The organism is Halogeometricum sp. CBA1124 (assembly GCF_009741955.1).
In the GTDB taxonomy this organism is placed as follows: Archaea; Halobacteriota; Halobacteria; order Halobacteriales; family Haloferacaceae; genus Halogeometricum; species Halogeometricum rufum.
The window spans coordinates 1-44,070 of the sequence record NZ_WPCD01000015.1 but is presented as its reverse complement, the minus strand read 5'-3'; the positions used below and the strand labels follow the sequence as shown (position 1 = coordinate 44,070).

The following is a 44,070-nucleotide window of genomic DNA, read 5'->3' as shown; positions in this document are numbered from 1 at the left end:
CGAAGCGTAGCCGCCGTGGTCGACTTCCGCCGCGCGGCGAGTTCGTCGGCGTCGGCCGCTTCGAGGACGACGTTCGCGGCGTCCGCACCGCCGAGGGCGACGGTGGGGACGGTGGCCTCGGGGAACCCCGAGAGCAACGCGTAGTCGTGTCGGGCGGACAGGTCGTCGAGCAGTCGGTCCAGCGAACGGCCGGTCCCCGACCCGCGCCACGACCCGTCTCCGCCGAGCGCGTGGGTGGCTTCGACTCCGTCGGGACGCGATTCGCTCTTCCTCCCGTCTCCCGATTCCACGGTGGCGACGCGCCCGTCGAGACGCGGGGCGACGCGTTCCAGAACGGCCGTCGCCCCCGGCCCGACGGCTCCGAGTACGTGCATGTAGAAAAACCGGGCGTGCGACCGGCTTTATACTGTCGGCTGCATTCCCTCGCCGGCGACGTTTCGGACGGGCGACACCGCCGTGGTTGATAACCCTTAAGCCCGGTTCGCGGCAACCACGGTCCAATGAGAGTCGTCGTTTCTATCGGAGGGAGTGTGCTCGCGCCGGACTTAGACGCTCGGCGCGTAGAGGGCCACGCGGCCGTCATCGAACGCCTCGCCCGCGAGGGGGTCGAACTCGGTGCCGTCGTCGGCGGCGGCGGCGTCGCCCGCGACTACATCAACGCGGCGCGTGACCTCGGCGCGAACGAGGTCCAACTCGACCAGATCGGCATCGACGTGACGCGCATCAACGCGCGCCTCCTCATCGCCGCCCTCGGTCCGAAGGTCGACCCGAAGGTGGCGCACGACTACGAGGAGGCGGGCGACTCCATCCGCCGCGGCGACATCTCCGTGATGGGCGGCGTGATGCCCGGCCAGACGACGGACGCCGTCGCCGCCGCCCTCGCCGAGTACGTCGACGCCGACCTGCTCGTGTACGCCACGAGCGCGGACGGCGTCTTCGACGCGGACCCGAACGTGGACGACAGCGCGCAACGCTACGAAGAACTCTCCGCGTCGGACCTCGTGGACGTCATCGCGCCGATGAGCCGCGACGCCGGTGCCTCCGCGCCCGTGGACCTGCTCGCCGCCAAACTCATCGAGCGGTCGGGCATGCGCACCATCGTCCTCGACGGGACGGACCCCGAACGAATCGAACGCGCCGTCATGCGCGGCGAGCACTCGGGCACCGACATCATCCCCGACGGCACCGCCGACGAACCGAGCTACTGGGCCCAGCGATAGATGACCGACGAGACGACTGACGACTCCGAATCCGCCGACGAGACCGTCGAGAACGCCGGACACCGCGCGTTCTGGGCCGACAGCGTGGCCGACGAGATAGCGGCGCGCGACCCCGAGGAACCCATCGTCATCAAGGGCGGCGTCTCCCCGTCCGGCGTCGCCCACCTCGGCAACTTCAACGAGATAATGCGCGGCTACTTCGTCGCCGAAGTGCTCCGCGAACGCGGCCACGAGGTCCGGCAGGTGTTCACCAGCGACGACAAAGACCCGCTCCGAAAACTCCCCCGGAAACTCGCCGACGCCGACGGTAACATCGTCGGTCTGGGCGACGTCGACGCCGGCGCACTCGGGCGCAACCTCGGCAAGCCGTACACGTCGATACCCGACCCGTTCGGCGAGGCGGAGTCGTACGCGGCCCACTTCGCGAACCTCCTGAAGGCCGACGCCGACCGACTCGGCGTCCCCGTCGAGATGCTGTCGAACACCGAACTGTACGAGGAGGGCGCGTTCGACCCCGTCGTCGAACGGGTGCTGTCGGACGCGACGACGCCCGCGCGGTGCTCTCGAAGTACCAGCGGAAGGTCGACGAGGAGTACGTCCCGTTCAACCCCGTCTGCGAGGCCTGCGGGAAGATAACCGAGACGGTCACCGACATCGACCTCGACGCGGAGACGGTCGACTACGTCTGCACCGACATGACCGTCGGCGACGAGACCATCGACGGGTGCGGTCACGAGGGAACCGCGACGTTCAGAGAGGGCAAACTCCCGTGGCGGTTCGAGTGGCCCGGCCAGTGGCAGGTGCTGGGCGTCGACTTCGAACCGTTCGGCAAGGACCACGCCGAGGGGTCGTGGCCCTCCGGCGAGGACATCGCTCGGAACGTCCTCGGCATCGAACCGCCGGTGCCGATGACGTACGAGTGGTTCACGCTGAACGGCGAGGCGCTCTCCTCTTCGGCCGGGAACGTCGTCACCGTCCCCGAGATTCTCGAACTGCTGGAGCCCGAAGTCCTCCGGTACTTCTTCGTTCTCGACCCGAAGAAGGCGCGCAACCTCGACCTCTCGCGACTCGACCAACTCGTCGACGACTTCGACCGGTTCGAACGCGCCTACTTCGGCGAGGTGGACGACGAGAACCTGACGGCGTTCGCCGAACGTGCCTACCCGTTCGTCGTCGACGAGGTGCGCGAGGACCGGGTCCGACTGCCCTACACGTTCGCGGCCGTCCTCGGCATGACCGACGACCGGGAGGTGCGCGTGCAGATGGCCCGCAACGAGGGGCACTTCACCGACGAGACGCCCGAGTGGGCCGTCGAGGAGGCACTCGAACGCGTCGAGAAGGCGCGGGCGTGGGCCGAGCGGATGGACAACGCGTACAACTACCGCCTGCAGGTCGAGTTGCCCGACGCCGACGTCGACGCGACGTGGCGGCGGCGCTGGACGACCTGGCTGACTTCGTCGCCGCCGGCCACGACGGCGAGGAGATTCAGGGCGAGATATACGAGACCGCCCGACGGCACGACGTGGAGGTGAGCGACCTGTTCGGCGCGGGCTATCGCCTGTTCTTCGACCAACCGCAGGGGCCGCGCCTCGGCGAGTTCCTCGGCGACTTGGACCGGACGTTCGTCGTGAAGCGACTGCGGCGCGAGGAGTAGCCGCTCTCTCCTCGGTCCCGCCGCGGACCGACGCCGCTCAGTTCTCCTCGATGGCGTCGATGACGACCATCCCGACGACGGCGAGTCGCGGGTCGACGCCGCCGTACAGGTCGATTTCGTACTTGTCGCGGACCGCGAACGCCTCCGAGGCTTCGCCCAGCGTCTCGCCCGTCGGCGAGACGATGTCGTAACTGAACGGGATGAGCGTCGAGAGGAAGCGTCTGGCGAGGGCCATCGGCACGTTGTCCTCGACGACGGTGGCAACCGTCTCCCCGTCCGGGCCGAGCAGTTCGTACTCGTGCTTGAAGAACGAGAACGCGCTCCGCTTCACGGAGCCGACGCGTTCGCCCGTCTCGACGTCCTCGATGTCGTACGCCGAGGCGATGTCGAGGACGCTGTCGGCCTTCACGCGGAACCGTTCGTCGCCCGTGTCCGGGTCGGTGAAGCGGAAGTCCTCCTTCAGTCGGAACTTCTTCTGTGCGGACTCCAGAATCGGCGTGTCACCCTCGTAGACGCGGTACTTGTTCCCGAGGCGAATCTTCTGTCTGACTTCGTAGTGGTCGCCGTCGAACATTCGTTCGTCGAGAGATTCCTCGCTCTCCGGGATAGGGTTTCGGGCGACGCGGGCAGATTTATGCCGTTCTCTCGCGTACCCCTCTCCCTGCGTCGGACTCACCCGGACGACGAGCGTTTCGACTCCGCTCCGGCGTCTGCGCGCCGACGCGGAGGTCACAATGGCACTCATCGAACTCAACTTCGGGCGCGAAGGAACCGACGACACCGACTCCGACCGGGTCGAGATACCCATCGACGACGACGCGACGGCGTCGACGGCGTCCTCGACCGGTCGCCGACTGCTCCGGACGATGGTCGTCCTCGCACTCGTCGCGGCCGCGGGCTACCTCCTGTACCGTCGCGTCACGGCGAGCGACGACGCGGAGTTCGCGGAGATTGCGTTCGAAGACGAGGTGGCCGAAGCGGGCACCGAATCGCCCGACGAGTGACGGGCCGCGGCTGACTGTGCGGCGGTAGCAATCCGAACGTCTTTCAGCGCTCATCCCCTTGTCCCGACGATGAACACCCTACTGTGGGTACTCGTCGGTCTGCTGGCGTACTCTCTCGTCGCCCTCCTCTTGCGCCGCCGCGGTCTGCTGCCCTCGTCGGTCCGCATCCAGGGGCCGTTCACGACCGTCCACACGAAGCGCGGGCGCGACTTCATCGACTGGGTCGCCACGCCGAAGCGGTTCTGGCGGGCGTGGACCAACTTCGGTCTCGGGACGGCCATCGTCATCATGGTCGGGATGTTCCTGTTCCTCCTCGTGCAGGGCATCCTCATCCTCCAGAACCCGCCCGCGCCCTCCGCGGTGAACCAACCGCAGAACTTCCTCGTCATCCCGGGCGTCAACGACTTCCTCCCCCTGTCGGTCGCCCCCGAGATAATCTTCGGTCTCCTCGTCGGCCTCGTCGTCCACGAGGGCGGCCACGGCATCCTCTGCCGCGTCGAGGACATCGAAATCGAGTCGATGGGCCTCTTCCTGTTCACGATTCTGCCCCTCGGCGCGTTCGTCGAACCCGACGAGGAGAGCCAGCGGAAGGCCGACCGCGGCGGCAAGTCCCGGATGTTCGCCGCCGGCGTGACGAACAACTTCGCCGTCACCATCGTCGCGTTCGCCCTCCTGTTCGGCCCCGTCATCGGCTCTATCGCCGTCGCACCCGGCATGGCCGTCGCCGGGTCGTACGACGGGTCGCCCGCCGCCGCGGCCGGAATCGGACAGGGCGACCGCATCACCGCCGTCGGCGGCGCGCCCGTCGACAACGAGACGACGCTCCAGTCGGCGCTCCGTTCGACGGACGCCGCGCAGGTCGAGGTCGAACTCGACGGCGGCGAGAGCGCCGCGGACCGCGAGACGCGGACGGTGACGGTCCAGCGGTCGCTCATCGTCGCCGGCTCCGTCGCGGGCAACCCTGCGAACCTCTCGGTGTCCGACCAGCCGATAACCGTCACGCAGGTGAACGGCACCCCCGTCTACACCCAGCGCGGGTTCTCCGAAGCGGTCGGCGACGACAGGTTCGCCAGCGTCACCACCTCGCGCGGGACGGTCACCATCCCCGTCGGCGCGTACGTCACGGGGGCGACGGCCGACGGCCCTCTCGGAAGCGCGGGTGCGCCGACCGGTGAGAGCGTCATCGTCACCGCCATCGACGGCGAACGCGTCACCTCCTCCTCCGACCTCGACCGGGTGCTGGACGGCATCGACCCCGGCACGACGGTGCCCGTCGAACTCCACGTCGACGGCGGGTTCGAGACGTATCAGGTGACGCTGGGCGAGAACCCGCGCGACGGCGGCGCGTTCCTCGGCGTCAACCTGTTCCCCGGGTCGAGCGGACTCCTGCTCACCGACTTCGGCGTGCAGTCGTACCCCGCGGGCACGTACGTCGCCCTCCTCGGCGGCGACGGCGGCCCCGACGCCCTCGGCATCTCGGGGGCCATCGCGGACTCGCCGCTCAGCGCGGTGTACGTCGCGCTCATCCTCCCGCTTGCCTCCCTCGTCCTCGGCATCCCCAACTTCCCGGGGTTCACGAGCAACGTCGCCAACTTCTACGCGGTGACCGGACCGCTCGCGTTCCTCGGGTCGGGGGTGTTCCTCCTCGCCAACGTCTGCTTCTGGATGGCGTGGATAAACCTCCAGCTCGGCATGTTCAACTGCATCCCGGGCTACCCGCTCGACGGCGGGCGCATCCTGCGGACCAGCGCGGAGGCCGTCGTCTCGCGGCTCCCCGTCTCGCAGCCGTACACCGTCGTCCGCACCATCACGACGGGCGTCGGCGTGACGATGCTGCTGTCGCTGCTCCTCCTCGTGTTCGGGCCGACGGTGCTGAGCGGCTGACGCCGCGACCGTTTCGGAGTCGCCTCCGCCGGCGACGCCGGCGGCGGGTCAGTCCTCGTCGTACTCGACGCCCTCTCGCTCGTAGAACTCCTCGGGCGTCGCGTCGATTCGCTCGAACGTGCCGAAGTCGCGTTCGTGGTGGCGAATCAACTGTTCGATGATCCACGAACTGAACGTCTCGTCGAACCGCCAGAGACCGTCGGCCGTCTCCACCTCGAACCGGTCGTCGGTGGCGAAGGCGACGTAGACGTGGTAGAAGCCGAGGATGATGTCGCCGAAGTCGGCCGCCTTCCCGCCGGACTCCCGACGCTTCTCGGTGAGTTCCTCCCGGCCGGCGTCGGTGAGTTCGAAGTACTTCCGGTCGGACTCCTCCTCGCGTTCGATTCGGGTGGCCCAGCCCTTGTCCTCGAACTTGTACAGGATGGGGTAGACGGACCCGTACGAGGGCTCCCAGTGGCCGCCGCTGATGTCGTTTATTTCCTTCAGTATCTCGTAGCCGTACCGCGGCTTCTCGTCCAAGAGTTCGAGCACGAGGTACGAGATGAGTCCCTTCGGGGGGCCACTCTTCCGCATCGGGCGAAGGTTCCGACCCTCTCTGTGAAAGGGTTTCGGTCGTCGCGGGAATTTCCGGTCCGCGATACGTCGGCCAGCGCGCGCCGTCGCGGCCGGTTCAGCGTCCGAGTCGGGTGACGCTCGGAGGGGTACGCGCGTCGTATCCGCGGGGACGACTCGCAACTCCCATACGGGAGAAACGCTAACGTGCGGACATGCCAGAAGCCCCACCGACCGACGAGGGTTGGTTCGTCCTGCACGACTTCCGAACCGTGGACTGGGACGCGTGGCGCGACGCGCCCGAACACGAACGCGACCGCGCCGTCGGCGAGGGCGTCGAGTACCTCCGCGCGCACGAGGCCGTCGAGGACGCCGACGAGGGAACGTCGGCCGTCTTCTCCGTCCTCGGCCACAAGGCGGACCTGCTCGTCGTCCACTTCCGCCCCACGCTCGACGACCTCTCGCGGGCCGAACGGCAGTTCGAGCGCACGTCGCTCGCGAACTTCACCGAACAGGCCACCTCGTACGTCTCCGTCACCGAGGTGTCGGGGTACGTCTCGCAGGAGTACTTCGAGGACGAGGACGCCGACATCGACGAGGGTCTGCGCCGCTACATCGAGGGGAAACTCGAACCCGACGTCCCCGACGACCAGTACGTCGCCTTCTATCCGATGTCGAAGCGCCGCGGCGAGAAACACAACTGGTACGACCTGCCGTTCGACGAACGCGCCGAGATGATGTCCGTCCACGGCGACACCGGCCGCGAGTACGCCGGGAAGATAAAGCAGGTCATCGCCTCCTCCGTCGGCTTCGACGACTTCGAGTGGGGCGTGACGCTGTTCGCCGAGGACCCCACGGACATCAAGGACATCGTCTACGACATGCGCTTCGACGACGTCTCCTCGAAGTACGGCGAGTTCGGCCAGTTCTACGTCGGCCGCCGGTTCCCGCCCGCCGACCTGGGCGCGTACCTCGACGGGGAGTCGGTCCCCACGGCCGAACACGACGAGGCGGCCGCCCACGCCGAACACGGCGCGCACGGGTCGGCGCACGGCCACGCCCACGGTGACTCCCCCCACGGGGGCGGCGACCACGGCGGCGCACACGGCGGCGGCGGACACACGCACGGCGACTCCCCGCACGGCGAGTCCGCCGAGAGCGACGAGACGGAGGCGGACGACATCCGCGGCGAACTCGAGGACCTGAACATCTACGCGGGCAAACCCCACGGCGAGGACGTGTACGCCACGGTGCTCTACTCGGAGGCCGACACCGACGAACTGTTCGAGGAGGTGGAGGGTCTCCGCGGCAACTTCGACCACTACGGGACGCACGTCAAGACGGCCGTCTACGAGGCTCTCGAACGCGAACGGACCGCCGTCGTCTCCATCTGGGAGACGCAGTCGGCGGCGGAGACGGCCGCCGGGTTCCTCTCGGAACTGCCCGGCATCGTCTCGCGCGCCGGCGAGGAGTCCGGATTCGGCACGATGGGGATGTTCTACACCGTCAAGCCCGACTACCGCGAGGACTTCGTCCAGAAGTTCGACACCGTCGGCGACGCACTCGCCGACATCGACGGCCACCAGGACACCGACCTGATGGTCAACCGCGAGGACGAGAACGACATGTTCATCGCCAGCCAGTGGGACTCCCGCGAGGACGCGATGGGCTTCTTCCGGTCGGACGACTTCCGCGACACCGTCCAGTGGGGCCGCGACGTCCTCGCGGACCGCCCGCGACACGTCTTCCTCGCGTAACCGAGTCGCGCCGAGACGGGCGACTGTCTCTCTTTCTGTCCGTCGCCGAGACGGTTGCGACTGCGCGCCGACGGCGGCGCTGTCGCTCGGTTTCGAACGGAAACGAGGGGGTGCGCTACCGGTTCACTTCCCGTCGTTCGAGCGTCCGCGTTCGCGTCTGTGACCCCGCATCGTCGCGCGCGACGCTCTCCGTCTCGACGAGTGCGTCCAGTCGTCGCTCGAACTCCGCGTGGTCCACGTCGCCGGCGGCGTAGCGTTCGCGGAGGCGGGCGATGGCCGACTCCTCGTCGGCCGGTTCGTACGGCGCGGCGGACTCGCTCGACTGCCGCGTCTCGGTGCCGTCGCCGCGGAGGTAGCCGAGCACCCAGTCGACGGCGTACATCCCGAGCATCACGAGGGGTGCCACCGTGAGAAACGCCATCAGCGGGTTGCCGCCGCTGGCGAGGACGACGAGAAACAGCCACAGTCCGGCGACGACGCCCGCGAGCGGCGGGCTGTCCCGGACGGCGCGGGCGTGGCGGCGAGCCAGTCGCCGATTCGTTCGAGGAGGGTCATACGCGGCGATTCGACAACCAGATGAAAGTTACTTTCGGTGCCTACAGCACGTGAGCGCCCTCGTTCGTGACGCGCGTCTCCGAGTCGAGGACGCCGTCGACGCCCGTCGCCAGCACCGTCTCACCCACCATCGCCATCGTCGCCGCGCCGCCGGCGTCGACGACGCGTTCGACCGTCCGTTCGACGGACGCCGTCGGCAGTTCGGTTCGCTGCGCGACGCCCACGACGCCTCGAACCACGCCTGCAGGGAGTCGCCGGGGTGGAACGCCGAGAGCGTCTCGGTGCCCGCGTCGGCGACGTTCGCCACCGCGGACTCGTCGTCGAGAACGTCCCGCGTGGCGATGTCGCCCATCGAACTGTACTCGATGCGGTCGGTGCGTTCGGTCCGGTCGCGGCCGTCGCCGGTGTTCCACACGAACCCGCCCACGTCCTGCACGAACACGTCTCCGAGACCCGTCCCGGCGGTGACTTCGGCGCGGTGGGCCGCCTCGAGGGCGTCCTCGCGGTCCGCGTCGAGGTCGAACTCCGCGACGACGGCGAGAGCGGTGGCGAGCGTCGCCGCACCACTCGCGCCGAAGCCGCGTCCGACCGGCGCGTCGGCCGAGAGCGAGACGGCGGCCGTGACGCCGAGACGGTCGAGGACGCCCGCGACGGGTTCGAACGCTGTGGTCGACCCGTCCAGTCGAACGGTGGTCTCATCGGCCGGTTCGACGGTGGCTCGCACGCCGTCCTCGACGGCGAAACTGACGCCCAGCGAGCCCTCCGCCGGGTCCGAGCGCGGCACGAAGACGGTGGTGACGCTACCGGGTGCGTACGCTGTCGTCATGTCTCGGCGGTCGGTCGCCACGCTCCTAAGCGTTGTCGCAGGCGGTGAACGGGGTCGGGAGGAGGGTCACGCATCGCCGACGGCGTCGGCGCGGCGGCGGGGGCCGCGAGGCTACTCGGCGTCGACGGCGGCCGACTCGGCCCCGTCGGCCCGCGATCGGAGGTAGCCGAGGACGCCGAACAGGCCGCCGAGGAGCGTCAGCGTGTCCCACGGCGCGGCGTCGACGCCGCGGGAGCGGGCGTCCCGTCGAATCCACGCGGCGAGCGTCAGGTGGGCGGCGGCGGTCAGTCCGAGGACGCTTGGTGCGTCGGCGCACGGCGCTCAGTCGGCGGAGTTGCGCGGGCCGGTGGCGGGGCGCTTGTCGATGCCCGCGGCGTCGATGTCGTCGCCGCCCACCGAGGAGCGGAGTTCGTCCATCCCGTCGTCGCGGTCGATGCCGAAGTTGTCGGCGTACAGGTCGCTCACGCGGGCCATCTCCTCGTCAGAGAGCTTGGGCACGTCGCTGGCGGCGGCCCACTCGGTGATGTCCTCCTTCGTGTGGAACGTCGGCGTCACCGACGCGACGGGATCGTGGCTCAGGAGGTAGGCGATGGCGGCCTGCCCCATCGTCCGGGAGCCAGACGAGGTCCCCTCGTCGCTGCGTTCGAGGAAGCGGAGCGTCTCCAGTTTCTCCCAGCCCGTCTCGTACCACGCGTCGGGGCGGAACCCGCGGTGGTCGTCCAGGTCGTGGCCCGTCTCGGGCGTCACCTGCTCGTTCAGGAGGCCCGAGGAGTGGGGGACGCGCGGGACGAGACTGGTCGACGACCCCGTGCGCTCGATGGTGTCGAGGAAGTGGTTGCCCACCTCCTGTTCGAAGAGGTTCCAGACGAGTTGCAGGGAGTCGAACTCCTCCTCGATGGCCATGTCGCCCTCGGCCAGCCAGCCGATGGACGGGCCGAGCGCCCAGCCGACGGCGTCGACGAGCCCCTCCTCTCTCAGTTCGTCGAGGGCTTCGAGGACGTCCGCGTCCACCTCGTCGACGTTCGCGTTGTGGAGTTGCAGCACCTCGACGTGGTCGACGCCGAGCCGGTCGAGGCTCTTCTCGGTCGCGGTGCGGACCCACTCGCCCGTCATCTCCTTCGGGAGTTCGCCGTGGCCCGCCTGCGGGTTGTTGTAGAAGTCGTAGCCCACCTTCGTCGCGAGGGTGACCTCGTCGCGGTAGTCGGCGATGGCCTCGCCGACGACTTTCTCGCTCTCGCCGTGGCCGTACACGTCGCCGGTGTCGAAGTAGGTGATTCCCTCCTCGATGGCGTGGTGGATCATCTCGATGGAGTCGGCCTTCGTCCGGTCGCCCCACCAGTCGGTGCCGACGACCCACGCGCCGAACCCGACTTCGCTGACCTCGCGTCCGAGTCGCCCAGCGTCCGGTATTGCATATCCCGGCCTTGGCGGTGCGGACACTTAGCCCCACCTTTTTCGGCCTCGGGTTCGCTTCGCTCACCTCTCCGCGAGGAACGCGAACGCGCCCTCGACCGACGGTCGACGAACGTACTAAACAACGAGTTAATGACGCATCCTCTCGAACCTCGTCGGCAATGGACGACCTCTCGGCCAGCGTCGCGTTCCTCTCTGCGACCGACTACACCGACGAACAGCGTGCGGCCCGCGAGTGGTGCGCCGGCGTCGCCGACGTGGACGACGTTCCGCTGTCGGCCGTCGCCGACGGCACCGTCTCGCTCGCCGACTACGACGCCGCGTGGTGGCACCGCGACGACCCGGTGGACGAGACGACCCGCGCCCTCGCCGCCGACTGCGCGGACGCCGTCTCCGACTTCCTCGCCGCCGACGGCGGACTCCTCCTCTCGCTCCACGCGCTCTCGGCCGTCGTGCCGTTCGGCGTCGACGAGGTGGCTCCCGACGCCGTCGGCGCAGAGACGCCCGCCGAACCGAGCGGGTTCGTCAAGAAGCGGATGTACGACGACCACCCCCTGTTCGAGGGGTTCCCGCTCCGCGAACTCCACACCCAACCGGCCGACGTGACGCGTCCGTACGCCCGCTACGAGGGCGTCCTCCCCGCGTCGGGCGACGTCGTCGCCTCGACCATCCGCGGCGACGAGTTCCACGTCGCCCAGAAGGCGGCGTTCGCGTGGCGCGTCGGTCGGGGCGCGGTGTACGGCCTGGGCTCCGAAGTCGCGTTCCTCCCGACGTGGGACTTCGAGACGGCGGAGGCGCAGCGACGAATCGTCCGCAACGCCCTCGCCCTCCTCGCGGGCGCGCCGCAGCGACGTCCGGACTTCACCGACAGACCCGACGACGCCGAGGGGTTCGCGGCGATGCGCGCGGAACTCGCCGACGACCACCGCCGCCCGCGGTACCACCTCGCCCCGCCCGCCGGGTGGCTGAACGACCCGAACGGCGTCGTCCAGTACGACGGGACGTACCACGTGTTCTACCAGTACAACCCCGGCGGACCGTTCCACGGCACCATCCACTGGGGCCACGCGACGAGCGAGGACCTGCTTCACTGGGAGGACCGTCCGGTCGCCCTCGCGCCCGACGCCGACGGCCCGGACCGCGACGGCGTCTGGTCGGGGTGCGCCGTCGTGGACGACGACGGCACGCCGACGCTGGTCTACACCGGCGGCCGCGGCCGCGACCAACTGCCGTGTCTGGCGACGACGGACGACCCGTCGCTCGACACGTGGGAGAAACACGGCGACAACCCCATCTTCCCCGCACCGTCGACCGGCATCGACCTGCTGGAGACGGACGACTGGCGCGCGGAGTTCCGCGACCACTGCGTCTGGCGACAGGACGGGACGTGGTATCACCTCATCGGCGCGGGCGCGCGGACACCGGCGGCGCGGCCCTCCTCTACCGCGGCGACGGCCTGCGGGAGTGGGAGTACGTCGGCCCCCTCCTCGTCGGCGACTGGGAGGGCCACGGCGTCGTCTGGGAGTGCCCCGAACTGCTCGACTTCGGGGACACTCAGGTGCTGCACGTCTCGAACTACAGCCACGTCGAGTACTTCCTCGGCACCGCGTCGCTCTCGGAGCCCTCGTTCGACGTCGACCACCGCGAGCGGATGGACTACGGCGACTACTACGCCCCGCAGTCGACCCGGACGGACGACGGCCGCGTCCTCACGTGGGGGTGGGTGCCGGAGGCGCGCGGCGCGGAGGCGCAGTGGCACGCCGGGTGGTCGGGAGTGCTCACCGTCCCCCGCGAACTGTCCGTCGAGGACGGCGAACTCCGCCAGCGACCCGCCCGGGAACTGCGGGACCTGCGCGGGAAGCGCCGCCGCGAAGAGCGTCTCACGCTCGAACCCGGCGCGTCGCGGACGCTGGACCTGTCGGGCAACGCCTACGAACTCGCGTTCGAGGTTAGCGTCGGCGACGGCGACGAAGACAGCGTCGGCGACGGCGACGAAGACAGCGTCGGCGACGGCGACGAAGACAGCGTCGGCGACGGCGACGGAAACAGCGACGGAGACAAACACCGAGACGACGCCGACGCGACGTTCGAACTCGGTTTGTTCGAGTCGCCGGCGCGGAACGAACGGACCGTCGTCCGGTACGACGGCGACGAGGTGGTCGTCGACCGGTCGCGGAGCGCCCTCGACGGCGTGCCCGACACCGAACCCCAGCGGATGCCCGTGGCGGACGGGACGCTGTCGCTCCGGGTGCTCGTCGACGGGTCGGTGCTGGAACTGTACGCGAACGAACGTCGGTGTCTGACGAGTCGGGTCTACCCCACCCGCGCGGACGCGGACGGCGTGTCGCTCCGGGCCGTCGGCGGGACCGTCGAACTCGCGTCGATGGACGCGTGGGAACTCGACGCGACGTTCCCGGCGCGTTCGCGCGACTGAGTGAGTGGGGCGCGGTCGGTGCGGTCAGTAGCGGTACGGGTCGCGTTCCGCGCCGACGTCGCCCTCGAACGGGTCCGTCGGCAACGACTCGCGCGCGAGGGGGAGGTGGCCGTGCCCGAGCGTTCCGCGGACGCGCGTCTCGGACCCCTCAAGCGCCACTCTGACCGTCGGCGCGAGGGTGCCGCCGAAGCGGCGCATCTGCTCGTCCTCGGGGAGGAGGGCGACGTCGTCCATCGACGGCCGGTCGTAGTCGAAGTAGTTGAAGAAGGAGGTGACGAGCAGTTCGTCGCCGTGGTCGTACGCCAGCCACGAGTACGCCTGAAACGGCGCGTTCGCGGGGTTCGTCAGGACCATCCCGTGCCCGTTCAGCGGTTCGTAGTCGCCGCACAGGCCGTCGGCGACGAAGCCGTACAGGGCGTCGTAGCCCTCGATATCCGGCGCGAACGTGTGGTGGTGGCTGGAGACGAACAGGTAGTACGTCCCGTCGCGGACGACGAGGTGCGGGCGTTCGAGTTCCTGGTTCACGCAGACGGCGTCCAGAAGCGGCGGCCGCAACTCGAACTCGGTGGGGTCGCCCGTCGGCGAGTGGGCGATGCCGACGCTCCCGTTGAACGCCTGTCGCGCGGCGTCCCCGTCGCAGGCGTCGGACCCCTCGGGGACGGGCGTGTTCGCCTCGAACAGCAGGTACGTCTCGCCGGAGGCGGGGTCCTCGAAGAACCACGGGTCGCGGAACGTGTACGTCATCCCGCGGCTCTGCGCCTCGCGTTCGTACCACTCGCCGTCGGGTTCGAGGAGGACCGAGTGGTCCCACGGCCCCTCGATACTGACCCCGCCGTCGTCGGCGTCGATGGTGCCGCCCGTCGCGAGGGCGATGCGCTGCGAGTAGGTGAGTTCGGGTTCGTCGCTCAGACCCGCGGCGGTGTAGTAGAGGTACACGTCGCCGTCGTCGTGCAGGGCCGACCCGGCCCACTGCCGGGACCCGAGCGTTCCCTCGGGGTCGAAGACGCGGCCGCCCGTCTCCCAGGACTCGCCGTCCGCCGAGTGGAAGTACCGAATCGTCGCCACGTCGTGTCGCTTCCCCGGCAGCAGTTCCGACGACGCCGTGAGGGCGAAGACGACGCGGCGGCCGTTCACCTCCGCGGGCGACCCGTCTCGGTCGCGGAGCCACCACGTGTCCCAGACGTGCAGGTCCTCGTCCAGGTTCGCCTCGGGCGGGTAGATTATCGGTGTGACGTTCGTCTCGTCGCGGCGCAACCGCGCCGCGTGGTCGCGGGTCCACGCCGGTCGGTCCGTCGGGACCGCCGGACGCTCCTCGTCGGTCATACCCGTCCGTTCCCCGAACTGCGTAAAGTGCCCGTCGGTATTCGTTTGTTTACTACCGCGGTAGTCAATCGTGTGCCCCGGCTCGCGCGGCGACGGTCGCGGTTCGCCGACGGCGCTACACAACCGAACGGATTAGTTCGGCGGGAGCGAACCCGGAGTCGATGACGAAAGTCCACGCCTCTCTCCCCGCGGAGGCGGAACGGAACGTGCAGGCGTTCATCGACGAGGTGGACGAACGGCTCTCCTCGGCGGAGGACACGTGCGAGGTCGTCACAGAGACGCTCGTTGACCTCCACGGCGACCGGGCGGCGTACGAACGGTGGCAGGCGGGCGAGGACCTCTCGGCGGCCGAACGGGTCCGCCTGCAGGGGTACGACCCGTGCAACGCCACGCTGGAGTCGGAGTACTACGCCGAGAAGGACGAGTCCCGGTACACGGAGTCGAAGTACCTGCAGTGGCTGTGGCGACAGTTCGACGCGACGCCGATGGCCGACAACGTCGACTTCGCCCTCCGGTTCCGACAGATGCTGGCCGACCACCTGTTCGAGGAGTGCGGGGACGACTGCCGGTTCTTCAAGGGTATCACCTTCACCTACGGCCACAACATCTCCGTCGGCGACAACACCGTCGTCCACGACGACGTCCACCTCGACGACCGCGGGCGACTCACCATCGGCGACCGGGTCTCCATCTCCGACGGCGTTCACCTCTACAGCCACGACCACGACGTGGTAGACCAGACCGCAGTCGAGAACTACCACACCGTCGTCGAGGACGACGCCCGCGTCACCTACGACGCGATGGTCCGCGCCGGCATCCGAATCGGCACCAACAGCGTCGTCGGCGCGCGGTCGGTCGTGCAGGGCGACGTCCCCGCCCACCACGTCGTCGCCGGCACGCCCGCCGAGAGCATCCGCGTCAAACCCGGCTGGGAGTCGGTCGCCGACCCCGTCGCGGACCGCCTCGTCAACCGACAGGAGGAGCGACGGATTCCGTGCGACCTCCCCGACGGACTCGACACGTTCGACGAGTTCGGACGCACGCTCACGCCGCCGGACGCGCCCGACGCCCCAGACGCCGCCGAGTCCGACTCCGGGTCCGACCCCGGGTCCGACGATTGAGCCGTTCTCCACCCTCCTCGCCGCGCCGCGTCCGAGAGCGACGGCGCTCCCCCGAACGATAAAGTACCTTGCTAACCGATACCACAGTATGGACCCGTGGGGTTGGATCGTCGTCTACGCCATCGGGCTCACGGTACTCCAGCTACTGGTGTATCGGTACCTCCTGAACAACGGCGACGAGACGGGGTACGACGGCGTGTTCGGGGACTCCGAGGACCGTCCCGACGGGACGGTTGCACAGGGGACCGAACGCGGCGGTCTCGCGCGGACGCCGCGTCTCGCCGCGTCGCCGAACTCGCCCGCCGACAGGCCGGACAGTCGGTCCGACGGCCGCTACTGCCCGCACTGCGGGACGGAGAACGAACCGGACCGCACGTTCGACCGGTGCTGGAACTGCGCGAACCGACTCGCCTGAGTCGCCGCGCCGGTGCGCCGGCGCACCCCGAGAGGCGCACCTCCACGACTCACGAGTGGGAGCTAAGTCCCCGCCCCGCCTCGTCCGGCGTGCCCCGCGCCATCGCCATCAACGTCGCCGCCAACACCACGCTCCCGGGCGTCCGCGGCCCCGTCTACCCCGACGGCACGTTCGCCTACGTCCCCATCCCCGAGCGAGAACCCACGCGCTCGGACGCGACGGTACCGACGTACGCCGACATCGACCCGCCCGTCGAACTGCCCGCCGACGTCCGCGACGCGCGGGTCCACCTGGACCCCGAGTTCGCCGGCTACCCGTTCTGCGAGCGCTACACCTACGGCGACGAACACGGCGTGAAGGCCGGGCCGCTCTCGGGTCTGGACCCGGGCGACTGGCTACTGTTCTACGCGACGCTGGACCGGCACGAGACGGTGGGCGGCGACGCCGACGGGAATCCCGGAGTCGACGCCGCAGACGGCCCAGAGACGGACGCCTCGGACGGCCCGGAGACGGACGCCGCGGACTACCTCGCGCCCGAGTGGGGCGCGTACCTCGTCGGCGCGTTCGAAGTCGCCGTCGCCGTCACGGGCGAGGCGTACGAGTCGCTCCCGGCGACCGACCGCGCCCGATTCGCCAACAACGCGCACGTCAAGCGCGAGACGTTCGACGCCGAGGTCCTCGTCGCCGGCACCGACCGCTCGCGCCTGTTCGACCGCGTGGTTCCGCTCTCCTCGCCCGACGCGGGCGCCGACGCGAACCGCATCGTCACCGACCTCTCGAACGACTCGGGGCGGGGGCCGTGGTGGCGGCGCGTCCTCCGGTTCGACGCCGACGCGACGGCCGACCTGTTGGCCCTCTTCGACTCGCGCGCGTTCGGGCCGTACCTCGACTGAACGCGTCCGGAAAACAGACTCTCTCCGACGCGAATGCTTTTCACCTCCGACGAATAGTCGCAGGCATGAACGGATGGGAGTCCACGCTCTCGCGACGCCGACTCCTCGCCGCGACTGCGGCGGGCGTTTCCGCGCTCGCGGGGTGTGGTGGGGTGAACGCGCAGAACGACCGGCCCGAGGGGACCGCCAGTCTCGGTTACGTCCGGGTGGTGAACCGCCACGACGCCGACCACACGGTCCACGTGCTGGTCGAACGCGGCGACGAAGTCGCCTTCTGGTCGTCGTACGACCTCTCGGCCGCCGGTGAGGACGCCGCCGCCGTCGCCGTCGAGGGCCCGTGGGCCGACGCCGCCGCCGAGGCGGCGTACGAGGTGCACTTCCGCGTCGACGACCGGAGCGAGTGGAAGACGTTCAGCACGGCCGAGAGCGACCTCGACTGCTACGGACTCGAAGCCCGCGTGAACGACGACGCCGGACTCGGCCTGTGGGTCGAACACGAACCCGACGTGTGCGGGACGGGGACGCCGGCGGAGTAGACGCCTGTCGCTCGACGTCCCGGTCGGCGTCGTAATCGGCGACCGATCGGACCCGGTCAGCGCTCGTCGCTCACCAGTTCACGTCGTCTCCGACGGCGATGCGCCCCGACTCGACGATGCGAGCGTCGAGGCCGCCGCGGTGTTCGAGCGCCGCCGCCGCGTCCGGTTCGTTCGCGAGCGACTCCATGTAGCCGCAGGGTTCACAGAGGCCCACTCCTTCGAGGACGGCCTCACCGACGCGGAAGCGCTCGCCGACGAGGTGGTTGAGTGCCACCCCTCGGGTCGTGACGTTCCGACGGTGCGCGCCCGGTTCGAACTCCACGTCGTAGTCCGCGGCGGCGGCCGCCAGCGCTTCGGCCTCGACGAGCGTGACGTCACTCGGCTCCAAGTCGTCTCGGTCGTTGTAGATGCCGTCGCCGTCGAAGTACCGGTCCCCTTCGAGGCCGCGGCCCGCGACGGCCCTGACGGACTCTCGCGACTCCGGGTCGCCGCCCGTCCCCGACGCGACGTGGATGCGTTCGACCGAACCGACCCGCGTCTCACCCCTCGAATCGCCCTCGTTTCGGCTCATACCCGTATCATCCCGTCGAGAGTGAAAAATCAGTGTGCCGACCGGGAGTTCCACCGAGGGAAACGAGGCGAACGTCGGTCGGCGAACGGCGGCAGGGAGTGCGCCGACCGGGAATTGAACCTCACTCGCAACAAGTTGCTCGCTGCTTCAATTTCCGCTGCGGCGATTTCACTCCTCACTTCGTTCGGAGTAGAAATGCGCCGACCGGGAATTGAACCCGGACTATTAGCTTGGGAAGCTAATGTCCTACCATTGGACCATCGGCGCTCACTTCGTTCGCACCGGGCGTCACCTCACTTCCTTCAGTGACCCGTCGGCGCGCATCTTCACCTAATCGCCCCGCCGCACTTGAACGTAGCGTTTCGCCGACCCGGCAGTTCGGCCCCTCGAAACTGGACGGGCGTCCACGGAACCGCGCCGACGGGTGTCTATTAGTTCTCTGAGGTGCTATCGTAGACTGATGAGCACGGACCAGACGGTTCTGAGCGACACCGCTCCCCTCGACCTTCGCCTGTCGGACGACGAACTCGAAGCGACGCACGAGCACATCCTGCAGTTCATCCGCGACGTGGTCGACGACGCCGGCGCCGAAGGGGCCGTTCTCGGCCTCTCGGGCGGCATCGACAGCACGACCACGGCCTATCTCGCCGTCGAAGCGCTCGGGACGGAGAACCTGCACGGACTGGTGATGCCGAGCGTCGTCAACACCGACGAGAACATGAGCGACGCCGAACGCGTCGCCCAGGAGTTGGGAATCGAGTACGACGTCGTCGAGATTCAGCCCATCGCCGAGACGTTCTTCGACACGTTCCCCGAGGCGGCCGACGACCGGATGGCCGCCGGGAACGTCTACGTCCGCGTCCGCGGCGTCCTGAACTACTTCGTCGCCAACCACGAGAACAAGGTGGTCCTCGGGACGGGCAACCGCTCGGAGGCGCTGGCGGGCTACTTCACGAAGTACGGCGACCAGGCGGTGGACTGCAACCCCATCGGCAACCTCTACAAGCAGCAGGTCCGGCAACTGGCCGCCCACGTCGGCGTCGCAGAGGACCTCGTGATGAAGACGCCCTCCGCGGAGATGTGGTCCGGCCAGACCGACGAGGAGGAGATGGGGATGGACTACGACACGCTGGACGCCATCCTCGCCCTGCACGTGGACGGTCCGCTCTCGAAGTCCGCGACGACGACGCACCTCGACGTGACCGAGGCGCAGGTGGACCGCGTCGTCGAACTGTACGAACGGAGCGAACACAAGCGCCACACCCCGCCCGCGCCGGACCCGCTCGACCTCTGAGCGACTTCATCTGAGCGACTTCAGCCGTCGGACGCCTCGTCCTCTGCTTCCTCTCCCGTTCGCGCCCGCCGGATGTCGTCGACGTATCGCTCGTGGAGGCGCGCGAAGGCCGCCGCTTCGGCCCGTTCGCGCGCCTCGTCGTCCGCGTCGTCCCGGAGTCGTTCCTTCACGACGCGGAGCGCGTCCGGTCGGTTGGCGGCTATCTCGTCGGCGACGGCCCGCGGGTTCTCGACGACGCGCGAGACGAGCCCCATCCGGCGGCCTCCGCGGCGTCCACCACCCGCCCGGAGAGCGCGAAGTCCATCGCCTCCGCCCTCGCCGACGACGCGGGGCAAGCGGACGGTGCCGCCCCACGCGCCGAACAGGCCGAACTCGCGCCCGGTTCGGCGAACGTCGCCTCCGGCGTCGCCACGCGCACGTCGCAGGCGAGGGCCATCTCGACGCCGCCGCCGCGGGCCGCGCCGTCGACGCCGGCGACGACGACGGCGGGCGCGTCGCTGATTTCGTTCGCCACGCGCTGCCCTCGTCGCGCGAACGCCTCGGGGTCCGAGAGGTCCGCGACGCTGTCGAGGTCCGCGCCCGCGCAGAACTGCCCGTCGGCACCGCGGAGGTAGACGACGGGTGTCTCCGCGGGGTCGACGCCGCTCACGGCGGCGGCTAGGTCGTCCAGGTCGGTGGGTCGGAGCGCGTTTCGTCGCTCCGGGCGGTCGATGGTCACGACGCGCACCGGTCCGTCCGCCGTCGTTCGAATCATGCGCGTCTGTCCTGCGCGTTTTCCAAAGGTCTTTGCCCTTGCCGCCGTAACTCTCGGCTAATGGACGACGCCGTGCGGGCCCGCGATGCCGCGCGTGAGGCGCTCGACGATATCGAGCCTGACCGCCTCCGTGAGGTGTTGTTCGACCGTCTCGACGAAACTTCGATGACCCCCGGGGTGCTCACCGTCCTGAGCGCCCGTGCGCTCGACCCGAGCGTGGACGCCGACGCCGACGGACTGGCCGAACGAGCCGCGGGCGTCCAACTCATCTACGAGGGTCTCCGACTCACGCGAACGCTGACACACGAGGAGCCGTGGCTCACCGCCGAGGAGGGAGACATCGACGGCGACATCGACATCCTCGCCGCCGACGTCCTCGTCTCTCGGGGATTCTACGTCCTCGCACGGACGGACGCCGCCAAGCGGGCGGTCGAAGTCGTCCGCGCGTTCGGTCGCGACCAGACGCTCCGGCAGGGACAGGACGACGCCGACACGCTCGACAGGAACCTCGAAGCGGACATCTTCACGCTCTCCGTCGTCGCCGGCACGACGGCCGTCGGCGGCGACGCCCCGCCCGCACTCTTGGAGTACGCCGCCGAGTTGGCCCGCGAGTGCGACGCCGAGGGAAGTCTGCCGCCCGCTACCGCCGCCTTCTCGGACGCGACGACCGAACGTATCGCGTCGCTGTCCGTCGCGAGTCGCGGCGACGACCGGGTGCCGTCCTCGGCGACGGACCGATAAGGCGTGTCGTGAAACTCCGTGACGCGGCGTCCCCGAATCGAAACGCCTAAAGACGAATCAGGCCAACGAGCGTATGCGTGCCTGGGTAGCTTAGCGGTAAAGCGCGTCCTTGGTAAGGACGAGAGCCCGGGTTCAAATCCCGGCCTAGGCTTGCGACGTTTCCTTCACATCCTACTTTCACTACCCCCAGCCTCGCGAATACGGCTGATTCGGCTGGACGCGCTTCGACTGCGCGGGGGTGGTCGTCGTGAGTATCGAGTCGGCTCCGATCGGCGAGGTTAGTCCGGCAGAACTCTCTGCTGGAGATCATTCGACTCGAAAAGCACTCCCAGCGCCGGTATCCCACGGGGCTGGAGTCTCGATCACACTCGACGACGACGTCGCGGTATACAACGCGCTCCGAGACCTCTGGCGGCAGCGCGACCTTTCGCCAGGTGACGAGGTCGTCCTAGCCGACGATTTCGACGTCGACTACCTGGATGATGATCTTGCTCTCCTTTGGACGTCGAGCAAATGGAAGGCAGGGATGGATCGCGGTCACGGCTGGAAGCAGTGGTACAAGCACCATCTCAAGCTTCGCCACGTCGTTCGAGACCCGGAGACCGGCGAGATCAAAACGTATCGCAAAAACCCCGTCTCCCTCAGGCTCACGATTGAACCCCAGATAACGGGGCTGACATACAAAGACGGCAACGAGGTCCATCTGCCCTTCGGGGAAGGGACGCGAGTGAATATCCAGACGACGTACTGCGAGCGCGGCACCCAGGTCGTTACGCGAGCATTGGAGGCACTGGATGCAGCTCTCGGTGGCAGGGTGAATATCGACGCATCCGACATCAAGCAGGAATCTGCTCGCATCTGGAAGGCCGAAGCCCACTTCCGATTCGACATCAATCGGAAGCAGGCGGTCGTTCGGTCGCTCCAGCACACTGGCAAGCTCATCGACGTCGGCGGGCGGTCGGAGCTCGACGAGTATCGGCGTCGCCAGCAGGAAGGGTGGCTCGAAGCTCGTGTCGAGTCCGACCGATTTGACCATCTCGGGTTCGACGAAGTCGGTTACTCCGAGCTCCTGAAGGTGTACCAGACTGGCAACTGGAGCAACCGGTCGCCGAGCGACCCACTCCATCACCCGAAGCTTGAAGCAGCGATTAACGGCACGAAGGGAAGCAACGCGCCCCATCTTTCGGAGTGGGACGACGTGATGTTTCGGCTGCGATCTCTGGTCTGCGCTCACGCCGAGTGGGCCGGTATCGAGGAGACTGATCTCGTCGCGGACGACTACTTCGACCCGTCCCGACAGCCCACGTTCGAGTGGGACCACCCCGAGGGTCGACGCGAGGACCTTGCGAACTACTACAACCGCTTCGAGGCCGTTATCCAGCAAGAGGCGCTCCAGAAGCAGACGCTCGCAGTGTACGACCTGCTGATGGTGATCGCAGAGCACCACGGAGCGACCTACGACCAGCTGGAGGAATTGGTCGGCCTCTCCCGTTCGACGCTCCAGTACCACGTCTCACGCCTGAAGAGCGTCGGCCTGCTCACTACGATCGGGAATCCGTGTATCGTCGCATTCGACGCAGAGTACCTCTACGAGACAGCTGACGAGGTGCTCAACGAGCTCGCCACGGCGCACTTCTCCGAAGAGACCCTGTCACGGCGGCGTCTGGCCCGCGAAGAGCGGGCGAGCGAGCGGGAAGCCAAGCGGGAAGGGCGTGACACTCCTGACGAAGAAGGCGATGAGAAGGCGGAATACGGCCCCGAAGAACGAGGTGGAGACGATGACGGGCCAGCGCCCTTCGTCTACCTGCGAGATTGGTACGGGACGCCTCAGATGTTGATGGACGAGATCGTCGGTGGGGACCGAACTGAGCGCGATGTGCGGGTACGGCTCTTAGAGGGGCGATCGAACACACCGAGATAACCTGGGGCCGCGGTGGCCTCACGGTTCGCCCTATCGTTAGCTACAGCAATCGCAGTTTGAACCCCTTTTTTGACCCTATCTCCCGCCGATTTTGACACACTTACGACAAGTTGGTGAAGAGCAACTCAAAGGCCCTCGTTTCCGGTGCAGATACGGCGTATCCGGGTGCCTTGGTGCCCGAACGCCGCCCCGGCAGTGGGAGGGTATTGCAGTTGTTTCGACCACGATTTTGGCGATCCAGCACCTGAGGCCGTCTCGGCTACAGATTCGGGTTGCGGGAGGGCCTTAGGGTAGTGCCACTAAGGTGGTGGGAGAATTGCGCGGCGCGCAGAGCGCGCGCCGCGCTGGCTATCGCGTTACACCGTCGTTGACCGCCGAAGAGGCGGAATCTCCCCCGGTACCCTCGGTAATCATGTCGCAAAATGGTCTTAGGCCTATATCGGGAGGGAGAGGCAGATGTTCTCGACTTCGGGAGCCAACGAAATCACCTGCGCCTTCCGCTGCAGCTCACGCCGCCGTTTCTCGATCCGCTCCTCCAACTTCGACAGTCGGTCGCGCTGTCTCCGAATCGCGATGTCCATGTCCGACCCCGCTTCGGCTTTCCGCTCGTAGTCCGCGATGAACGTCTCGATCCGCTCCCGCTCGGCTTCCGCGTAGGCCTCGAGATCATCGAGTTCTTGCTGGGTCTCCTCTCGACGACGCTCGTGGAGTTTGTCGCGTCGTGATTCGACACGCTGGCTCACGTATCGGTCGGCGGACGACCGCATCTCGCTCTGGTGTTCGAGGAGCGTTCGTACACGGTCCCCATCCGGGGAGCCTTTGATCGTGTCTCCCTCGATGATTCGTTGGCCGAGGCGCTGCTGGGGATCACGGTGTGCCGCATCGACGAACACGGGGAGAATCTCCTCGCGGATTACCTCGCCCGTCCCGTCCTCGAACCTGACGCGGTAGTTGTAGGTGATTCCCGGCTCGTCGACGAACGGGAGCAGCTTGAGCCCCACAGCACCCTGTTCACTGTCGAGCACCCGCTGCATCAGTTCTTGGACGAGATCTGCATCGGGAGAGATGTACTCGATTCCGTCGTGGTCCATCGCGAACTCACGGTTGAACGTGAACGGTCCATACGGCTCACCGTCACGCGAGCGCCGAAGCGAATCGGGCAGCTCTGCACGGAAGAGGTTGTTTCCAGCCTTCTCGACATCCCCGCCGAGCGCGGAGATTCCCAGCTCGAAGAACTGTCGGATGTCGGCTTCACTCCCATAGACGTCCTCGGACTGGTCCATCACCTCCTGGATCTTGCGGCGACTCTCTTCGTCGAACGTGCTGGTGTCAATGAGGCTTCGTTCGTACCACTCCGCGAGCGTCCGCTGTCGCTCGTCGATGAGCTCTTCGAGTTCCTCCTTGGTCGCACTCGCTGGCTCGTCGTTCCGAATAGACTCCATAATGAGCGAGTCGACGTTGATGTCGTCGAGCATCCCCAGCACGTCGGCAGTGTTCCCCAGCTGGCCGCGGATGTTCTCGACCTTCTCCTGGAGCATCTCGAACACCTCGCTCTCGCGGGTGTCCTCGAACGAGAAGTTCCATACCTTGACCTCCTTCTCCTGCCCGTAGCGGTGGAGACGACCGATTCGCTGTTCCAGGCGATTCGGATTCCACGGCAGTTCGTAGTTGACCATGATGTGGCAGCTGTGCTGGAGGTCGATCCCTTCGCTCGCTGCGTCGGTCGCGAAGAGCAGCCGTGATTGGCCGTGGTTGAATTCGTCCTCGATGCGAGCGCGGTCTTCCTTGTCGACGCCGCCGTGAATGACGAGTATCTCGTCGGCCCACGGCTCGTCCTTCACCAAGTCGAGGATGTAATCGAGAGTGTCACGGTACTCCGTGAACAGCAGCACCTTCTCGTTAGGCTGCTCCTCGAGCAGTTGCTGGATGTACCGTCGAACTTTCTGGGCCTTCGAGTCGACAGGGATGCCCTCTGCGAGCGAGACGAGGTCTCTGAGCGTTTCGATCTCCTCTTCGAGTTGGGCGTCGCTCTCGGTGATCGTGAGGCCTGCAAGCTCTTCTTCGGCCTTCTGTTGGTCCTGCTCGTCGAGGTCCTCCCCCTCAAGATAGGCAGAGGCCTCCTCAGATAGATTGGTGGCGGTGGATTGCTGGTCGACGAGGTTCGCGAGGCGGCGGCTGAGCGTCGCCTTGATCGCGCCGATACTGCTGACGAGGCGCTTCTGCATCAGTGCCATCGCGAAGCCCACAGCAGGCTCGTTGAGCTGTTCAGAGCGATTGTAGACGTGTTTGACGTAGTCCGTCACCGCTCTGTAGAACTGGCGTTCCTCGTGGGTCATCTGGACGGGGATGGTCCCGACCTCGCGGTTCGGGAAGATCCGCTCGCCGTCGTCGTCGTAGATGGTCTGCTTGCCGCGGCGCATCATCACGCGGTCGACCGCCTCCTTCGAGAGGTCCTGGTCTTCGGCGACGAGGAACGGGTCGATGTACTCGATGAGCGACCGGAACGCGTCGCCCTTGCCGTCGTGTGGGGTTGCGCTCAGCAGGAGGAGCGAGTCGGAGTTGTCGGCCACTCGTTCGACCATCTTGGACGTCTTGCTCGGTGACTCACCCCGTTTGGCCGCCTTGTGTGCCTCGTCGACGACCACGACGTCCCAGAACGCGTCGTCGAGTTCGTCGCGGAACTCCTCCTGGCGGAGGAACGCCATGCTCGTGACCATCTGCTGATGGTCCTGGTCCCAGATGTTCGCTTCTTCGCCGAGGCGGCGTCGTTCACCCTCGACCCACTGCCGGTCTGCCGGTGTGAGGCTGATGTCGAAGAAGCGGTCCATGTCGCGGATCCACTTCTTCTGGAGATGGGCAGGGACGACGAACAAGACTCGGTCGGCGCGGTTGCGTGCAGTGAGTTCCTTGAGGATGAGCCCCGCCTCAATGGTCTTGCCCAGCCCGACGTCGTCCGCGATGAGCGCTCGCTGTCGGAGCTTCTGCATCACCCAGTTCACGCAGGCGAGCTGGTACGGTTCGAGACGAACGAGTGAGTTCGAGATGGAGAGCAGCTGTCCCTGTTCGTGGGCGATCTGGAGCTGGAGTGCCTGTGAACGGAGGTCGAACCAGTCTGCGGAGACGGATTCGTGCTCTGGATGCAACTGAGACGCAGTCGCGGGTTCGAGAGCGCCCAGCTGGTCACGCTTGCGCTCGATCTCCACGTCTTCGATACAGACGGTCTTGACGCCGACGTCCTCGACGTACGCCCGCAGATACTCGAGGTCGCCGACGGAGTACGTCTTGATGACCTCGGCGGGGTTGTCGTTGAGGAGGATCGCGTCTCCGGGGGCGAGCTCCACGTTATCGTTCATACGTAGTGTTTGGAGAGGCTTTGAATGATGGGGAGCGGTATGTCAGTAGGATTCGTCCGGATGTAGTTCGCTAACTCCGATTTGGTGATGTTTATCGCGTCTTCGTGCTCAAAATCATCGTCACTGAATACATAGAGGAGATCTGCATTGTTCAAGAAGCCACGGAGATCCTCGTCGGCTAAGGAGCCACTTTTCGATTGAACACCAATCACTTTCGGACGAACATCCCCGGGATTCCTACCCTGAAGGATCACTTCGATATCTGCTTGGAACTTTGGTGCAGACTTCGACATCACAACGGCGTCTTCCGCTCTTTGAACGTAACTGACGACTAACTCTTCCAGACCATCACCACCGCCAATTGCATGGATTAAATCTTCATCGTCCAGCGCCCATAGTCTCTGAATAAGACTTTGATAATCCACTTGGTGAGAGACGCGATCGGCATTGACGACCGCGATTTCATCATCAAACGTGAATTCATCGAATTTCGTAATCAGATCTCGAGCACGAGCATCGGTGATATTTTGGAGCCGATCGACGGTTTTCATCTCCGGTCGGTTCGTAAACTCTCGAGGCACGTCGCTCCGCGGGATACCCAGGTAGTCGACGTGGCGGAAAAACCAAAATCCAAGATCGAGAAATCGTTGTTTCCGTTCTTCCGTCAGATCTGACGTGGGGGTGTACTGTACGTCAGACCGCACACGTGCGAACACACGATGGCCGTCGTGACGAGTAGTCATTACGACATCGCCGATATCCATCCACAGAAGGAAGTTGATAATCGATTCGTTTGAGATTGTATCTGCTTTCCCGACACCCTTCGTGTTCGGGTCGTCCGCCTCATAGAAGTCCTGTAGAATCTCTTCGAGTGAAGATGGATTGTCCCGCACGTGACCGCCCCATCCTATCCCAATAAACTTATTCTCGAAAGCGAAAGTCCGCTTCGTCTCTTGATCGCTCGACTTCCCTCCGGGGTTATTGTCCATCCGGTACAGGAAAATTCGCTCCTCCGAGTCCTTATCTGGATCAACGAATTCGTAGCCGCGCTGGTCTGCCATTCCCCGACTTCGATAGTACTGACTCTCCAGTTTCGCTAACTGCTCGTCGCGTTCGTCCAGTGAATACTTGCTGGAGCCGAGGAACTGCCAGTCTGATAATCGAGGAAGATCCCGAATCGAAGACATATCTGGGATTGGTTTTCCTGTTGTCAAATATCTACTCCTGCGTGATGGTGACGAAGTTCAACACGAACTCCTGGGGGAGAATGCCGCCGTGGTAGAACCGCGCGTCGGGGAGTCCCTGATTGCGGAAGCGTTGGATCGGATCGGCGAGGATGCTGACCCTGGCGTCGTCGTCGAGATAGCCCAGGTGGGTATCCTCGTCGAGCAGGACGCCTGGTGCGTCGTCATCGAGATCTGTTCCAGCGACCCACCGGCGGGTCACCTGTTCGGCGTAATCCGGCGGGTGGAGGTCGTCGATATCGACGTGCTTCGGCAGCGAGACGAAGCCGTGATCCGAGAGGATGTAAGCTCGGTCCCACTCACCCTTCCGCAACTTCTCACAGATGATGCGAGAGATCGCTTCGATACGGTCGCTGAACAGCTCCTCGAAGTTGGTCAGCTCCTTCTCACCCGTCTCGTCGATGTCGTTCCAGTAGTAGGCGACGCGGGTGTTGCTCCAGCCCACCTCGTCCTCGGCGTCCTGCATGATGTAGCTCCAGCCGTCGTTCTCGAGGAGCGTCTGGCGATAGTGGTTCGTAATTTTGCGATCGTTGCGCTCCGGGACGAGTTCCCCATCCTGGAGTTCGATGTTGAAGCTGAATTTGCTGCCGGGGGTGAGCGCCGCCTTTCCGAACTCGGTGTCGGAGGGGAGAGTCCCGACCCACGTGCTCTCGTCGACTTCGAGCTGGGGAAGCTCGCGACGGATCGAGTCGGCGAGTTCGTGGGCGAGGTCGAAGCGCAACGCGTCGACGATGAACAGCGCGACGCTCTGGCCGCTCTGGAGGTGTTCCTGCTCCTCAGCGAAGAACTGGTGAGCGTGGTTCTCGCCGACGAACGGCGAGCCTGCTTCGATCTGATCTACGACGAGGTCACCGAGGTCGGTGAGGTACTCGAGGTACCGCGATTCGGTCAACGAGGAACGGAGATCGTCGAGCGTCGCCGTCGCTGGGTGCTCTTCGGGAAGTCCGGTCTCCGGTTCGCCGGAGACGATGAGGTTGAAGACGGCGTTGTCGATCTGCCAGGTCCCCCCGTCGACGTCGCCGTAGAGATCGACCACGTCACTGGTGTCGCCGCGCTCTTCCCACGTTGCGAGTTCGTCCGCGAGCGTGGCCACGTCGATGGCCTGCTCCCAGACGTTCGTCCACGGAACGTCGCCGTAGGTCGAGTCGAGTCGATTGTGGCGCTGTTTCGCCTGGGTGACACACGTCTCGTACTCTCCGCTGTTGAACGACTGGATCCACTCGTCCCAGAGCCGGTGTTCGAGCGAGGCGTCGACCGGACAGTCGACGAGCTCCCACGGTTCGTCGTAGGTGCGGAGGATGTCGTGCCAGAACCGCTGGTCGGGATCGAGGTAGACGTTTGCCAGTTCTTGCTTCTGTGCGGTCTTGCTCAGAACCGACCGGAGTTCGGGTCTGGAGACACCGAATCCCGTGCTCGGTTCGGGCTGGTACTCCTGCGGGAGCAGTGACTTGTCGAGCCCTTCGTCGACGAGCCACTCAGCGACCGCCCAGCGGCGCGTTCGCTCGACGATGGTTCGAGGGTCGGACTCACCTTCGACCGCTGTGACACCGTCGTCGACCAGCAGGTCGCGTATCTTCAGCAGATCGTCACCCTCGGGGAGGTTCCACGTGCCGTGTTCGAGGACGAACTGCACAGGGTCGTCGTGACCGTCGAGGACGATCTTCGTCTGGAGGCCCTGGAGCGACGGCAGGCCCCCCTCGCCGTTGAGTTCCTCGTAGAGCGTTTGAGCGACTTTCTCGCGATTCTCGGCGTCCTCGTAGGCAGTGCGAATCGTCGCCGCCTGGAGGCGATCGTTCTCGAAGCAGCGAGCGGCGAGTTTGCCGATGTTTTGCTCGACGACATCACCCGTGTGTTCGACGTCCTTGAACCAGTCTACCTTGTTCCCATCGTCGTCTTCCTTCGCGTGTGGAACGTACCAGACGGTTCGATCGCGTGGTGCCTCTGCACGGAGTTCTAATGGCGTCTGCTCGGCAGCGCGGAACTCACAGCGGAGTTGCGTGCTGGCGTGTTCGACGATATCGCGGAGAAAGCCGCCGTCGTCCCACCAGAGAATGACGGGGTCCTCGTCGGCTGCCTCGTCGATGGCGGTCTCAATGGCGTCATGGGCGCACTGTGGGAGGGTCTTTGTCGCAGGCATAGTCAGAGAACGTCGTCTTCCACCGTCTTCGGAACCACCTTTGCGTCTGCTAGCGGTCGAATGTTGATCTCAACTCCGTGTTTTCGGTTCGGACGGTAGCCAGCCATTGATATTTCATCAAGCGCACGGTCTTCCCAGTCAGTAGGGAGTTCGCTCTTGACCTCATCACAAGCATCTGCTATCTCGTTCGCTAAGCTTTCGTACTCATCAAGGCCTTGTGCCAACCTCGAAAGGAGTCGCTCTCGTTTAGAAAGGTCTTCGTCGCTTATTTTCCGGTTTTCACTGGTTTCGAATTTGCTGAAGTAGTAGGTCATAAACAGAATACCATTACTTGCGTAATGCGTCGATCCAACAAGGTCGTCATAGTACTCGAAGAGGTCGTAAACGCCAGCCTCCACCGGTTTGTTCATTTCAGTAGAGTATGCCTCGAACGCAGTTTCCAAATCGTCCAGCGCGTCAAGCCACTCCTCCTGATTGCCCTGGACTGTCTCGTAGAATGTCGGGCTGAACATATCTTCCATATCAACGTCCTCGAGCCCAGCCAGTTCTTCGAGTGCATCTAAACGCGCAGCAGTTTCCTTTCTAAACTTGGCCACCAGCTGTGCCGCATTTCTTGCGGTTTGCTGTGTCTCTTCGGGCCACTCAAGATCGGAGGGCTGTGCCAGTTTGGCCAGTCTGTCCTCAAGCACACCAATCTGTTCGAGGCCACTTTCACATCGGGTATACTCCTCTGCTGCGGCTGCTTTTTCAGAGGCAGAGAGGGAAGCGTCACCACGACGACGATTTGCAGCGCTTCGTCGCTCTCGGAGGAGAGCCTTCCGGGGCTCAAGATATCGGTTCTGTAGCCGGTCGAAGACTCCTTCATCAAGTTGATGATAGTCAATTAGGCATGCGAAGCCTTCTCCCTCTGGATCGGACACCAGACGCTCGGTTGTGAGACGCCACATAGTGGGAGTCCTATCGAACGTCGATACGTGGTAGTCGAATAGGTCCTCTTCGAGCCATTCTCGAAGGTTTGGGTACGCTTCCTCGTCAGCTGCTCGACTTCCTAGGATTTGGTCAATCTCTGCGAGGCGTGCTGACGCATGCTCGCCGAATATTTGCTCGAATCTGGATTCGATCCGTGTGAGGAGGCTCTCTTCGTCGTCCACGTTCGAGATAGGGACGACACCGTCGTTGTCTGCCGAGAGGATGTCCATACTCAACTGTAACAGAAAGTCCTTGGCTAGTCCATCGAGGGTGACGGGCGACTCATCTGTGGACTCCGATTCGGCGTCCTTGTCTCGGCGGTCCCCAAGCGGGTCATCTATTGTCCGCAAGCCGACCTCTTGGAGAATCATCTCCTGTTGAGTATCCGGGACACCCACGTAGTCGAACAACATTTCATCGGTTTCCCGAGCCACCCGTTCGAGATTATCGTCGATGTCAGATAGGTAGTCATTCGCCAGTTCGGCCATTTCCTCGAAGGTGACGTCGGCCCCCACCTCCGGTGGCGCAGTCCAGGGGACGTCGTTAAGGATACTCCGATGGGCGTGGGACGAGGGATTTGGTACTCCGTAGCCGACCATCTGCGCGGCGAGACAGCCCGAGAAATGGGGAGAGGTGAACTCGAGACTCCGTTTTGAAACCACGTTCGCGACCTGTTCTTTGGCTGCGCTCTCCAGTTCCGCTTCATGCTCGAACACCGCGTCGATGACAGGAAGTCGTGCGACTGTACTTACCTCCCACTTGCGCTCGAAAGTCTGGGCGAGTTTGAGGTAGGTGACGAGCCGGCTATTGAGGTACGCAATTAATGCCCACGCGTCATATCATCTGGGAATATCGCCGTTCCGACGTGAGAGAAAACGGACGTCGGGTGCATGTACCCGAAGTTCCGACCACTCCGCTTACGACTATTGAACGCGATCCCCTCGTTGAAATATAATTCCGTGTTGCGGGGATACGAGCCAGGGTAGCGGCGGACTTCTTTGCCGTCTTCTTCCCACAGGACAGTCCGGTTGATTCTGGGGAGCAGCCAGGCGTCTCGTCCTCCCTTCGAGATTGGGGCAAATCGGTCTTCAGCCCCTTCAACTTCCCAAAAGTATCGGAAGAAGCGACTATCGTTCCCGGTTGCCAATCCCTGTTTGACGACTCCGATACTGGACCGTTTGTCCAAATCCGCGTTGTCCGCGTCGAGCACGGTGTTGGCTTGGTACAGTTCTCTGAGGTCTTTCGGTACCCAGTAGGAGATCGACGCACCGGGGATTAACGAGAATTCGGATGTGTCGCGAGTAAACCGCCTCTGTATCGCCCCATCGTACGCGTCAACGAACGCGGCGTCGATGAAGCGACTCTCCTTTTCGGCCTTGGGTACATCGTGAAGTCTGATGAACGTCCCCTCACCGTCTCCGGGCGTACCGACTCTGACAACCGTCCCGACGGTCCCGACAGTGGCGTTGTCGAGGATGTCGTAGCCAAACTCCGCCAAGAAGTCGAAGCGACGGTCTTCGCCGACGAAATCTACCCGGAAGCTCTCGAATACCTTCCGGAACATGAACGACCAGGGGATGAGCATCCCAACTCGACCGTGTTCCTTCGAGAGGTTTTCACAGACCTCGAAGAAGTTGATGTAGTACTCCGGGTAGTACTGGTAGTGTTGTTCAACGTATTTTTTCACGTCATTTGGCATTCGACCACGCATCCCGTATGGAGGATTCATCAGAGCCACGTCGTAGTCCTGGGTAAGAACGACCAGCAGATTCAGGAAACTCCTGAGGTTCTGCTCGCCAAATGAGTCTGCTGTTCGGTCTTCGACAGCCTCTCGAAGGGAACGCAAGAAGGCGTTCAGCGTCTTCGGACCGTCTCCGCCCCAGTCGAGTATGTCTGTCTGCTCCTGTAAGAACTCCTCTGAAAGTGTTCCTTTGACGTCCAACAAGCTCCCCAACGCCTCGATTGAATGGAACTCGTCGATGATATCGAAGAGAGTCTCACGGACATCGGTTCCCTCTCCCGTTATTTCGTTCAGTACATCGATCGCTTCTTCAACCTCGGCCACCCGCGAATCGGCACAAACGATTCCCAGACTTGGCATCTGGAACGAAGCACTCCCTTCTGCCTCTGCACGCGTACGGGCTTTGAGGTAGAGATTAAATGCCGAAAGCTGACAAGACCGGAGGTCAATATCGACACCGTAGAGATTGTGCTCCAGTATTTTCGCTGGAATTTCTTTTCGGTCAAGGTCAGGGCGCTCAGCCCACCAGATGCGTTCGAGTACGTCGAACGCATAGAGCAGAAAGTGCCCACTTCCACAGGCAGGATCGATAATACGCAATTCTGAGGGGTCATCGAACGAGGGGGCTTCGTGACTACCCTCGTCGGGGATAAGGTATGTGCAAAGCTCAGTAACGCTGGACGCGTCTTCAGGAGTTACTTGGCGCCCTTTTCGAGCTTCTGGTGTGAGTTCGTGTGGGCTCGGGGAGGGTGCCTCCTGGCCAGTCGCTTCAAGATACAGCTTCCCGAGCGAGTTATCAGTCAACATTCGGACGACCCAGTGAGGTGTGTAGAATTGGTTGGCAGGACCGACGTCACCCGATTGTAGGTTCTCCTTGGCGTCGAGCGCCTCGACGATAGGGCGGTTGTAGTACTCGTAGACCCACCCGAGCACGTCGTCTGCTCGCCAGACCTCGTCCGGAACATCGTCGAGCATCCTACAGAGTTCCTCGAACGTGTCCTCGTCAGGGTCTACGAGGCTGTACGCCGACTCGCGGTCGAACAGAATCTCGATCTCTTCAGCCAGCTCGTCGCAGGCGTTGTGGTACGCATCGAGGATGGCCTCGTCCTCAAGCAGGAACTCCTCGTGAACGAGCGTTTCTGCGGCCGGAGTCAGGCCGTTCTCTTTGAAAACGGTGACTTCCTCGTCGATGAAGTCACGTACCTCCATACAACGGAGTGCTGCGAGCCGGTTGACGATAGTATAGCCGACACCCGTGACGTACTTCTCGAACGCCTCGTCCCACGTGTGTCCGTCGACACCCTCGAGGTCGATCGCTTCGACGAGCTGCTGTATATTGTCGTCCAACTTGTCTGGATTCTCTGGCTGGTCATCCAGATCCTTCTGCGTTAGTTGGAACCGGACGTTGTCCTCAACGCGCTCGCGAAGATCTTCGACGACGTCTTCGAGATGTTCACGTTCGGCCTTGTCCAGTTGCGCCTTCCGTTGAGAGAGTGAATCGCCTTCCATAGAACGTAACCCAGTATGCTAACACCGACTGACAGGAGCGCCTTTAATGTTGCCGAACCTCCGAACGTGTTTCCCAGTCGAAATTACTCCTCAAGCTCAGTCGTGTAGGTCGGGTTCTCGCGTAACGTCGACAGTGAGACGTACCGATGACCTTGGACGAACGCGACAGTCCGATTCGAGTCGCTGGCGGTCTTGTCGTTCCGAATCGCCCGATCGAGTTCGAGGTCTGGCTCGAGGAACAGCACCTTCTCCGTTTCGTTGTACCGATCGGAGCCGTTCTCTCGCATCAATTCCGCAGCTTCCAGAAGTTCGTTTTCCTGGTGCTGGGAGAGCTCCAGATGACCACGAATCGTCTCCTCGTCCAGCGAGATGCTCTCCAGCGACCCAGTGACCTTCGGAACGGTAGTCTTGATCTCGCCGTCCTTGTAGAACGCGAGGTGTGACACTGGCTTGAACGAGCGGTTTGGCTGGCAGAAGTACAGCCCGTACTTGTGGTACTCGGGCCACGCCTTTCGAGCGGCGACGACGAGCACACGGTCTTCTTGCCCACTCACGAGCGACTCGTCATAGATGAAGCGCACGAACTCGCGGAGAAGGAATGCCTCGCGCTCGGTCGGGACGTACATACTCGCTTCCGCGCTCCCGACGTCACGCTCCAGGAGCGACTCGACGCTCCCGACGAGAGTATCAAAGCTCGCCCACACGATCCGCTCGTCGTCGATCGCCTGTACCTCCGCAGGCACACGTTCGTCAGGAGTGAGCACAATCAGCCGCTGGAGGTCCGAAGGATCCTGGTCGAGTGCCTGGAGGTGATTCTCCAATTGCTCGCGACGGACGGCATCGCGACTCGTCTTCGTCTCGAACCACAGCGCCGTGGATGCTCGGATAGCTGCGTCCGGCACCGAATCAACACCCGTGACCTGATTGTCGAACGTCGCCAGCGAGAGATCCGACTCGTCAGTGAGTGCTTCGAGGATGTCCTCGGCCAGTCGACTGTTTACGTGCTCGAGGACTGCGAGAAGCGTCGATGTGACTCGATTCTCGCCCTGTGTGTACGTCGAAAACAGCGGGTTGGGCATATCCGTATGTCGAGGCGGAGGCTCCGAAAAGGTTCGTTTGGTTGAGAAGCTACTCTTCGATCAAGACGATACTGCCCTCATCGACGTCGTCCAGTGTCTCTCTGACCTCACGGATTCGGGCCAACAGCTTCTCCGACTCGTCGAGGAACTCCGTCGCTCGTTCTTCACTCGGCCGGTCGTCGGTGTCGACTATCCCCGTCACCTCATCAGTAACAGCAGCGTTCGGAAGCTCTTGGCGGAGCTCTTCCGCGACGCGCTGCAGTTCCGCCCAGGCATCATCGTCAGGGCCCGGCGGCTTGGGGTTCTTCGCTTCCTCGATGAGTTGTCGAACTCGTTGGATCGAGGGGGGCCGCGAGGCACTGAGCGCCGTCGAAACTGACTCGGTAGTCGGTGAGTCTGGATGCGCCGCCTGTAGTTCCTTGTAGTCTGACTGCAGCTGCGACCACGGGCTCGGCTCCCCCTCGAGAAGCTCTCGAACCTTTTCGTACTCTTCTGCCTGCGGTCTCACGGCCGAATCGACGAGCGAACCTTCGTCGAGCTGGCCATCGTTCCACGCGACTTCGAGCACCGAACGGAGCTCATCGAACGACACACCATCGAACGTCGCCGTGGCATCGTCGAGCAGGCTGGCGACCGTCGACTCGTTCTCACGAAGCCATTCGGTCAGCTCCGTACAGATCTCGTCTGTGTCTGACAAGTCGGGGGACTCGCCCGTCACGCGACGATACTGTTTGGAGAGTTCGTCGACTCGATGGCCCGTCGCATCCGAAAGACGCGAAGTCACGGTCGTCTTCGTCGGGACGGACCCGCTTTTTGCGGTCGTCTGCATCCGCGATGTGATCGTCGCACTGGGATACCACTCCGCCAGCAGTTCGAGCGTCTCGGTGAACTGCGCCCAGAGCGTTTTCTGCCCGTCTGCTGTAGCGAATAGATCGCGGGCGTGTGCGAATGTTTCGGCCTCGGACTGAATGCCGTCGTCGACCAACTCGGACGTGGTGATATCACCGCCACTGTAGGCCGGTTCCAGAATGGTCTCTAGGGCGTCCAGGTCCACATCGAACTCTCTGGAGACGCCCTTGAACGTCCGCTTGACGAGGACGCTGTTGGTCTCGACCCACGAAGCGAGCTCGGCAACCCACGCGTCTGGGTCGCTGCCTTCGGGATCGTGGCCGAGAATTGTCGATACGACCTTCCGAATTTCCTTCGGATTGACGGTATCGACGCCGAAGCGCACCTGCAACGATGTGAGGCCGCCCTTCGTTCGGACCTGCCGACCGATCGCCGTCGGATCGGTCACGTAGTCCGTATCCTGCTTCAGTGCGACCTTCTCGTTCGACGTCGCGAGCGTGATGAGCAGCGCTGCAATCGACTCCTGTGGCGTTCCTCGGTAGTCACCGTTCGCCGTACGCGTTTGCTGGAGTAGCGTTTCGACGTCCACTGCAGTCTGTGATTCGTACTCGTCGATGAACTCCCGACACCACCCAGTGTCCGCAATCTCTCTGCTCGACGTATCGACACCGAGCATCACGGCGTCGCTATCAGCGAGCGGCCAGTCGCCACTCCCACGGAAGAATTTCGCCAGCTCCTTGGCGTCGTCCACCTCAACGAGCGGCCGCGAGAGAATCCGCCGCGTCGAGCCGAAGACTGCCTGCACCTGGTCCTCAACGACCTCGTCGAGGACACTTGGCCGCTCACCTCGATAGTCGTGGACTGTGTGGACAGACGCGTTTTCGAGGAGGTCGCTCACGGACAACTCCAGCCGACGTTTGTCTGTCCGGTGTTCCCGTTCGAGTTCCTCGTGACTCTCGGTCTCTTCTTCCAGCACCTGCCCCATCCCGATGACGTTGCGAATCCTGTCGAGCGTCGTCTCGGGGACGTCGATCGCGATGAGGATGTGCTCCCCACCGTCCCGTCCGTCGTTCACGTCCTGCCACGTCTCCACCTGGTCAGCAACCGTGTCAGGGTCGTCAGCGAGGACGCGAATACGGACGGCATCGTACTCCGTGGTCGGCGCTCTGCCCACTGGGTCGAGAATGGAGTATTCGTAGCGGAGGGGAACGAGTCGCTCGTCGCCCACGTCGGCCTCGTGGAGGCTGTTGTCGCTCCGGAAGAAATCGTCGTTCTCCCGGAGTCGCGTCTCCAGCCAGGCAGAGAGCTGGTGTGGCGAGATCTGTTCGGCTTTCGTCTGTGCTCGACTCAGGATACTCTCCTGTTCCTCCGAGACGAGCGTGTACACCTCGTCGCCCTGGTCGTTGGTCTCTGTGAGCACCTTCCGCTTGTCGACGAGCGTGTTGAGTGCCGACTGCGTCTCCTCGATGCGTTGGTCCACCGAGGCGTTCACGTCGTCGAGCATCAGTCGCCCGAGGTTCTCTGGCGTCGCCGGGACAGCGGGTGTCTGATTCAGCAGGTACAGCGCCTTCGAGACGCGGACTTCCCACGCATCCTCGTTCCCATCGAACGTCGGAATCAGCGTGTTCTCGAGCATCTCCTGAACCCACAGCGGCACGTAGGTCGTCTCCTCGACGAGCAGGTCGAACAGTTCGTCCCACGTGACGAGGGCACCCTCCTCCGCATCGGCCCAGCCGAACTTCGTGAACAGCGACCGAACCAGAACGAGCAACGCACGACCTTGGATGTAGTCACGCTCGGTCGCTCGGCCCTGCGTGATCAGTTCCTGCATCACCTTCCGCAACAGGGTCAAGTCGTACTCGCGGAACGGATAGGACTCGACCGGGTCAGGGTCTGCACTCCCAACTGGTGAATACGCCTCCAGCGAGAGGTCAGGCATCGACGAGATGAGTGAGGATACTCGAGAGCTGCCAGCACTGTCCTTCTGCAGCCAGCGCTTTCGGACGATTATCTCAGTGTCCGCGCCTTCGAGCGGCACTTGCTGATGCGTCCAGTGGTCTTCGGAGGGTTTCCCGATGAGGCTCTCCCGTGTCGCAGGAAGTGAGTACTGACCAGTGGTCACGACGACCGGATTCGGCCCGTACTGAAGCGCTTCCATCGTCTCCTCGAACTCGCGATAGCGATGCCGACTGTCACCGACGAACAGCGCGACTTCGTCGAGGCCGAGGAGGAGTTCCGTGTGCGGTCCCGCTTCGTTCAGTGCTGCAGTCACGGTCTCGACGCGTTCGACCAACTCTGCAGGGTCGAACGACTCGGGGTCGACCTCCGCTTCGGCCCGCTCGATGGACGCTTTCACGCCGTCCCGACTGTCGAGTTCGGTTCCCGCCGTCTCCGATAACGCTGGGAGCGCCTCGTAGAGCCATCGCCGTAGCGAGGCACGCTCTTCGAGTACGTCCTCGAACGTCTGCCCGTCGTGCTCGGTGGTCTGGAGCGCATCCCAAACGCCGCCGTATTCCATATCGACGGTCCAGGCCCACTCGAGCAGCCAGTTGGGATCAGTCGGATAGCCGAGCTCGCGTCCAATCGCCTCGAAGATGAGGAACGGAAGCGGGGGTTCCTTCGAGGCGTCCCGATCGAGGAGATTCAGGAACACCGGTTTGAGCCGCTCGACGTGTGACGCGTCGATCGACTGGGCGAGGTTGTCGAACCCAGGCCACTGCTCTGCGAGTTCGGTTCCCAGATGGGCGAACTCGGACTCGGTATCGGCGACGAGACCGATGAGCTTCAGGAGGTGCGTCTTCCCCGACCCGAACGTCGCATGGAGATAGAGGAAGCGAGCGGCCTCTCCTGGATGCGTCTCGATTACGTCACCGAGTTGGGTAAGGACTCGCTTTGCACTCTCCGTCTCGTGGAACTCGACGACGTCGGTCTCAGCCCGTTCACGGGCGTTGACTTTCTGGACTTCTTCGAGCTGTCGGGTTGGATCGCTGCGGAATAGATTGCTGATACTCATTGTTGGAGGTGTCTCTCTGTAATCGGACCCGGAATCTGGTGCGCCGGGTAGTAATGTCGCGAATCTCCGTCGAAGAAGCTCAACTTCCCACCGACGTCATCGCCAGGGTACGGAATTCCGATGGTCGATCTGACGTTCCGACGGTCGAGTTCGTCGAAGAGTTCAGAGGCACGTGTAAACGGGTAGAGACTCCCGATATTGAGGAGCAGGACGACGTGGCTCTGCTGTTTCAGATGCTCTTCGTCGATCTCGTTCTCAATCATCTTTTGGACGAGCTCTTCGGCGAGCCGGTCTTGCATCGTTCCCTCGATGCGTTCTGGACTCGTCTCGCTCCCGAGTGCGACACACAGATTATACACCTTGGTCTGCGGAAGCAGTTCGTCGAGCCAAATCGGTTGAATAGAGATGTCTTCATCGATGATTGGTGGCTCGTTGGACCCTGTTGCCCAGCCACTGAGTCGGTTAACAGCTCGATGTTCGATTTCGGGTTCGACGGCCACAATAACGAACGGGTTGCGGATCCCCGCCTGACCATCGGCGAACGTACAGAGCTTCTCCTTGAACGCGCGGTACGGCGTGCCGCTCATCGGATGATCACCCCCGAGTCCGTCACACCGATGTCCAGCTCTCGATTCTCGACGAGACGTTCGAGGTGCCGGTCGATGCTCTGGCGGTCGTCCGGAAGCACGCCGATCTGATCGACTTCATCGGGCGTCCGGTCGCCGACGATTGCAGTAAGCCGGTCGACCCTGGATGCTAACTCGTCCACATCGTACGCAGTAGCTGTGGATAGCGGATCTACTCCGGAGATATCATCAGCAGCCGAGACCAGCGCGTCCTCGTCGTCCGAAGCGAGCGCCGCGACAACCTGCTCGATCGTCTCGTACCATCGCTGCACCTCTCGAAGCGGCGTGATGTACTCGCGTTCCATCGCGACCTGCACACCTGTCGGAAGCTCCGTTGCTGGGATGACCCACGGATGGCTGTCGATACGCTCGACAAGATCAGTGAGCCCTTGCTGGTCGATGTATGCGTTCCAAGAACGCTGGAACTCCTTGCTCAGTCCGGTCGTGGTCTCTGCGACGAGGGCCTTCCATCCGTCTGTCGTCCACCAGCTCCCATCGAAGTTCTCGAGCGCATCGCTTTGTGCAGTGACTGCCGAGAGCGCATCGTCGTCGACCCACTCGAATCGATCGTCACCGACCGTGAGTTGCGCGTCGAACCGGTAGAGGGACCCGAGCCGTCGGTTCCAGACGTCTTTCACTTCGTCGAACCACTCCTGTACCTCGTTCGTCTGTTCGATCGCGTCTCCGAGCCCATCCCCTTGTGATCTCACGACGGACAGCCGGTCAGTCGTGGCAGTGATTCGATCGGCCAACTCCTCGGCGAGCGCGTCGAGGAGTCCAGCGACAGCCTCCGAGTGAACGTCGGTATCGACGACCAACTGGACGTCCTCCTGGAGTCCGGTGAGCGACGACCGTAACTGCTGGTTGGCTTCCTGCAGATTGATGAGCCCTTCTGCGACGGTCTCGGTCGTTTCCTTGAAACCACCCTCTTCGAGGAGCTTTCCGATATTCGGGACGGAGAGGAGTTTCAGCCTCGTCGTCGAAAGGCGGTCCTGGTCGAGGACAGCCGAGTTCTCCAGCGTATTCCCGTCTTCGTCGACGGGAACCAATCGACCCTCCCGACAGAAGCCCCAGATAATCGCACAGAGTGCTGGACGAGCGTCGTCGTAGAACGGCTTCTCGGAAGTGATGCCGTCGAGAACCGTATTCATATTGAGGCCGTCTTCCAGGTCTTTCAGCTGCCGACCTGTGAGGGATAACACGTTGCGCTGTATCGTCTTCTTCCCCTGGCTTGCAGACGGATCGGACGACGGCACCTGAATCGTGTGCGCCCACGCAGGAAGCGGATCTCCTGTCGAGAGCTCCGCCAACTCCTGCAGGCGATCGTCGGTCACCTGCAGCATCATCGGGTGGAAGTCGTCGGGATATCCGACGTCGACGGCGGTCTGAACGGCCGTAGAGATGCCACTGAGATCCGTTCGGTCTTTCACGGTATACGACCCGCTCTGCATCGCACTGACGAGCTTACTCCGAACAGCACTGGCACGCTTCTCGAGGTCCCGTTCCACAGCTGGTGGTGCGTTGTGTGTCGAAATCGCGTCACGGAGAGCCCACCACTTGACGAGGTGCTTCCGAAGGTCGTCCAGGCCGTCCGTGTCTATCGTCCAGTAGAGGGTCTCCTCGTCGCCGTTCCCGGCGGTGTGGTCTGGGCGAATGCCCTGTACTTCGATGGGGACGTCCAGTCCACCGTCGGCGTCGACAGTAGTCTCGAAGTCGGTTCCATCGAGGCTGAATTCATATGCCACGGGATACTCATCGCCAGCGTCTCCGTACGGGACCGACTCTGGCAGTGAAAGATCCTGTGTGATCCGATGCCAGAGATGCTCATCCAGCGCTTGCAGTATCTTATCCCAGTCGGGGTCATCTTCGTTGGCTTCCGTGTCGTCGTAGATGATCCGCTCTTCCTGGGTCGCGAAGCGGTACCGAGCGCCCGTTTCGTCTTCGGTCGGTCGAATGAATTTCTGGAGGCGGCCGAGCGACTCCTCGACTCGGTTCTGGGTACTGATCCAAGACCGGCCGTTGAGGTCCGACATCACGGAGACAGCGATATTGCCCTCGTTGAGCGGGACGATGTCGTGGACGTGCTGGAGGAGGAGGACGGCTTTCGCAACGTCGAGGTCGAACGGCTCCAGGTCCCCGTCCTTCACCTCGTCTTTGATTCCTCGGCTCACATCGGAGCCCTCGATGACGCGCATATCCTGTTTGAGTATCTCTCTGAGCTCCGGCTTCACCAACTCGTAGAAGTCCACGAGCGTGATGACCTGGTCGTCCTCACCCTCCTCGACCCAGGTTTGGAGGAGGTTGTGCATGAGCGCGAGAATGGCGCGTGCCGTGCCCGAGAAGATGGACTTCGCCGGGTCACTCGCTTCCTGGCGGAGATTGAAGAGGATCTCGAGGAACAGCGGAGCGTGGTACGGGAGGAACGGATAGAACTCGACGAGTTCCTCGTCGTCGATGCTGTCGAGCGGCGGTTTCGTGTTCTGCTTGATCTCGTTGTAAACCAGCGATTCGGTCGGCTTCACCGACGCGTCCTCGAGCACCTCTCGAACTGCTGCTTCTCCAACGTCCGATTTCTCGAAGAGACGGCGCTTCGCGATGTCGCCGACGTGCTTGCTGGGGAGCTGATAGCGGTGGGGGAATCGATCCTTAACGATGCTGAAGTCCGCACCGTGTGCAGCGAACTTCGGCTGAACGTCCTCGATCTTCGCCTGTGCGGTCGCGACCAGCTGGATGTCGCCATCGCCGATGTCGTCGACGTTCTCGGCGAGTGTCTGGAGTTCGGTCAGTCGCTCGAAGTCGGTCCCGATGAAGAGGCTCACCTCGTCGAGCAGCAACACGAGCTTCACTGGTTTGCCCAGCTCGGCCTCCCGCTCGGCCCGTAGCTCCTCCAGCCTGCTCACGACCTCTTCCGGGTCGATGTCGGACGGCTGCAGGTCGGTATACCCGTCGCGCGTCTCGTTGACCTCCTCGAAGAGTTTGGGCAGCACGACGTCTGCCAGTACACCATAGCTCTGGACATCCTTCCAGAGGCTGTCCGATTCCCAGTCATAGTCGCTGGCGGCGGTTGTCACATCAGCAAGCGCTGCTTCAGCGCGGGTCTCCCTGTCAGACCACGCGTCCGTCGTTCGGAACCACTTCTCGAAGTAGGCGACGTCGAGCTGCGAGGACAGCCCCTCGGAGAAACCATCGTCAACGCCGGTCAGATCGGCATCTTGGTGCGCGTGTCTGAGAACGATCTCGCTGAAGCTCCGCTGCTTTTGGCCCTGGTACTTCAGGAGATTGACCGAGACTGGGATGACGTAGTACTCGTCGTGAACCGACTGCCAGTGGTCGCCGAGTTGCTCGAACTCCCCGTCATCGGAGGCTTGGACGAGGTCTGACCAGACCGTATCCGCTTGTCCATCGAGCCAGTCGGTATCCAGCAGTCCATCGAGGACGGTCAGCAGGTGGCTTTTCCCACTTCCGTAGTAGCCGTAGAGCCAGTAATTCGATCCCGTCCGCATATCGTCTGCCTGGCCGAGCGTTCGATCGACGAAGTCCTCGATAAACCGGCGGGAGTCGGCAGTCATATGATACGACCGGATCGCCCGCTGGCGGTGGTCCTGCTCGTCCCGGTCGATACGGACTGACTCCTCGAAGTCGTCCGGGAGGTCGTCGAACCAGTTCGCGTCGACCATTAGCTGTCACCTCCGTCGTGGACCCACGAGTACGGCTCATTACTGGGGCGCACGTCGAGATCACCGTGCAGCTCGAGGTACTCCCACGCGTCGGTGCTCGCAACCCGATCGAAGAGCTCCTCCCAACGGTTCTCGGGCTGGAAGAGGTAGAGTAACCCACGCGGTGCAGTGAGCCACTCATCGTCACCGTTCTCGTATGAATAGTCCATCGCGACGAGCAACGAGGTATCGCCTATCGACGGCGATGCACCAACGACCGATTGCTGCCCTTCGAGCACACCGATCTCGCGCATTACTGATCGAAAGCCCTCACACCAACGCTCGGTCGTCGACTCCGCGTAGTCGAAGGAGTCCCCGTCAGCGTACTCGAGCTGAGTGAGGATATCGACAAGCGTCTCGTTCGAGAAGTCGAGCGGATCCGGTTTGCCCTCCGTGAGACGGGCGACGTATTCGTGAACGACGTACCGAACGAGCGAATCGTCCGAAACGAGGTAGAGATAGAGGATCTGCGCTTTGTCGCGGGTCGTCTGGCACTCGTCAAATATCGCTGGCAGAACGCTCGGATTCGGGAGTGCTGTGGGAGCGTTCTTGAACCGCGACGTCAACACACGGTATATTTTCTGGGAGCTGCCCCGTGTGCTTCGGTTCGATAGTCGTTCGTCGAACCAGATTTCTTTGACTTCGTTCCAGTTTCCGTGTTCGGCGTAGAGTCGGGCGAGTTCCTCGGCTCGCTCGACAAGCAGACCACACATAGTCAGATCCATATTCACGTCTCCTGGGGGGAGCTGGCGAGACAGCGACGGAAGCGGAGAGCCACCGCCATCAGATACGAGGGTCATACGTTGGTAGACTGAACCGATGCACTTTATATTTCGTCTACGGCGGACGGCCGCAGTGGTCGAGTCTACGTTCCATTGCCTCCCCGATCCGACCTCCGTCGGCTCCGCGAGGTACGGCTCAATCGCGGAATAGTCGGACCAGCCGCCGATGCTCATCATCGTCCGA

Annotated in this window: 30 protein-coding genes, 2 tRNA genes and 4 pseudogenes; 15 read left to right on the top strand and 21 right to left on the bottom strand. The window is 63.9% G+C overall.

Annotated elements, in window-relative coordinates:
- Nucleotides 1–374: pseudogene (locus GJ632_RS03945) on the bottom strand (molybdopterin synthase); the annotation flags it as partial.
- Nucleotides 375–500: 126 nt separating this feature from the next.
- Between GJ632_RS03945 and pyrH the strand changes: the two are divergent.
- Together pyrH and lysS are read left to right on the top strand one after the other, a co-directional pair.
- Nucleotides 501–1,220, top strand: coding sequence for a UMP kinase (pyrH, locus tag GJ632_RS03940; protein ID WP_191452151.1), 720 nt, complete (start codon nt 501–503; stop codon nt 1,218–1,220).
- A pseudogene (lysS, locus tag GJ632_RS03935) lies at nt 1,221–2,874 on the top strand (lysine--tRNA ligase).
- 37 nt (nt 2,875–2,911) lie between these two features.
- On the opposite strand, the gene GJ632_RS03930 reads toward lysS, so the two are convergent.
- Nucleotides 2,912–3,448, bottom strand: a complete 537-nt coding sequence (locus tag GJ632_RS03930) for an LURP-one-related/scramblase family protein (protein ID WP_191452150.1) — start codon at nt 3,446–3,448, stop codon at nt 2,912–2,914.
- Between the two features lie 160 nt (nt 3,449–3,608).
- Between GJ632_RS03930 and GJ632_RS03925 the strand changes: the two genes are divergently transcribed.
- The gene (locus GJ632_RS03925) at nt 3,609–3,878 is read left to right on the top strand and encodes a hypothetical protein (protein WP_191452149.1); all 270 of its coding nucleotides are present in this window, start codon (nt 3,609–3,611) and stop codon (nt 3,876–3,878) included.
- A 69-nt stretch (nt 3,879–3,947) separates the two neighbouring features.
- Nucleotides 3,948–5,762, top strand: coding sequence for a site-2 protease family protein (locus tag GJ632_RS03920; RefSeq protein WP_191452148.1), 1,815 nt, complete (start codon nt 3,948–3,950; stop codon nt 5,760–5,762).
- Nucleotides 5,763–5,810: 48 nt separating this feature from the next.
- Here GJ632_RS03920 and GJ632_RS03915 read toward each other — a convergent pair whose 3' ends face one another.
- Nucleotides 5,811–6,335, bottom strand: coding sequence for a PadR family transcriptional regulator (locus GJ632_RS03915; protein ID WP_089809044.1), 525 nt, complete (start codon nt 6,333–6,335; stop codon nt 5,811–5,813).
- Between the two features lie 194 nt (nt 6,336–6,529).
- Between GJ632_RS03915 and GJ632_RS03910 the strand changes: the two genes are divergently transcribed.
- Complete coding sequence (locus GJ632_RS03910; RefSeq protein WP_191452147.1) at nt 6,530–8,071, top strand: heme-binding protein; 1,542 nt, start codon at nt 6,530–6,532, stop codon at nt 8,069–8,071.
- Nucleotides 8,072–8,186: 115 nt separating this feature from the next.
- Here the strand turns inward: GJ632_RS03910 and GJ632_RS03905 are convergent, their stop codons facing one another.
- The 3 genes and pseudogenes from GJ632_RS03905 to GJ632_RS03895 form a co-directional block, all read right to left on the bottom strand.
- Entirely contained in the window at nt 8,187–8,492 is a 306-nt protein-coding gene (locus GJ632_RS03905; RefSeq protein WP_231751326.1) for an SHOCT domain-containing protein, read from the bottom strand.
- A 162-nt stretch (nt 8,493–8,654) separates the two neighbouring features.
- A complete protein-coding gene (locus tag GJ632_RS03900) occupies nt 8,655–9,452 on the bottom strand; it encodes a GHMP kinase (RefSeq protein WP_231751325.1) in 798 nt (265 codons plus the stop codon).
- Nucleotides 9,453–9,773: 321 nt separating this feature from the next.
- Nucleotides 9,774–10,867, bottom strand: a pseudogene (locus GJ632_RS03895) (aldo/keto reductase).
- A 159-nt stretch (nt 10,868–11,026) separates the two neighbouring features.
- On the opposite strand from GJ632_RS03895, the pseudogene GJ632_RS25170 reads away from it, so the two are divergent.
- Both GJ632_RS25170 and GJ632_RS25165 read left to right on the top strand, forming a co-directional pair.
- Nucleotides 11,027–12,220 (top strand): annotated as a pseudogene (locus GJ632_RS25170) (DUF4960 domain-containing protein); the annotation flags it as partial.
- Nucleotides 12,133–13,299: a GH32 C-terminal domain-containing protein gene (locus GJ632_RS25165; RefSeq protein ID WP_343161009.1), complete on the top strand. Its 1,167-nt coding sequence runs from the start codon at nt 12,133–12,135 to the stop codon at nt 13,297–13,299. The pseudogene GJ632_RS25170 and the gene GJ632_RS25165, both read left to right, overlap by 88 nt.
- Before the next feature lie 24 nt (nt 13,300–13,323).
- On the opposite strand, the gene GJ632_RS03885 is transcribed toward GJ632_RS25165, so the two are convergent.
- Nucleotides 13,324–14,622, bottom strand: a complete 1,299-nt coding sequence (locus tag GJ632_RS03885; RefSeq protein ID WP_191452146.1) for a glycoside hydrolase family 68 protein — start codon at nt 14,620–14,622, stop codon at nt 13,324–13,326.
- A gap of 161 nt (nt 14,623–14,783) precedes the next feature.
- On the opposite strand from GJ632_RS03885, the gene GJ632_RS03880 reads away from it, so the two are divergent.
- The 4 genes from GJ632_RS03880 (at nt 14,784) to GJ632_RS03865 (ending at nt 17,587) form a co-directional block, all read left to right on the top strand.
- Complete coding sequence (locus GJ632_RS03880) at nt 14,784–15,743, top strand: acyltransferase (RefSeq protein WP_191452145.1); 960 nt, start codon at nt 14,784–14,786, stop codon at nt 15,741–15,743.
- An 88-nt stretch (nt 15,744–15,831) separates the two neighbouring features.
- Nucleotides 15,832–16,158: a zinc ribbon domain-containing protein gene (locus tag GJ632_RS03875; protein WP_089809029.1), complete on the top strand. Its 327-nt coding sequence runs from the start codon at nt 15,832–15,834 to the stop codon at nt 16,156–16,158.
- An 89-nt stretch (nt 16,159–16,247) separates the two neighbouring features.
- A complete protein-coding gene (locus GJ632_RS03870) occupies nt 16,248–17,051 on the top strand; it encodes a hypothetical protein (RefSeq protein ID WP_343161008.1) in 804 nt (267 codons plus the stop codon).
- 65 nt (nt 17,052–17,116) lie between these two features.
- Entirely contained in the window at nt 17,117–17,587 is a 471-nt protein-coding gene (locus tag GJ632_RS03865) for a hypothetical protein (protein ID WP_191452144.1), read from the top strand.
- Nucleotides 17,588–17,657: 70 nt separating this feature from the next.
- On the opposite strand, the gene GJ632_RS03860 is transcribed toward GJ632_RS03865, so the two are convergent.
- Nucleotides 17,658–18,158, bottom strand: coding sequence for an MOSC domain-containing protein (locus tag GJ632_RS03860; RefSeq protein ID WP_089809023.1), 501 nt, complete (start codon nt 18,156–18,158; stop codon nt 17,658–17,660).
- Between the two features lie 196 nt (nt 18,159–18,354).
- Nucleotides 18,355–18,425 (bottom strand) — tRNA-Gly (locus GJ632_RS03855).
- 193 nt (nt 18,426–18,618) lie between these two features.
- Between GJ632_RS03855 and GJ632_RS03850 the strand changes: the two genes are divergently transcribed.
- On the top strand, nt 18,619–19,452 hold the full coding sequence (locus tag GJ632_RS03850; protein ID WP_191452143.1) for an NAD+ synthase: 834 nt from the start codon (nt 18,619–18,621) through the stop codon (nt 19,450–19,452).
- Between the two features lie 20 nt (nt 19,453–19,472).
- On the opposite strand, the gene GJ632_RS23005 is transcribed toward GJ632_RS03850, so the two are convergent.
- Both GJ632_RS23005 and GJ632_RS03845 read right to left on the bottom strand, forming a co-directional pair.
- A complete protein-coding gene (locus GJ632_RS23005) occupies nt 19,473–19,706 on the bottom strand; it encodes a hypothetical protein (protein WP_231751324.1) in 234 nt (77 codons plus the stop codon).
- Nucleotides 19,652–20,206: an enoyl-CoA hydratase/isomerase family protein gene (locus tag GJ632_RS03845; RefSeq protein WP_231751323.1), complete on the bottom strand. Its 555-nt coding sequence runs from the start codon at nt 20,204–20,206 to the stop codon at nt 19,652–19,654. Before GJ632_RS03845 ends, GJ632_RS23005 begins: the two co-directional genes overlap by 55 nt.
- Before the next feature lie 60 nt (nt 20,207–20,266).
- Between GJ632_RS03845 and GJ632_RS03840 the strand changes: the two genes are divergently transcribed.
- The 3 genes from GJ632_RS03840 (at nt 20,267) to GJ632_RS03830 (ending at nt 22,868) form a co-directional block, all read left to right on the top strand.
- Nucleotides 20,267–20,947 carry a hypothetical protein gene (locus GJ632_RS03840; protein ID WP_191452142.1) on the top strand — a complete coding sequence of 227 codons (681 nt, stop codon included), beginning with the start codon at nt 20,267–20,269 and terminating at the stop codon, nt 20,945–20,947.
- Nucleotides 20,948–21,026: 79 nt separating this feature from the next.
- Nucleotides 21,027–21,098, top strand: a tRNA-Thr gene (locus GJ632_RS03835).
- 96 nt (nt 21,099–21,194) lie between these two features.
- Nucleotides 21,195–22,868, top strand: a complete 1,674-nt coding sequence (locus GJ632_RS03830) for a helix-turn-helix domain-containing protein (RefSeq protein WP_191452141.1) — start codon at nt 21,195–21,197, stop codon at nt 22,866–22,868.
- 434 nt (nt 22,869–23,302) lie between these two features.
- On the opposite strand, the gene GJ632_RS03825 is transcribed toward GJ632_RS03830, so the two are convergent.
- The 10 genes from GJ632_RS03825 to GJ632_RS03785 all read right to left on the bottom strand — a co-directional run bounded on the left by GJ632_RS03825 (nt 23,303) and on the right by GJ632_RS03785 (nt 43,904).
- Nucleotides 23,303–26,221 (bottom strand): helicase-related protein, encoded by a 2,919-nt coding sequence (locus GJ632_RS03825; RefSeq protein ID WP_191452140.1) that lies wholly within the window; start codon nt 26,219–26,221, stop codon nt 23,303–23,305.
- Nucleotides 26,218–27,408, bottom strand: coding sequence for a hypothetical protein (locus GJ632_RS03820; protein ID WP_191452139.1), 1,191 nt, complete (start codon nt 27,406–27,408; stop codon nt 26,218–26,220). Before GJ632_RS03820 ends, GJ632_RS03825 begins: the two co-directional genes overlap by 4 nt.
- A gap of 31 nt (nt 27,409–27,439) precedes the next feature.
- Nucleotides 27,440–29,602 carry a BREX-5 system phosphatase PglZ gene (gene pglZ, locus GJ632_RS03815; RefSeq protein WP_191452138.1) on the bottom strand — a complete coding sequence of 721 codons (2,163 nt, stop codon included), beginning with the start codon at nt 29,600–29,602 and terminating at the stop codon, nt 27,440–27,442.
- A 2-nt stretch (nt 29,603–29,604) separates the two neighbouring features.
- Entirely contained in the window at nt 29,605–31,287 is a 1,683-nt protein-coding gene (locus GJ632_RS23000) for a hypothetical protein (RefSeq protein WP_231751322.1), read from the bottom strand.
- A gap of 104 nt (nt 31,288–31,391) precedes the next feature.
- The gene (gene pglX / locus GJ632_RS22995) at nt 31,392–33,821 is read right to left on the bottom strand and encodes a BREX-5 system adenine-specific DNA-methyltransferase PglX (protein WP_231751321.1); all 2,430 of its coding nucleotides are present in this window, start codon (nt 33,819–33,821) and stop codon (nt 31,392–31,394) included.
- Nucleotides 33,822–33,904: 83 nt separating this feature from the next.
- On the bottom strand, nt 33,905–34,900 hold the full coding sequence (locus tag GJ632_RS03805; protein WP_191452137.1) for a hypothetical protein: 996 nt from the start codon (nt 34,898–34,900) through the stop codon (nt 33,905–33,907).
- Between the two features lie 49 nt (nt 34,901–34,949).
- Entirely contained in the window at nt 34,950–38,762 is a 3,813-nt protein-coding gene (locus tag GJ632_RS03800) for a hypothetical protein (protein WP_191452136.1), read from the bottom strand.
- Nucleotides 38,759–39,349 carry a BREX protein BrxB domain-containing protein gene (locus GJ632_RS03795; RefSeq protein WP_191452135.1) on the bottom strand — a complete coding sequence of 197 codons (591 nt, stop codon included), beginning with the start codon at nt 39,347–39,349 and terminating at the stop codon, nt 38,759–38,761. Before GJ632_RS03795 ends, GJ632_RS03800 begins: the two co-directional genes overlap by 4 nt.
- Complete coding sequence (locus GJ632_RS03790) at nt 39,346–43,065, bottom strand: hypothetical protein (RefSeq protein ID WP_191452134.1); 3,720 nt, start codon at nt 43,063–43,065, stop codon at nt 39,346–39,348. The genes GJ632_RS03795 and GJ632_RS03790 overlap by 4 nt, the downstream gene beginning before the upstream one ends.
- On the bottom strand, nt 43,065–43,904 hold the full coding sequence (locus tag GJ632_RS03785) for a BrxA family protein (protein WP_191452152.1): 840 nt from the start codon (nt 43,902–43,904) through the stop codon (nt 43,065–43,067). The genes GJ632_RS03790 and GJ632_RS03785 overlap by 1 nt, the downstream gene beginning before the upstream one ends.
- Nucleotides 43,905–44,070: the final 166 nt, after the last annotated feature.

Excerpts from the sequence above, each read along its gene's own strand:
- pyrH (WP_191452151.1), top strand. The coding sequence starts at position 501 with ATGAGAGTCGTCGTTTCTATCGGAGGGAGTGTGCTCGCGCCGGACTTA.
- GJ632_RS03930 (WP_191452150.1), bottom strand. The coding sequence starts at position 3,448 with ATGTTCGACGGCGACCACTACGAAGTCAGACAGAAGATTCGCCTCGGG.
- GJ632_RS03925 (WP_191452149.1), top strand. The coding sequence starts at position 3,609 with ATGGCACTCATCGAACTCAACTTCGGGCGCGAAGGAACCGACGACACC.
- GJ632_RS03920 (WP_191452148.1), top strand. The coding sequence starts at position 3,948 with ATGAACACCCTACTGTGGGTACTCGTCGGTCTGCTGGCGTACTCTCTC.
- GJ632_RS03915 (WP_089809044.1), bottom strand. The coding sequence starts at position 6,335 with ATGCGGAAGAGTGGCCCCCCGAAGGGACTCATCTCGTACCTCGTGCTC.
- GJ632_RS03910 (WP_191452147.1), top strand. The coding sequence starts at position 6,530 with ATGCCAGAAGCCCCACCGACCGACGAGGGTTGGTTCGTCCTGCACGAC.
- GJ632_RS03905 (WP_231751326.1), bottom strand. The coding sequence starts at position 8,492 with ATGGCGTTTCTCACGGTGGCACCCCTCGTGATGCTCGGGATGTACGCC.
- GJ632_RS03900 (WP_231751325.1), bottom strand. The coding sequence starts at position 9,452 with ATGACGACAGCGTACGCACCCGGTAGCGTCACCACCGTCTTCGTGCCG.
- GJ632_RS03885 (WP_191452146.1), bottom strand. The coding sequence starts at position 14,622 with ATGACCGACGAGGAGCGTCCGGCGGTCCCGACGGACCGACCGGCGTGG.
- GJ632_RS03880 (WP_191452145.1), top strand. The coding sequence starts at position 14,784 with ATGACGAAAGTCCACGCCTCTCTCCCCGCGGAGGCGGAACGGAACGTG.
- GJ632_RS03875 (WP_089809029.1), top strand. The coding sequence starts at position 15,832 with ATGGACCCGTGGGGTTGGATCGTCGTCTACGCCATCGGGCTCACGGTA.
- GJ632_RS03865 (WP_191452144.1), top strand. The coding sequence starts at position 17,117 with ATGAACGGATGGGAGTCCACGCTCTCGCGACGCCGACTCCTCGCCGCG.
- GJ632_RS03860 (WP_089809023.1), bottom strand. The coding sequence starts at position 18,158 with ATGAGCCGAAACGAGGGCGATTCGAGGGGTGAGACGCGGGTCGGTTCG.
- GJ632_RS03850 (WP_191452143.1), top strand. The coding sequence starts at position 18,619 with ATGAGCACGGACCAGACGGTTCTGAGCGACACCGCTCCCCTCGACCTT.
- GJ632_RS23005 (WP_231751324.1), bottom strand. The coding sequence starts at position 19,706 with ATGGGGCTCGTCTCGCGCGTCGTCGAGAACCCGCGGGCCGTCGCCGAC.
- GJ632_RS03845 (WP_231751323.1), bottom strand. The coding sequence starts at position 20,206 with ATGATTCGAACGACGGCGGACGGACCGGTGCGCGTCGTGACCATCGAC.
- GJ632_RS03840 (WP_191452142.1), top strand. The coding sequence starts at position 20,267 with ATGGACGACGCCGTGCGGGCCCGCGATGCCGCGCGTGAGGCGCTCGAC.
- GJ632_RS03825 (WP_191452140.1), bottom strand. The coding sequence starts at position 26,221 with ATGAACGATAACGTGGAGCTCGCCCCCGGAGACGCGATCCTCCTCAAC.
- GJ632_RS03820 (WP_191452139.1), bottom strand. The coding sequence starts at position 27,408 with ATGTCTTCGATTCGGGATCTTCCTCGATTATCAGACTGGCAGTTCCTC.
- pglZ (WP_191452138.1), bottom strand. The coding sequence starts at position 29,602 with ATGCCTGCGACAAAGACCCTCCCACAGTGCGCCCATGACGCCATTGAG.
- pglX (WP_231751321.1), bottom strand. The coding sequence starts at position 33,821 with ATGGAAGGCGATTCACTCTCTCAACGGAAGGCGCAACTGGACAAGGCC.
- GJ632_RS03805 (WP_191452137.1), bottom strand. The coding sequence starts at position 34,900 with ATGCCCAACCCGCTGTTTTCGACGTACACACAGGGCGAGAATCGAGTC.
- GJ632_RS03800 (WP_191452136.1), bottom strand. The coding sequence starts at position 38,762 with ATGAGTATCAGCAATCTATTCCGCAGCGATCCAACCCGACAGCTCGAA.
- GJ632_RS03795 (WP_191452135.1), bottom strand. The coding sequence starts at position 39,349 with ATGAGCGGCACGCCGTACCGCGCGTTCAAGGAGAAGCTCTGTACGTTC.
- GJ632_RS03790 (WP_191452134.1), bottom strand. The coding sequence starts at position 43,065 with ATGGTCGACGCGAACTGGTTCGACGACCTCCCGGACGACTTCGAGGAG.
- GJ632_RS03785 (WP_191452152.1), bottom strand. The coding sequence starts at position 43,904 with ATGACCCTCGTATCTGATGGCGGTGGCTCTCCGCTTCCGTCGCTGTCT.